At 60.5% G+C, this 55,705-nt stretch carries 51 protein-coding genes, 1 tRNA gene and 2 pseudogenes (1 of these 54 cut by a window edge); 33 read left to right on the top strand and 21 right to left on the bottom strand.

The features are described from left to right. The 3 genes in view from ACK6AU_RS11030 to ACK6AU_RS11020 are tightly spaced (at most 28 nt apart) and all read left to right on the top strand, a layout consistent with a single transcriptional unit that may run on beyond the window. Positions 1–830, top strand: partial view of a diguanylate cyclase domain-containing protein gene (locus ACK6AU_RS11030; RefSeq protein WP_409299292.1) — the 3' portion only. The gene continues 277 nt to the left of window position 1, outside the view; 830 of the gene's 1,107 nt are visible here — the last part of the coding sequence; the start codon falls outside the window, past its left edge; its stop codon occupies positions 828–830. Continuing rightward, complete coding sequence (locus ACK6AU_RS11025) at positions 823–1,761, top strand: iron-sulfur-binding ferredoxin reductase (RefSeq protein WP_185698437.1); 939 nt, start codon at positions 823–825, stop codon at positions 1,759–1,761. The genes ACK6AU_RS11030 and ACK6AU_RS11025 overlap by 8 nt, the downstream gene beginning before the upstream one ends. 28 nt (positions 1,762–1,789) lie before the next feature. Continuing rightward, on the top strand, positions 1,790–2,539 hold the full coding sequence (locus ACK6AU_RS11020) for an enoyl-CoA hydratase-related protein (RefSeq protein WP_185698436.1): 750 nt from the start codon (positions 1,790–1,792) through the stop codon (positions 2,537–2,539). A 96-nt stretch (positions 2,540–2,635) separates the two neighbouring features. Here ACK6AU_RS11020 and pyk read toward each other — a convergent pair whose 3' ends face one another. Further along, positions 2,636–4,087, bottom strand: coding sequence for a pyruvate kinase (gene pyk / locus ACK6AU_RS11015; RefSeq protein WP_185698435.1), 1,452 nt, complete (start codon positions 4,085–4,087; stop codon positions 2,636–2,638). Positions 4,088–4,245: 158 nt separating this feature from the next. Between pyk and ACK6AU_RS11010 the strand changes: the two genes are divergently transcribed. Together ACK6AU_RS11010 and ACK6AU_RS11005 are read left to right on the top strand one after the other, a co-directional pair. Then, positions 4,246–4,620: a tetratricopeptide repeat protein gene (locus ACK6AU_RS11010; protein WP_185698434.1), complete on the top strand. Its 375-nt coding sequence runs from the start codon at positions 4,246–4,248 to the stop codon at positions 4,618–4,620. A gap of 242 nt (positions 4,621–4,862) precedes the next feature. After that, positions 4,863–5,222: a PilZ domain-containing protein gene (locus ACK6AU_RS11005; RefSeq protein ID WP_185698433.1), complete on the top strand. Its 360-nt coding sequence runs from the start codon at positions 4,863–4,865 to the stop codon at positions 5,220–5,222. A 15-nt stretch (positions 5,223–5,237) separates the two neighbouring features. Here ACK6AU_RS11005 and ACK6AU_RS11000 read toward each other — a convergent pair whose 3' ends face one another. The 7 genes from ACK6AU_RS11000 to ACK6AU_RS10970 form a co-directional block, all read right to left on the bottom strand. Further along, positions 5,238–6,569: a DUF58 domain-containing protein gene (locus ACK6AU_RS11000; protein ID WP_409299288.1), complete on the bottom strand. Its 1,332-nt coding sequence runs from the start codon at positions 6,567–6,569 to the stop codon at positions 5,238–5,240. Positions 6,570–6,582: 13 nt separating this feature from the next. Further along, positions 6,583–7,602 (bottom strand): MoxR family ATPase, encoded by a 1,020-nt coding sequence (locus tag ACK6AU_RS10995; protein WP_185698431.1) that lies wholly within the window; start codon positions 7,600–7,602, stop codon positions 6,583–6,585. A 340-nt stretch (positions 7,603–7,942) separates the two neighbouring features. Continuing rightward, the gene (locus tag ACK6AU_RS10990) at positions 7,943–9,055 is read right to left on the bottom strand and encodes a terpene synthase family protein (protein ID WP_409299286.1); all 1,113 of its coding nucleotides are present in this window, start codon (positions 9,053–9,055) and stop codon (positions 7,943–7,945) included. Positions 9,056–9,785: 730 nt separating this feature from the next. Further along, positions 9,786–10,949, bottom strand: coding sequence for a DUF4350 domain-containing protein (locus ACK6AU_RS10985; protein WP_409299284.1), 1,164 nt, complete (start codon positions 10,947–10,949; stop codon positions 9,786–9,788). Further along, on the bottom strand, positions 10,946–12,505 hold the full coding sequence (locus tag ACK6AU_RS10980; protein WP_409299282.1) for a DUF4129 domain-containing protein: 1,560 nt from the start codon (positions 12,503–12,505) through the stop codon (positions 10,946–10,948). Before ACK6AU_RS10980 ends, ACK6AU_RS10985 begins: the two co-directional genes overlap by 4 nt. Further along, on the bottom strand, positions 12,492–13,472 hold the full coding sequence (locus ACK6AU_RS10975) for a stage II sporulation protein M (protein ID WP_409299280.1): 981 nt from the start codon (positions 13,470–13,472) through the stop codon (positions 12,492–12,494). Before ACK6AU_RS10975 ends, ACK6AU_RS10980 begins: the two co-directional genes overlap by 14 nt. Then, positions 13,469–14,194, bottom strand: coding sequence for an RDD family protein (locus ACK6AU_RS10970; RefSeq protein WP_409299278.1), 726 nt, complete (start codon positions 14,192–14,194; stop codon positions 13,469–13,471). Before ACK6AU_RS10970 ends, ACK6AU_RS10975 begins: the two co-directional genes overlap by 4 nt. A 184-nt stretch (positions 14,195–14,378) precedes the next feature. Between ACK6AU_RS10970 and sbcB the strand changes: the two genes are divergently transcribed. After that, complete coding sequence (gene sbcB / locus ACK6AU_RS10965; protein ID WP_409299276.1) at positions 14,379–15,806, top strand: exodeoxyribonuclease I; 1,428 nt, start codon at positions 14,379–14,381, stop codon at positions 15,804–15,806. A 102-nt stretch (positions 15,807–15,908) separates the two neighbouring features. On the opposite strand, the gene mvaT is transcribed toward sbcB, so the two are convergent. Next, entirely contained in the window at positions 15,909–16,283 is a 375-nt protein-coding gene (gene mvaT, locus ACK6AU_RS10960; RefSeq protein WP_185698424.1) for a histone-like nucleoid-structuring protein MvaT, read from the bottom strand. 347 nt (positions 16,284–16,630) lie between these two features. Here mvaT and purU point away from each other — a divergent pair, with 347 nt between their 5' ends. Together purU and ACK6AU_RS10950 are read left to right on the top strand one after the other, a co-directional pair. Beyond that, positions 16,631–17,479: a formyltetrahydrofolate deformylase gene (gene purU / locus ACK6AU_RS10955; RefSeq protein WP_022640532.1), complete on the top strand. Its 849-nt coding sequence runs from the start codon at positions 16,631–16,633 to the stop codon at positions 17,477–17,479. Between the two features lie 67 nt (positions 17,480–17,546). Next, positions 17,547–17,717 carry a hypothetical protein gene (locus tag ACK6AU_RS10950; RefSeq protein WP_164485039.1) on the top strand — a complete coding sequence of 57 codons (171 nt, stop codon included), beginning with the start codon at positions 17,547–17,549 and terminating at the stop codon, positions 17,715–17,717. Between the two features lie 59 nt (positions 17,718–17,776). On the opposite strand, the gene ACK6AU_RS10945 is transcribed toward ACK6AU_RS10950, so the two are convergent. Next, positions 17,777–18,541 (bottom strand): methyl-accepting chemotaxis protein, encoded by a 765-nt coding sequence (locus ACK6AU_RS10945; RefSeq protein ID WP_371263433.1) that lies wholly within the window; start codon positions 18,539–18,541, stop codon positions 17,777–17,779. A 93-nt stretch (positions 18,542–18,634) separates the two neighbouring features. After that, positions 18,635–19,666: pseudogene (locus ACK6AU_RS10940) on the bottom strand (cache domain-containing protein); the annotation flags it as partial. 194 nt (positions 19,667–19,860) lie between these two features. Here ACK6AU_RS10940 and ACK6AU_RS10935 point away from each other — a divergent pair. Further along, positions 19,861–21,345, top strand: coding sequence for a helicase HerA-like domain-containing protein (locus ACK6AU_RS10935; protein WP_409299273.1), 1,485 nt, complete (start codon positions 19,861–19,863; stop codon positions 21,343–21,345). A 1-nt stretch (position 21,346) separates the two neighbouring features. Here the strand turns inward: ACK6AU_RS10935 and ACK6AU_RS10930 are convergent, their stop codons facing one another. Continuing rightward, a complete protein-coding gene (locus ACK6AU_RS10930) occupies positions 21,347–21,802 on the bottom strand; it encodes a DUF721 domain-containing protein (RefSeq protein WP_185698421.1) in 456 nt (151 codons plus the stop codon). A 323-nt stretch (positions 21,803–22,125) separates the two neighbouring features. Between ACK6AU_RS10930 and secA the strand changes: the two genes are divergently transcribed. From secA to ACK6AU_RS10915, 3 genes are all read left to right on the top strand, one after another. Continuing rightward, entirely contained in the window at positions 22,126–24,867 is a 2,742-nt protein-coding gene (secA, locus tag ACK6AU_RS10925) for a preprotein translocase subunit SecA (RefSeq protein ID WP_185698420.1), read from the top strand. Between the two features lie 120 nt (positions 24,868–24,987). Further along, entirely contained in the window at positions 24,988–26,205 is a 1,218-nt protein-coding gene (argJ, locus tag ACK6AU_RS10920; RefSeq protein WP_185698419.1) for a bifunctional glutamate N-acetyltransferase/amino-acid acetyltransferase ArgJ, read from the top strand. 114 nt (positions 26,206–26,319) lie between these two features. Continuing rightward, positions 26,320–27,264, top strand: coding sequence for a Nudix family hydrolase (locus tag ACK6AU_RS10915; protein WP_185698418.1), 945 nt, complete (start codon positions 26,320–26,322; stop codon positions 27,262–27,264). Positions 27,265–27,309: 45 nt separating this feature from the next. Here ACK6AU_RS10915 and ACK6AU_RS10910 read toward each other — a convergent pair whose 3' ends face one another. From ACK6AU_RS10910 to ACK6AU_RS10900, 3 genes are read right to left on the bottom strand one after another with little or no spacing between them, the layout of a single operon-like run. Continuing rightward, positions 27,310–27,885, bottom strand: a complete 576-nt coding sequence (locus ACK6AU_RS10910; protein WP_409299269.1) for a cob(I)yrinic acid a,c-diamide adenosyltransferase — start codon at positions 27,883–27,885, stop codon at positions 27,310–27,312. Between the two features lie 2 nt (positions 27,886–27,887). Further along, complete coding sequence (locus ACK6AU_RS10905; protein WP_409299267.1) at positions 27,888–29,924, bottom strand: ATP-binding protein; 2,037 nt, start codon at positions 29,922–29,924, stop codon at positions 27,888–27,890. Between the two features lie 45 nt (positions 29,925–29,969). Further along, complete coding sequence (locus ACK6AU_RS10900; protein ID WP_409299265.1) at positions 29,970–30,887, bottom strand: putative 2-dehydropantoate 2-reductase; 918 nt, start codon at positions 30,885–30,887, stop codon at positions 29,970–29,972. Between the two features lie 143 nt (positions 30,888–31,030). Here ACK6AU_RS10900 and ACK6AU_RS10895 point away from each other — a divergent pair, with 143 nt between their 5' ends. Continuing rightward, a complete protein-coding gene (locus ACK6AU_RS10895; RefSeq protein WP_185698414.1) occupies positions 31,031–31,516 on the top strand; it encodes a YajQ family cyclic di-GMP-binding protein in 486 nt (161 codons plus the stop codon). Positions 31,517–31,654: 138 nt separating this feature from the next. Beyond that, on the top strand, positions 31,655–32,494 hold the full coding sequence (locus tag ACK6AU_RS10890) for a mechanosensitive ion channel family protein (protein WP_185698413.1): 840 nt from the start codon (positions 31,655–31,657) through the stop codon (positions 32,492–32,494). A 271-nt stretch (positions 32,495–32,765) separates the two neighbouring features. On the opposite strand, the gene ACK6AU_RS10885 is transcribed toward ACK6AU_RS10890, so the two are convergent. Beyond that, entirely contained in the window at positions 32,766–34,103 is a 1,338-nt protein-coding gene (locus ACK6AU_RS10885; protein ID WP_185698412.1) for an OprD family porin, read from the bottom strand. Positions 34,104–35,031: 928 nt separating this feature from the next. On the opposite strand from ACK6AU_RS10885, the gene ACK6AU_RS10880 reads away from it, so the two are divergent. Both ACK6AU_RS10880 and ACK6AU_RS10875 read left to right on the top strand, forming a co-directional pair. After that, complete coding sequence (locus tag ACK6AU_RS10880) at positions 35,032–35,457, top strand: HIT domain-containing protein (RefSeq protein ID WP_185698411.1); 426 nt, start codon at positions 35,032–35,034, stop codon at positions 35,455–35,457. Between the two features lie 3 nt (positions 35,458–35,460). Further along, positions 35,461–35,667 (top strand): SlyX family protein, encoded by a 207-nt coding sequence (locus ACK6AU_RS10875; protein ID WP_185698410.1) that lies wholly within the window; start codon positions 35,461–35,463, stop codon positions 35,665–35,667. Positions 35,668–35,724: 57 nt separating this feature from the next. Here the strand turns inward: ACK6AU_RS10875 and ACK6AU_RS10870 are convergent, their stop codons facing one another. Then, a complete protein-coding gene (locus ACK6AU_RS10870; RefSeq protein WP_185698409.1) occupies positions 35,725–36,330 on the bottom strand; it encodes a cold-shock protein in 606 nt (201 codons plus the stop codon). A gap of 461 nt (positions 36,331–36,791) precedes the next feature. Here ACK6AU_RS10870 and ACK6AU_RS10865 point away from each other — a divergent pair, with 461 nt between their 5' ends. The 17 genes from ACK6AU_RS10865 to ACK6AU_RS10785 all read left to right on the top strand — a co-directional run bounded on the left by ACK6AU_RS10865 (position 36,792) and on the right by ACK6AU_RS10785 (position 49,990). Beyond that, on the top strand, positions 36,792–37,265 hold the full coding sequence (locus ACK6AU_RS10865) for a Dps family protein (RefSeq protein ID WP_185698408.1): 474 nt from the start codon (positions 36,792–36,794) through the stop codon (positions 37,263–37,265). A 181-nt stretch (positions 37,266–37,446) separates the two neighbouring features. After that, entirely contained in the window at positions 37,447–37,668 is a 222-nt protein-coding gene (locus tag ACK6AU_RS10860; protein ID WP_010457489.1) for an FmdB family zinc ribbon protein, read from the top strand. 96 nt (positions 37,669–37,764) lie between these two features. Then, positions 37,765–39,540, top strand: a complete 1,776-nt coding sequence (aspS, locus tag ACK6AU_RS10855; RefSeq protein WP_185698407.1) for an aspartate--tRNA ligase — start codon at positions 37,765–37,767, stop codon at positions 39,538–39,540. 113 nt (positions 39,541–39,653) lie between these two features. Continuing rightward, complete coding sequence (locus ACK6AU_RS10850) at positions 39,654–40,400, top strand: YebC/PmpR family DNA-binding transcriptional regulator (protein ID WP_185698406.1); 747 nt, start codon at positions 39,654–39,656, stop codon at positions 40,398–40,400. A 129-nt stretch (positions 40,401–40,529) separates the two neighbouring features. Continuing rightward, a complete protein-coding gene (gene ruvC / locus ACK6AU_RS10845) occupies positions 40,530–41,054 on the top strand; it encodes a crossover junction endodeoxyribonuclease RuvC (RefSeq protein WP_022640512.1) in 525 nt (174 codons plus the stop codon). 114 nt (positions 41,055–41,168) lie between these two features. Then, entirely contained in the window at positions 41,169–41,777 is a 609-nt protein-coding gene (gene ruvA / locus ACK6AU_RS10840) for a Holliday junction branch migration protein RuvA (protein WP_185698405.1), read from the top strand. Beyond that, positions 41,778–42,836: a Holliday junction branch migration DNA helicase RuvB gene (gene ruvB, locus ACK6AU_RS10835; protein ID WP_185698404.1), complete on the top strand. Its 1,059-nt coding sequence runs from the start codon at positions 41,778–41,780 to the stop codon at positions 42,834–42,836. A gap of 140 nt (positions 42,837–42,976) precedes the next feature. Continuing rightward, positions 42,977–43,444 carry a tol-pal system-associated acyl-CoA thioesterase gene (gene ybgC, locus ACK6AU_RS10830; protein WP_185698403.1) on the top strand — a complete coding sequence of 156 codons (468 nt, stop codon included), beginning with the start codon at positions 42,977–42,979 and terminating at the stop codon, positions 43,442–43,444. After that, a complete protein-coding gene (gene tolQ, locus ACK6AU_RS10825; RefSeq protein WP_022640508.1) occupies positions 43,434–44,129 on the top strand; it encodes a protein TolQ in 696 nt (231 codons plus the stop codon). The genes ybgC and tolQ overlap by 11 nt, the downstream gene beginning before the upstream one ends. A gap of 13 nt (positions 44,130–44,142) precedes the next feature. Beyond that, positions 44,143–44,595: a protein TolR gene (tolR, locus tag ACK6AU_RS10820; RefSeq protein ID WP_022640507.1), complete on the top strand. Its 453-nt coding sequence runs from the start codon at positions 44,143–44,145 to the stop codon at positions 44,593–44,595. Then, a complete protein-coding gene (tolA, locus tag ACK6AU_RS10815; RefSeq protein WP_185698402.1) occupies positions 44,595–45,656 on the top strand; it encodes a cell envelope integrity protein TolA in 1,062 nt (353 codons plus the stop codon). Before tolR ends, tolA begins: the two co-directional genes overlap by 1 nt. Positions 45,657–45,673: 17 nt before the next feature. Beyond that, complete coding sequence (gene tolB, locus ACK6AU_RS10810) at positions 45,674–46,954, top strand: Tol-Pal system beta propeller repeat protein TolB (protein ID WP_185698634.1); 1,281 nt, start codon at positions 45,674–45,676, stop codon at positions 46,952–46,954. Positions 46,955–47,007: 53 nt separating this feature from the next. Then, positions 47,008–47,505 (top strand): peptidoglycan-associated lipoprotein Pal, encoded by a 498-nt coding sequence (gene pal / locus ACK6AU_RS10805; RefSeq protein ID WP_185698401.1) that lies wholly within the window; start codon positions 47,008–47,010, stop codon positions 47,503–47,505. 6 nt (positions 47,506–47,511) lie between these two features. Next, complete coding sequence (ybgF, locus tag ACK6AU_RS10800; RefSeq protein WP_185698400.1) at positions 47,512–48,336, top strand: tol-pal system protein YbgF; 825 nt, start codon at positions 47,512–47,514, stop codon at positions 48,334–48,336. A gap of 165 nt (positions 48,337–48,501) precedes the next feature. Further along, complete coding sequence (queE, locus tag ACK6AU_RS10795; protein WP_185698399.1) at positions 48,502–49,149, top strand: 7-carboxy-7-deazaguanine synthase QueE; 648 nt, start codon at positions 48,502–48,504, stop codon at positions 49,147–49,149. Between the two features lies 1 nt (position 49,150). Then, complete coding sequence (queC, locus tag ACK6AU_RS10790) at positions 49,151–49,852, top strand: 7-cyano-7-deazaguanine synthase QueC (protein WP_185698398.1); 702 nt, start codon at positions 49,151–49,153, stop codon at positions 49,850–49,852. Between the two features lie 62 nt (positions 49,853–49,914). After that, positions 49,915–49,990: transfer RNA gene (locus tag ACK6AU_RS10785), tRNA-Lys, on the top strand. 339 nt (positions 49,991–50,329) lie between these two features. On the opposite strand, the gene xerC is transcribed toward ACK6AU_RS10785, so the two are convergent. The 4 genes and pseudogenes from xerC to ACK6AU_RS10765 form a co-directional block, all read right to left on the bottom strand. Next, complete coding sequence (gene xerC, locus ACK6AU_RS10780) at positions 50,330–51,667, bottom strand: tyrosine recombinase XerC (RefSeq protein WP_409299256.1); 1,338 nt, start codon at positions 51,665–51,667, stop codon at positions 50,330–50,332. Beyond that, complete coding sequence (gene mobH, locus ACK6AU_RS10775; RefSeq protein ID WP_409299254.1) at positions 51,664–53,550, bottom strand: MobH family relaxase; 1,887 nt, start codon at positions 53,548–53,550, stop codon at positions 51,664–51,666. The genes xerC and mobH overlap by 4 nt, the downstream gene beginning before the upstream one ends. Before the next feature lie 326 nt (positions 53,551–53,876). Next, on the bottom strand, positions 53,877–54,296 hold the full coding sequence (locus ACK6AU_RS10770) for a hypothetical protein (RefSeq protein WP_409299252.1): 420 nt from the start codon (positions 54,294–54,296) through the stop codon (positions 53,877–53,879). A gap of 88 nt (positions 54,297–54,384) precedes the next feature. Beyond that, a pseudogene (locus ACK6AU_RS10765) lies at positions 54,385–55,170 on the bottom strand (IS3 family transposase); the annotation flags it as partial. Positions 55,171–55,705 lie beyond the last annotated feature (535 nt).

Below are 55,705 nucleotides of genomic sequence, written 5' to 3'. Positions count from 1 at the left end.
TGCTCGACCAGGCCCGGGGCGCCTTCCTGGTGTTCTATGTGCTGCCGCTGCTGTTCGGCCTGTTCCATTTGTCGAGCCGGGCCTACCTGCGTTGCGCGGCGCTGATCTTCTTCTGCTTTGCCGGGGTCAATCTCTGGGACGGCTATCACTTTGCCCTCGACGACCCGCAACTGGCGGCGCTGCAGGTCTGCGTACTGCTGGTGATGCTGGTGTGGTTGTGCCTGTACGCCGCCTATGTCCAGGCCTCGCGCTCACGGATGCGCCAGCGCCGGTTCGCCTTGCAGGCCCACCAGGACACCCTGCGCGGCATGATGCGCCAGCTCGAGGACCTGGTGGCCACCGACGAACTGACCGGCTTGTTCAACCGCCGGCACTTCCTGCGTCTCGCCGGCCGTGAGCTACAGGCCATGGACCGGCAGCAGGTCCACGGGCTGGCGCTGATCGACCTGGATCATTTCAAGCGCATCAACGACATCCATGGCCATGCGGCGGGCGACCAGGTGCTGCAGGCGTTTTCCGCGGTGGCCACCGCCTGCCTGCGGGACGGCGATGTGCTGGCGCGTTATGGCGGCGAAGAGTTCGTGGTGCTGCTGCCCGAATGCGATGCCGAGCGCCTGACTTCCTGTTGCGAGCGCCTGCGCCTGGCCTTCATGCAAGTGCAACTGGTGGGCCTGGACATCCCCGATCTCAGCCTGTCGGCAGGCATGACCCTGTTGCGGGCCGGCGACGAGCTGGATAACGGCTTGCAGCGCGCCGACCAGGCGCTGTATCGGGCCAAGCGCGATGGGCGCAATCGCTGCTGTGCAGCCTGGGAAACACTCGATGCCTGAATTGACCGTGGGCGACCTGCGCTGGCAGGTGGCGCCTGGCAGTAATCTGCTGGATGCGTTGAACCAGGCCGGGGTGGCCGTACCCTACAGCTGTCGGGCCGGGAGCTGCCATGCCTGCCTGGTGCACTGCGTCCAGGGCTTGCCCGCCGACAGCCGGCCCGATGCCTTGAGCAACCAGCAGCGGCAGCTGGGCTGGCGCCTGGCCTGCCAATGCCAGGTGATAGAGGACCTTCAGGTGGAGACCTTCGATCCTTTGCGGGACGGCTTGCCTGCCACCGTCATAGGTATCGATTGGCTGTCCACCACGGTCCTGCGCCTGCGCTTGCAACCCGGGCGGCCGCTGCGCTACCAGGCCGGCCAGCACCTGGTGCTGTGGACCGCCAGCCGGATCGCCCGGCCATACTCCCTGGCCAGCCTGCCCGAGGATGACCGCTTCCTGGAGTTCCATCTCGATTGCCGTCATCCGGGGCAGTTCAGCGACGCGGCCCGCCAGTTGCAAGTGGGCGATCCGCTGCGCCTGGGGGAGTTGCGCGGCGGCGCCCTGCATTACGATCCGGACTGGCAGCAGCGGCCGCTCTGGCTGCTGGCCGCGGGAACCGGCCTGGCACCGTTGTTCGGGGTGCTGCGCGAGGCCTTGCGCCAGGATCACCAGGGCCCCATCCGGGTCATTCACGTGGCCCATGATGCGAGCGAGCACTACCTGGCCAAACCCCTGGCGGCACTGGCGGCCAACCGCCCCCAACTGACCGTGGAGCTACTGGAGGGGGCGCAGCTGGCGTCGTTCCTGGCGCAATTGCGGCTTGTTTCCCGGCAAACCCAGGCCTTACTCTGCGGTCACCCTGACAGTGTCGAAGCCTTCGCCAGGCGCCTCTACCTGGCTGGGTTGCCGCGCAACCAACTGCTGGCCGATGTGTTCCTGCCCCGTGGTTGAGTGCTGATTTCCCCAGAGCGAGATCCCCATGACCGATGCCATCGAGCTGCAACGCGAGGGCGGGCTGCTGACCCTGCGCCTGAACCGCCCCGACAAGAAGAATGCCCTGACCCGCGCCATGTACAGCCGCCTGGCCGAGGTCCTGGTCGAGGCCGATGCCGACCCTGAAATCAACGCGCTGCTGATCTGCGGAAGCAACGAGTGCTTCACTGCCGGCAATGACATCGCCGACTTTCTCCAGCAACCGCCTACCGACCTGGATAGCCCGGTGTTCCACTTCATGCGCAGCCTGCTGGAGTGCCGCAAGCCGGTGGTGGCAGCGGTGGCCGGCCCGGCGGTGGGCATCGGCACCACATTGCTGCTGCATTGCGATCTGGTCTACGTCAGTCGTGACGCGCGCCTGCGCATGCCGTTCGTCAACCTCGGGTTGTGTCCGGAGTTCGGCTCGAGCCTGATCCTGCCGCGGCTGTTGGGCCAGGCCAGGGCCGCCGAGCTGCTGTTGCTGGGCGAGGGTTTTTCCGGTGAGCAGGCAGCCGCCTGGGGCGTCGCCACCGCTGCCTTGGAAAGCGGCGCGGCGACCCTGGCCAAGGCCCGGGAAGCGGCTTTGCGTTTCAGCCAGCTGGCGCCGGGAGCTGTGCAGGTCAGCAAGCAACTGATGAAGGCCGCGGATCGTGAGCTGCTGCGCCGGGTCATCGAGGAGGAGGGCAAGCTGTTCACCCAGCGCCTGCGTTCACCGGAAGCGATCGCCGCCTTGTCCGGGTTCCTCGCCAAGAGCTGAGGAACGGAACTGGCGCTACGCGAAAAAAAACGTGCGCACATGAAAAAGCCCCGGCGTGTTCACGCCGGGGCTTTTTTGTCTCGCGCGGAGCCTGAGTCAGACTACCGGATCGCCAACGTGCAGGATCTTCATGCCGTTGGTGCCACCGGTGGTGTGGTAGCTATCGCCCTTGGTGAGGATCACCCAGTCGCCTTTTTCCACGACGCCACGCTTGAGCAACTCGTCGATGGCGGCCTGGCTGACCTGCTCCGGCGGCAGCGATGCCGGGTCGAACGGAATGGTGTAGACGCCACGGAACATGGCGGCCCGGGCCTGGGTCTCGCGATGCGGGGAGTAGGCGTAGATCGGTACCGAGGAGCGGATCCGCGACATGATCAACGGGGTGTAGCCGCTCTCGGTCAGGGCGATGATCGCCTTCACGCCGGGGAAGTGGTTGGCGGTGTACATGGCAGCCAGGGCGATGCTCTGGTCGCAGCTTTCGAACACGTTGCCCATGCGGTGGCTGGAGGTCTTGCTGGTCGGGTGCTTTTCCGCACCGACGCAGACCCGCGCCATGGCCTGGACCGCTTCGAGCGGGTAGGAACCGGCGGCGCTTTCCGCCGAAAGCATGACCGCGTCGGTGTAGTCGAGCACGGCGTTGGCCACGTCGGATACTTCGGCACGGGTCGGCATCGGGTTCTGGATCATCGACTCCATCATCTGGGTCGCCACGATCACCGCCTTGTTGTGACGGCGGGCGTGCAGGATGATTTTCTTCTGGATGCCCACCAGCTCGGCATCGCCGATTTCCACGCCCAGGTCGCCACGGGCGACCATCACTGCATCGCTGGCCTTGATCAGGCCATCGAGGGTCTCGTCGTCGGCCACGGCTTCGGCGCGCTCGATCTTGGCCACCAGCCAGGCTGTAGCGCCGGCTTCGTCGCGCAGCTGGCGTGCATATTCCATGTCGGAGGCATCACGGGGGAAGGACACGGCCAGGTAGTCGACCTGCATCTCGGCCGCCAGCTTGATGTCGGCCTTGTCCTTGTCGGTCAGGGCCGGGGCGGTCAGGCCTCCGCCGCGCCGGTTGATGCCCTTGTGGTCCGACAGCGGACCGCCGACGGTCACCACGCAATGCAGTTCGGTGGCGGTGGCGGTTTCCACGCGCATCACCACGCGGCCGTCGTCCAGCAGCAGTTCGTCGCCGACGCCACAGTCCTTGACCAGGTCCGGATAGTCGATGCCGACGATTTCCTGGGTGCCTTCGGTCAGCGGGTGACTGGTGGAGAAGATGAACTTGTCACCGATCTTCAATTCGATGCGCTTGTTGGTGAACTTGGCGATGCGGATCTTCGGGCCCTGCAGGTCGCCCAGGATCGCCACGAAGCGTCCATGCTTGGCGGCCAGGTCGCGGACCAGTTGGGCGCGGGCCTTGTGCTCGGCGGGAGTACCGTGGGAGAAGTTCAGACGTGCGACATCCACGCCTGCGAGAATCAGTTGTTCGAGAACTTCCGGCGAGTTACTGGCCGGGCCAAGGGTGGCGACGATTTTGGTACGACGAACGGACATGCACGGACTCCTGAATTCAAGCGCAACGAGAGGCTACTATGCTCCGAAGTTGTAGTCATTGTTCGTTTGCACTACTTAAAGGCTTTGTTTGTTTGCAGCGACAACCTTGAAGATTTTCGCCAATGAGTCGATACACTGCACAAGACAGGAGATACCCCATGCGATTCGTACTCATTGCTGCCCTGGCCGTCAGTGTTGTCGGCTGTACCCGCTGGTCCATGGACCACCATCTGAACAACGCCTACCGCGCCTATGACGCCGGCAGTTGCGAGCGAGTGATGCTCGAGCTGAGCCAGGTCGATCGCGCCAGCCGTGCGCGGCGCTATATCCAGCCGGAAGTGTCGATGCTGCGTGGCCAATGCCTGGAGCGCCAGAAGCTGTTCGTCGACGCTGCCCAGACCTACCAGTTCATCATCACCCAGTACCCCACCAGCGAATATGCCTACCGTGCCCGGGCGCGCCTGGACACCTTGCAGCAACTGGGGCACTACCCAGCCAACGGTGCTGCCCAGGTTCGTCGCACCGCCTTGTGAGATCCTCTTGGGGCATTGCCATCGCCCCGGGTGCTTGAGCTAACATTCGCACATGCGGCCCTGCAGATGTAGCTTCTGCAGGTGCGGTTCGAAGACTGCCCCCCGATCTTCTCCGGGGGCGGGGGCATGGAGCCCTATGGCGACGTTGCTCGCCTAGCTGGCCGGGAGGGCGAGCCAGTATCGGGCCGTTCCGAAGCACTAGCGCGGTCATGCTTAATGGCCTTTGCATAGCGATACCCAGCATGTTCACGGAACGTCGGATCGAACGGCAGCAGCTGCCGTCTTTTTTAAAGGTCTTCAACCGGTTCACCGACCAGCCCGTCGGGTTCCTCGGCAATCTCTCGGCCGATGGGCTGATGCTGATCAGCCAATTGCCGATGTTGGTCGGTGGCGAGTTCGAATTGCGGGTCAAGGTGCCCGCGGGCGAAGGCCAGTTGCAATTGGTGGATTTCAGCGCCCGTTGCCTCTGGTGCCACGAGGACCTCACGCCGCATCACTACGACAGTGGCTTCAGCCTGCAGCGTGCTTCACCGGAGCTGGCCGAGCTGGAGCAGGCCCTGCGGCATTACTTCAGCTTCTACCCATTGCAGGCCTCGGCCTGATTCCCCGGGCAGCCGCTACAGGCTGCCTGCTTTCTTCCAGTTCAGATAACGGCTTACCAGCTCGGCGCCCAATTCTCCCGGGCGGACGTCGAGCAGGCTGATGCCGTGGGCGCCCAGGCGCTCGTGGAGCTCGGCGCGGCTGTTGAGGTAGTGGACCGTGGCGCTGTAGGTCAGCGCCTCGGAGAGGGTCTGCACCGGCGTCTGACGCACCTGGTCGAGCACTTCTTCGCGCAGGCTGGCCACCAGCACCCGATGCTGGCGCCCGATGCGCTTGACCGCCGTGAGCAGTTCCTGGTCGTCCTCGTCCCGCAGGTTGGTGACCAGCACCACCAGCGCGCGGCGCTTCTGCCGGGCCAGCAGCTCGCTGGCGGCGGCCTGGTAGTCGGCGGGGCGCTGGCTGCTCTGCAGGTCGTAGACGCCGTTGAGCAACACGCTGAGCTGGGCCGGTCCCTTGACCGGTGCCAGGTAGCGTGACGGATTGGCGGCGAAGCTGCACAAGCCCACTGCATCTCCCTGGCGCAGGGCCACGTAGCTCAGCAGCAGGCAGGCGTTGAGGGCGTGGTCGAAGTGCGCCAGCTCATCGTCCTGGCTGCGCATGCGGCGTCCGCCATCGAGCATGAAGATGATCTGCTGGTCGCGTTCATCCTGGTATTCCCGGGCGATTGGCGTGCGTTGGCGAGCGGTGGCCTTCCAGTCGATCTGGCGCAGGCTGTCGCCCTCGCGAAATTCCCGTAGCTGGTTGAACTCCAGGCCCAGGCCCCGGCGTTGCCGCTGGCGTACCCCGAGCTGGCTGAGCCAGTTGTCCACCGCCAGCAACTGGCCGCCGTAGAGGCGGGCGAAGTCCGGGTAGACCCGAGTGCTGTCCTGGGTCGCCACCAGGTGCCGGATTTGCCACAGGCCGAGGGGGCTGGGCAAGCTGACGGCGCACCGCTCGAAATCGAAGCGGCCCCGCAGCAATGGGCGCACGTTGTAGCTCACGCGGCTGGCGTGGCCGGGCTCGAGGCTGGCCAACTGCGGCAGGTGCTCGAAAGCCAGGCCCTGGGGCGGATGATCGAACAACTGCACATCCAGCGCCTGCCCGTAAGCGTGGCGGATCTCCAGTTGCACTTCGCTCCAGCGTCCCAGGGGCAGGCTGCCGGGCAGATGCCGGCGTACCTGCGGCGCAGGCAGGCGCCAGGCGCGCAGGGCGTCGAGCAAGGCCAGCAACGACAGCGCCAGCACCAGGCCCCAGGCGATCGAGTCCAGGCGCGGGGCGATCTCCACGCCCAGGGCCCGGACTGTTCCGAGAACGGTACCCAGGCCTGCCAGGACGCCGAGCCAGATCAGCAGCAGACGGGTCGGTTTCATCGCCGTTGGTCGCTCACAGGCGCGGTGCCGGAATTTGCTCGAGCATCTGCCGGAGCACCTGTTCCACCGACAGGCCCTCGATGTCCAGTTCCGGGGCGACACGCACCCGATGGCGCAATACGGCCATGGCGCAGCCCTTGATGTCGTCGGGAATCACGAAGTCGCCACCGCGCAGCAACGCCCTGGCCCGACCGCCACGTACCAGGGCGATGGACGCCCGCGGGCCGGCGCCGAGGGTCAGGCCCGGCCAACTGCGGGTAGCCCGGGCCAGGCGCACGGCGTAGTCGAGGACCTGGTCGTCCAGCGGCAGTTCGCTGGCGATGCGTTGCAGCTCCTGTACATCCTCGGCCTGCAGCACGGTGCGCAGGGGCTGTACATCGAGCATGTCGGCGCGGGTCGAGCGCGCCACCTGGCGGACCATTTCCAGCTCCTGGGCGGTGTCCGGGTAGTCCATGCGCAGCTTGAGCATGAAGCGATCCAGCTCGGCCTCGGGCAGCGGATAAGTCCCCTCCTGCTCGATGGGGTTCTGGGTGGCCAGGACCATGAACGGCTGGGCGATGGGCAGCGCCCGGCCTTCGAGGGTCACCTGGCGTTCCTGCATGGCTTCCAGGAGGGCGGCCTGGGTCTTGGCGGGCGCGCGGTTGATCTCGTCGGCCAGCAGCAGGTTGGTGAACAGCGGCCCCTTGCGCAGTTTGAATTGTTCGCTGGCAAGGTCATACACCGCATGGCCGGTGACGTCGCTGGGCATCAGGTCAGGGGTGAACTGGATGCGCGCGAAATCACCGTCGAAACAGCGGGCCAGGGCACGTACCAGCAGGGTCTTGCCCAGGCCTGGGACGCCCTCGAGCAGCACGTGGCCCCCGGCGATCAGCGCCGTCAGCACATCGTCGATCACCGCGTGCTGGCCGATCACGGCCTTCTGCAGTTCCTGGCGCACGGCCTGGGCCAACTGGCTGGCCCGTTGCCGCTGCTGGGCCGCTGCGGCCAGGGATGGCTCGGCGCAGGCAAGTGGTTCCGCGGATTGTTCACTCATCGATTAGGCAACCTTACTGACGGTTAGTTATTAGCGCCCGTGACACAGGCGCATAACCAAAATTTCTCGCGCTTGTGTCCTACAGGCCGGCTTGGAGGCTGACAAGCCATGCGCATTCTATCCATGCAGTCAGCGTGATTGCATCAAAGCCTGCCATCCTGGTCTTGATTACAGGGAACTGCTCGCATCAGCGCTTTTGATCGAGACGAGTTTTCGATCTTGGCATGCGACGCGACGACTTCCTGGTTGTCGGCAGGAGAACCGGATAAGTTTCGGAAGCCTGAAGCAGCCTATTACGCCGCGGCTGCGATAATGGATGTCACCATCCATGTCGGCAGAGTCAATCCAGCTGGTTAGCAGACCTTGTCGTAGCGTCATGCCACAAACTTGATATTAAAGGGGTTAATTCGAGAATGTCTTTTATCTCCTTGTTTTCAAAGGTGTTGGTTGTATTGAAGCGGTAGGAGGCAGAAAAGAAGAGGTTGTCGTCTTCTGTTGCGCTATAGGTGTTTTTTCTATATCGCTCGCTGGTTCTTCCGAAGTGTATGTTTCTGGCGAGCAGTTCTTCAAGGTGGACTGCTCGGTCCCTTGTTCCTGTCTCGTTTGCCAACGAGTTGTTCAAGATGATGTATCGATTGATTAGCATGTTTCTTAGGTTGATGGTTTTTCTGATCGAGGTGTGCAGGTCGATATCTAGTTCTTGCTGAATGACGTCGATGATGTTGAAAGCCCTGCTGTCGCTGGTGTGTTCTTTTTCGTAGGAGTAAAGATCGTTGTCGATGCCCGCAGCAAGGAATATGCAGTTCTTCATTTTTATAAATTCATTTTTCGTTTCAATCGTTTCGTTAATCGAGACGCTATTGAGTGCAAGAAAGAGTGAATAAAAGACTTGCGCGCCAAAACTTGAGGCCCTAATTGCGCAGTATGTATTAAGAGGGATGCCCGCTTTTGCCTGATCACTGCATATCTCCCAGATGAATCCGGACATTTGATTGCTCACGGCGTGCATCAGGTGTATGTGGTTCTTGGCGGGTAGTTGCTGCATGAATCTTTGCCTTATGTCGATAAAAGATTTTATCGCGGGATGCTGGTCATCCAGTCTTGGGTTTTGCTCGTGATCGAACTCGCATATAAATTTAATGGTGCTGAGAATTCCGATCGTGCGGTCGGTCGTGTTAGTGGATGCGCTGTTTTCAATTATATCGTCTATGACCAATATCCATGATGCCAAGTCAAAGACGACATTGATGAACTTGTTGTCGATATTGGGGTGTATGAGGCGTATGTACTGCGAAGCGGTGTGTGCGACGGTCTCGGCAAACCTGGCGTCTTCGATGAGCTGCATTTTCTTTAACCATAAGGTATTTCCAAGCAGGTCGCTTTTTTGAGAGTGCTGGGGCTTGAAGTCGAAAGGGAGAAAGAGCTGAGTGTTGTCATCAGTCATGCTATTCATTTAGAGCAGCCACCTTTCAATCATGGTTATCGGTGATTGAATTAATGATGAAGTGTTGGGGTTTCTGTCGTCGGATTTTGGATCGGCGCTGGAGACGCTAACGGGACTGGGTGGATGGTTGAAGTAAGTTGAACTCCTGTTTGTCATTTCAAGAATTCGACTTGCCGTGTGGGAATGTTTTCCAGCAATACTTCCCATTGGTGATGCTCTTCGCCTGAGTATTTCTATAAGCGTTGGTAAATGACTTTTTATAATTCTCTGCTTTTCAACCTGGTGTTGCGTGATGGCGAAGGGGAGTTGGAAAGAGGAAGGGAACGCTGGTATTCGTCAGATTTGGGAGCCACTAAATAACAGAGCCTCGATCGATTATTCAGAGGCTCAATAGTTTCTAGCACATCCAGCGACAGTGATTGGTTCTTTTGGCTATATCAGGAGGTTGCGATGTTCCAGCCTGGCCTAGGCTCATTTAGTACCTATGCCTCATCAATTGTTATGGTCTCTCGCAGACTAAGGCTGCCCTAGGATATTGCCATGACAGTGGCCAGCTTGTTGGCTTGAGCGAATCAAGGGGAGGGGATGGCTCTATGCGCGATGGCAGGAGTTTGTGCCTTGGATGTTGAATGACCCACACATGAGCCATGCAGGTGAACTGTTTATCAAGAGTCCTGCGCGATAGACCAGGCTTGCAGTTGCAGGAAGAACTCATACTGCCGCCCACACGCCTATCGGATCACAAGGCATTCCTGAGTGTCTGCAGGCGGGCGACCTGGTGACTGAAATCGGTACTGGACAGGCGTGGCCCGGATAGAGGTTGCAGTACCTGCCTGACCGCCTCCACGGGTTGTTGGCTGAGCAGGGCGAGCACTTCCCACTGGGCTTCGGGCTCGAGTTGTTCGAAGCCAGGGTGCCGGCGCCGGGCCCGGCGCCGTATATCCAGTTGCAGGGCGTGCAACAAGGGGCCCTGGCCACCATGACGGAGAATGAAACCGGCACTGGCGCGCAGGTGCTCGAGCAACTGGCGCCGGGCCTTGGGCGGCGGTGCCAGCAACGGTCCCTGGCGGAAGCCGGCGTGCCACAGCCACAGGACGACGAGCAGGCCGAGGGCTACCAGCGCCTGGGGGAAGTTCTTCCACAACAGCTGCCAGAGATTCGGATGGTCGGTATCGAACAGCAACGTCACTGCGGTATCGGCGTTCAGGTACCACAACAGCCACGCGTTGTCGTAGCGACTGATGGCCGGGCTCTTCCAGATATCGGCGTCGGTCAGCACGGTGATGCTGCCCTTGCCGTACTCGAACTGGAGCATGTGGGTGGCTACGCCGCTGCTGGCCCAGGACTGCGCCAGGCCTTGTGGGTCCTCGAGGTGGTAGGCGTTATCGAAACTGATGTAGGCCGGGGCCCGTTCGCCTTCGACATGGACCTTGGTCAGCTTCGGATAGGCGTCGTCCACTTCCGGCTCGGGTGGTTCCTCGAGGTCCTCGCTCATCATCTGCTGCACCTGGACCCGGTCCAGCAGCAGGTCGCCGCTTTGCTCGGTCTCCTCGTCCCACAGTGCTTCGGCGACGAACACCAGGTGCCCGCCGGCGCGGGCCCAGTCCAGGACCTGGTCGGCCTGGTGCGGGCTCATGTTCGAACGGTCGCCGAGCATCAGCAGGCTATTGCCGGCAGGCTTGAGGGTCGTCAGCACCTCCAGGCCATTGGCGTGTTCCACCTTGAGGCCGCGTTCGCGCAGGAACATCTGCGCCGCCAGGTAGGGGTTGGCCAGGGCTTCCGGCGACGGACCGTGATCCACCAGCTCCTGGTAGGGCGTGGCATGGCGATAGAGGTAGTAGCCGGCGGTGCCGAGCACCAGGAGCACCAGCAGGGCGAGGATGCCCCATACGGTACGGCTCATGATGTGGCTCCTGGGCCAAAGAGCTGGCGCCAGCCATCGCACAGGCGTGGTTGCGCCTCGGTGCCTGGGACCTGGTGCCCGTAGGCCATGTTCTGCCAATGCCGGGTCAGTTCGATGCTGAAGCTCTCCAATTGGGGGTGCCGCAGGGCCTTGATCCGTTCCAGTACCTGGCCTTCGGTGTCGCCGACGTCCAGAGACAGGTGGAAGTCTTCCAGCAGGCGGCTGAGCAGGGCCCGGTAGAGCAGGCCCAGGGCTTCGCGCGGTTGGCTTGGCCAGAGCGCGGCGGCATGGGCCGCGACATCATCCGGCAAGGTCTGGCTGCCGACCTCCAGGCCGAACAGTTGCTGGGGCATGGCCGGCGGACGCTTCTTGCGTGGCCGCGGGCGCCAGCCGACGAAAGTGCGCAACCCGTCGCGATACCGCCACAGCAACCAGGCCAGCGCTCCCAGCAGCAGCCCCCAGAGCAATATCTCCAGGCCCTTGCCCAGGGCGTTGAAGTTGCTCTTGCCCAGGCCTTCCAGCAGATCCTTGAGCCAACCCGGTGGCTTGCCCTTGGTGTCCTTTTTCTGTGGCTGCTCTTCGCCGAAGCGATAGCGGGTCACCGATTCCTGATTCTTGAACGGTGGCTTTTCCAGGATGCCCTTGATGCTGTCTTGCGCCGCCTTGCTGGTCAGCGGCTGTTGCAGCAGGCGCGGACTCTCGGGGTCGGCCACGGCCTGCCTGGCATTGCTGGTGGGGGCGGCCCAGAGCGACTGGCTGGGTGCCAGCCACAGCGCGCCCAGTACCAGCAGCAAGGCGCTGGCACCGGCCAGGCGCTGGCGCAGGCGGCGGAACACCAGTTCGATGTCCCAGGCTTCCAGCTCGGTGCGGCGGTTGAGGTACAGGCTGAAGCCGCAGGCTACGTAGAGCGGCTCCCAGACCACCAGCACCAGGGCATAGAAGGCGTTGGTCAGGTGTTCCAACCATAACCAGTCCTGCTGGGTGGCGACGATCAGGGTCTGCCAGTTCCAGTCCAGTTCCACTTGCTGCGGCAACAGCAAGTAGAACAACGCCATCAGGCCGATCCACAGCGCGCTTTCCAGGTGCACCCCGATTACTGTCAGCCAGCGTGCGGCCCCGGCATTGCGCTGCAGCAAGACCCCCAGGCGTTGCTGGCGGGCATCGCCGCTCAGCCCCTCGAGTTGCATTACCGGCATCAGGAAGCTGCGGCTCATGCTCAAGCGGCGCCAGGTCAGGCTGGCCAGCAGTTGCGGCTTGAGCAGGCGTGGCCATTGCCGCAAAGCCTGGCCCAGGCTCGGGGTATCGCCGAACAGCGCCTTGGACAGGATGAACAGCGGCAGGCGCTCGAAGGCCGGCTTCAGCCACCAGAACAATAGCAATGCCAGGGATGGCCACTCCCAGAGCAACAGGCTCAGCAGGGCGAATACCGGCAAGCTGACGATGGCCCAGCTGGTCATCAACAAGCCCCGGTGGCGCTGGCCCAGGAGCAGGCCCAGATCCATGGCTTCCCAGGCGTTGCGCGGGCGGATCACCACGCTGGCATCACTCAGGCGCATGGGGGACTCTTCCGGCAAGGGTCAGGTAGGACAGGACCAGGGCCCACAGCGCCGCGCCGACGCTGTACTTGACCCAGGGCGTGGGCCAGGTCATCGAGGACCAGTAGGCCTCGATGAAGGCTGCGATCAACAGGAAGACGATCACCCCATAGACCAATTGCACGCTGATTCGCGCCGCTTGCAACAGGGCTTCGCCTCGAGACAGGCGACCAGGGGCGATCAGCGCCCAGCCCAGCTTCAGGCCTGCCGCACCGGACAGGGCGATGGCCGTGAGCTCGAAGGCGCCATGGCCGATGACGAAAGGCCAGAAGGTCTGGCCGAAGCCGATTTGGGTCAGGTGGCCGGCGATGGCCCCGATGATCAGGCCATTGAAGACCAGGAAGAACACGCTGCCCAGGCCGAACAGCAGGCCGCTGGCGAACGTCTGAAAGGCGATGCCGATGTTGTGCATGATGTAGTAGCCGAACATCACCCAGTCTTCGCTGGAGGCGCGTTCGACGGCGCGGCCCAGGTGGCCGGCCGCCGGGTCGTACATGCCGCGCATTTCGCTCACCTGCTGCTGGCTGATCAGGCTGTAGACCAGCTCGGGATACAGGTACACCAGCAGGCCGATGCCCAGCAGGCTGAGGAAAAACAGCAGGCTGGCGATCGTTACCAGGCGCCACTCCTGGCGCACCAGGCGCGGGAAGCCGGCCAGCAGGAAGCCCAGTACGTTGGCACTGATGGCGGTGCGCCGACGGTATAGCTGCTGGTGGCCGCGCAGCGCCAGCTGTTGCAGCGGATCGATCAGGTAGCTGCTGTAGCCGCGCTCCTGGGCCAGGGCCAGGTGCTGGCACAGGCGCCGGTAGTCCTGGACGAAGGTCTGGCATTGCTCGGCCTTGGCCCGGCCTTGTTCAAGTTGCTCGAGCAGTTGTGCGAAGTGTTGCCATTGAGCCTGGTGGCGGCTCTCGAAAAGACTTTGCTTCATGTCGCTCCCAGGAAACCGCGGGCAATGCCGTTGAGTTCGGCAGTGGCCTGGGCGGTGGGTACGCGCAGCGGCTGGGCCAGGATGGCCGCCAGTTCCTGGGTCCGTTCAGCGGACAGCTGGGCCTGGCGCTCGGCGAAACCGAGGATCGCCCGCTGTTCATCCAGGCTCAGGGTGAAGGGCGCGCTGCGGGGCGTGGCCGGGGGAAGTGGCGGCCGTTCGACTGCCTGCTCGCGATAGATCACCAGGGTACCGGCGGCCAGGTCGCCCAGGCGCTTGAAGGCCGGGTGCTGCAGGCAACTGATGGCGCCGAGGAAATAAGCGAACGGCAGCATGTCGGCAAAGCGCAGCAGGTTGCGGGTCAGGGAGGCGCTCCAGCCGATCGGCGTGCCATCGTCCTGTACCACCCGCAATCCCATCATCTGCTTGCCGGGGGAGCGACCCTGGTTCAGCACCTCGAACAGCACCATGTACCACCAACTGATCAGGAACAGCAGGATCGAACCCAAGCCGATGCCGATCTCGCCGAAAAAGCCCAGGGCGACGAACAGCACGCCCATGACCAGGGCACGGATGCCCAGGTCCAGGCCATAGGCCAGGGCACGGACCAGCAGTCCCGCCGGTCGCAGTGGCAGGTCGATACCCTCCGGGGTTTCGACCTGGTACCGCGTATCCAATGGCGGGGGCAGCGATGCGTTCCTTGGCGGTGCTGGTGTTTCGGGCATGGGCAACTGGCTGGTTGGACTGGTGGAGAAAAATCCAGCGCCGATGCTAGCAGTGTCTGAGGGGCAAACGACATCATTAACTGCGAATTAAAGCATTACGCGGCAGGGCTGCGGGGCAATGCGGCTGGCCCTGGCGCTATGCAAGCGCCTAGACTGCGTCGGTTTTCAAGTTCAGGAACAGGCCGTGACTTCCCTCTTTTGGTACGACTACGAAACCACTGGCATCAACCCGCGCAACGACCGTCCGTTGCAAGTGGCCGGCATTCGCACCGACCTGGCGCTCAATGAAATTGACGAGCCGGTCAACCTCTATTGCCAGCCCGCCGACGATATCCTGCCGCACCCGGCAGCCTGCATGATTACCGGCATCACTCCGCAGCGTCTGGCCGAGCGCGGGTTGAGCGAGGCCGACTTCATGACCCGGGTGCATCAGCAGCTGGCACGCCCGGGAACCTGCGGCGCGGGCTACAACACCTTGCGTTTCGACGACGAGATGACTCGCTACGGCCTGTATCGGAATTTTTTCGACCCCTATGCCCGGGAGTGGCAGGGCGGCAACAGTCGCTGGGACCTGATCGATGTGGTGCGGGCGGCCTATGCGCTACGGCCCCAGGGGATCGTCTGGCCCGAAGAGCAAGGCCAGGTGACGCTGAAGCTGGAGCGCTTGACGGCAGAGAATGGCATCGACCATGGCCAGGCCCACGAGGCCTTGTCCGATGTGCGGGCAACCATCGCCCTGGCGCGCCTGATCCGCGACAAGCAGCCCAGGCTCTATGAATGGTTGTTCCAGTTGCGCAGCAAACAGCGGGTGATGGACCAGATCCGCCTGTTGCAGCCGATGGTGCACATCTCCGGGCGTTTCTCTGCCGCGCGGCATTATGTCGGCGTGGTGTTGCCCCTGGCCTGGCATCCGCGCAATCGCAATGCGTTGATCGTCTGCGACCTGCACCTGGATCCCCAAGGGCTTCTGGACCTGGATGCCGAGACGTTGCGCCAGCGCCTGTATACCCGGCGTGAAGACCTGGCCGAAGGCGAGTTGCCAGTGCCGTTGAAACTCATCCATATCAATCGCTGCCCGGTGGTGGCGCCGTTGAATGTGTTGCGTGTCGAAGATCAACAGCGCTTGCACTTGGATATGGAAGAATACCAGCGCCGCGCTTTGTGTCTGAGTGAGGCCCGGGAAGTTTGGCAGGATAAACTTTCGCTGATTTACGGGCCTGATGAATTCGCTGCCAGCGAGGATCCGGAGCAGCAGTTGTACGATGGCTTTATTGGAGATCGCGACCGCCGCTTGTGTGAACAAGTGCGCCAGGCCGATCCGCAGCATTTGGCTCTGCAAGAATGGCAATTCGATGATGAGCGGCTGCCGGAACTTCTGTTCCGCTACCGTGCTCGTAACTTTGCGGAAACATTGAGCAAGGAGGAGCAAGAGCGCTGGCGCGGATTCTGCCAGCAACGTTTGCTTGATCCGCAACTGGGGGCGCCCAATACCCTGGAAAGTTTTCGGCAAGCTCTGGAGCAATCCCTGTTAAGTGCTGATCCGAGACAACGCCAGGTGCTGGAGCAATGGCAGCAATATGTTCGCGATCTAGCCCTGCGAGTGGGCCTTTAAAAAGTTGCCGGCGGCGTTCGACGCGAGCGCCAGGCATAAAAAAACGCCAGTGATCTGGCGTTTTTAGTTGCAGCAAAAAGACCGCTGGCTGGTCTGCGAGCCTTAGCCCAGCAGGGTTGACCAGCCTTCAACCACGTCGCCACCCCACTTGGCTTTCCACTCTTTGAGGGTCTTGTGGTTGCCGCCTTTGGTTTCGATGACTTCGCCGTTGTGCGGGTTCTTGTACTGTTTAACTTTACGTGCACGCTTGGTACCGGTGGTTTTTACAGCGGCACGCGGCGCTTTAACTTTGGATTCCGGATCCAGCAGCGCGATGATGTCGCGCAGGGACTTGGAGTACTCGCCCATCAGGTTGCGCAGTTTGCCTTCGAACTCCAGCTCGGCTTTCAGCTTGTCGTCCTGGGACAGGTTCTTCAAACGTGCTTGCAGTTCTTTGATAGCTTCTTCTGTTGCACGGTATTCGTTGATCAGGGACATGGGGGCTACCTTATCGGGCGCTGGGTGGCTGGATGACAATGTTGCAATAATAGTCACGGACTTTGTACAAGTAAACATAATACCGATGCTTTATTTGGTCTTCTTAGTGTCTTTAGGCGTAACAGTCATTTCGCTATTTAATAGAAGGGCGGGTTTCTTGCGGCATTCACAAATTAGTTGTGCGCTATTTGCAAGTGTTGCTGTCCGCACTGGGAACACCGCTGGTTAAGCCTGATCTAAGGCCCTGTTGCCGGCGCCGATCGGCACTCCTGGTGCAATGAATACTGCAGTTTTGCCGCGCAATGGCTAGAATGGCGACCTTTGCGAAGTTCTGGAGTTTCCCCCCCATGCGCACCTTTCGGTTGGTGATTTCTTGCCCTGACCGCGTTGGCATCGTTGCCAAAGTCAGTAACTTTCTGGCCTCCCACAACGGTTGGATCACCGAAGCGAGCCACCACTCGGACAACCAGAGCGGTTGGTTCTTCATGCGCCACGAGATTCGTGCCGACTCCCTGCCTTTTGGCCTCGAGGCATTTCGCCAGGCTTTCGCGCCGATCGCCGAAGAGTTCTCGATGGACTGGCGGATCACCGACACCGCCGAGAAAAAGCGCGTGGTGCTGATGGCCAGCCGCGAGTCCCATTGCCTGGCCGACCTGCTGCACCGCTGGCACAGCAATGAGCTGGACTGTGATATCCCTTGCGTGATTTCCAACCACGACGACCTGCGCAGCATGGTCGAATGGCACGGCATCCCGTTCTTCCACGTTCCGGTGGATCCGAAGGACAAGCAGCCGGCCTTCGCCGAGGTCTCGCGCCTGGTCAAGGAGCATGGTGCCGACGTGGTGGTGCTGGCGCGCTACATGCAGATCCTGCCGCCGCAGCTGTGCCAGGAGTACGCCCAGCAAGTCATCAACATCCACCACAGCTTCCTGCCGTCCTTCGTCGGTGCCAAGCCTTACCACCAGGCGTCGCTGCGTGGCGTGAAGCTGATCGGCGCCACTTGCCACTACGTCACCGAAGAGCTGGATGCCGGTCCGATCATCGAGCAGGACGTGGTGCGGGTCAGCCATAGCGACAGCATCGAGGATATGGTGCGGTTCGGGCGTGACGTGGAGAAGATGGTGCTGGCCCGTGGCCTGCGCTACCACCTGGAAGACCGCGTGCTGGTGCACGGCAACAAGACCGTGGTGTTCTGATTGAAAAAAAACCAGGAGCGGGTGCTGAATATCCCGGTCCTGGTTGGCAATCGACGAGGTCAGCCCCATGACCGATCCTCTGGATAAAGCCACTTCCCAGGCTCCCGCCGTACTGGGCGAGGGTTGCCTGAGCCGCTACGACCCCGATGAACTCGACGCCGAGGATGGCACCGATTTCCCCGGGGCGGCCGAGCTCTGGGAGCAGTTGCAGCAAGAGCCTTCAGCGCCATCGCGTTGAGGCTGGTGGCCGGCGCCCGATGCGCCGCCGGCCTGTCCAAGGGGCGTTGGCCCCGATCCTCAGATCCTGAAACTGCCCACCAGGTGCTTCAGGCGTGCTGCCTGCTGCTCCAGGTCGGAGCAGGCGCGCAGGGTCGCCTGCAGGTTTTCCACGCCTTCCTGGTTCAGCGTATTGATCTCGGTGATGTCCATGTTGATGGACTCCACCACCGAGGTCTGCTCTTCAGTGGCGGTGGCCACCGACTGGTTCATGCCATCGATCTCGCCGATCCGCTGGGTCACGCTGTTCAGGCGTTCTCCGGCCTGGTTGGCGATCTCCACGCTGTCCTGGCTGTGGCGCTGGCTGTTGCTCATGGTGCTGACGGACTCACGGGCGCCGACTTGCAACTCCTCGATCATGGTCTGCACCTGTTGCGCCGACTCCTGGGTGCGGTGGGCCAGGTTGCGTACTTCGTCGGCGACCACGGCGAAGCCACGCCCGGCCTCGCCGGCCCGGGCGGCCTCGATGGCGGCGTTGAGCGCCAGCAGGTTGGTCTGCTGGGAAATGCTGGTGATCACCTCGAGGATCTGGCCGATGTTCACGGTCTTGCTGTTGAGGGTCTCGATGTTGTTGCTGGAGGCGCTGATCATGTCCGACAACTGGTTCATCGCCTGGATGCTGCGATCCACCACTTGCTGGCCATCCTCGGCCAGGTTGCGGGCGTCGCTGGCCTGTTGCGAGGCCTGGGCGGCGTTGCGGGCGATTTCCTGGGCCGCGGCGCCCAGTTGATTGATGGCGGCGGCGACGCTGTTGGTGCGGCTGGCCTGTTCGTCGGAGTTGAGCATCGACGAGTTGGAGGCGCTGACCACGCGCAGGGCGACCTCGTTGACGTGCTCGGTAGCCGAGGACACCTCGCGGATCGAGCCGTGGATACGCTCGACGAAACGGTTGAAAGCGATGCCCAGGATGCCGAACTCGTCGTGGTTATGGATGTTCAAGCGGCGGGTCAGGTCGCCTTCGCCGTCAGCGATGTCCTGCATGGCACGGGTCATCACGTGCAAAGGCTGCATCAGCAGGCGGATCAGCAGGCCCAGCAGGGCGATGGTCAGCGCCACCGCCGTCAGGGTGGCGATCACTGCCGAGGTACGGAACTCGCTGAGCATCGCGAAGGCCTTGTCCTTGTCCACCGACAGGCCGATGTACCAGTTCACCGAGGACAGTCCCTTGATCTGGGTGAAGGTGACGATGCGCGTCTTGCCGTCGACGTTGACTTCGCTCAGTTCATTGCTGATCTTCGGCGTGTCCTGGGGGTAGATGTCCTTGAGGTTCTTCATCACCAGGTTCTTGTCCGGATGGACCAGCACCTTGCCGTCGGCACTGATCAGGAAGGCGTAGCCCATGCCGTCGAAGTCCAGGGCGTTGACCGTGTCGGCGATCACTTGCAGGCTCAGGTCGCCGCCGACCGCGCCGGTGCGCTGGCCGTTCTTGAGCACGCTATCGACGATGGAAATCACCAGTTGCCCGGTGGCCAGGTCGACATAGGGCTCGGTCAGGGCCGAGCCATTGGTGCTTTCGGCGCTCTTGTACCAGGGGCGCGCGCGCGGATCGTAGCCGTCGGGCATCTTGCTGTCCGGGCGAATGATGAAGCTGCCGTCCTGGTTGCCCAGGTAGGCGCCCATGAAGGTGGAGCTCACGGCCTTCTGTTGCAGCAGGTTGCTGACATTGGCCGGGTCGGGGTTCAGGGCCACCGACTGGGAGAGATTCTCGATCAACAGCGCACGACCGGCGAGCCAGGTCTGAATATTTTTTGCAGTGACCTCGCCCATTTCCTGAAGATAGTTGTCCAGATCGTCACGAATGGCGTTACGTTGCAGGTAATCGTTATAGAGCGTGAATAGTGCAAAGGCAGCTATGACGATGAGCGAGGCGGCAAGCAGGATCTTGTGGCTGAAGCGCAGATTTTTGTTCATGGCTTGGGGTGTCCGCTAAGGTCTTTGAGTCCAGGGCATCGGGTTGGAACGGTGCGCCGAAGAGGCGGTGTTATAAATAAGCTGATATCTCCATCTATCCCAAGGGAATTACCTGACCTTTATTTCAGATACTTCTGATCCATCATTTCTTCATATCGACCGTGTAAGGCCAAAGATTAACCAGGGGTGACAAAATGCCTGACTCATCGCAACTCATCATCGGCGCCGGCCTCGACGGCCAGCCGATCGCCCAGGCCATGCGCCTGGCCAACCGCCATGGCCTGGTGGCGGGCGCTACCGGTACCGGCAAGACCGTCACCCTGCAGCGCCTGGCGGAGGCTTTCAGCGATGCCGGGGTGGCGGTCTTCGCCGCGGACATCAAGGGCGATCTCTGCGGGCTGGGCGCCGCGGGCAATCCCCAGGGCAAGGTCGCCGAGCGGATTGCCGGCATGCCCTGGCTCAACCACCGGCCCCAGGCCTATCCCGTGACCCTGTGGGATATCCATGGCCAGTCCGGTCATCCGCTGCGCACCACCCTGAGCGAAATGGGGCCGCTGTTGCTGGGCAGCCTGCTGGAGCTCACCGACAGCCAGCAGTCGGCGTTGTATGCGGCGTTCAAGGTGGCGGATCGCGAAGGCTTGCTGCTGCTGGATCTCAAGGATCTCAAGGCACTGCTCAACCACCTCAAGGACAATCCGCAACTGCTGGGCGAAGACGCGGCATTGATGACCACCGGTTCCAGCCAGGCCCTGTTGCGGCGCCTGGCTACCTTGGAGCAGCAGGGGGCCGAATCGCTGTTCGGTGAGCCGGCCTTGCAACTGGAGGACATCCTGCAGCCGGCCGCCGACGGTCGGGGGCGGATCCACTTGCTCGATGCCAGTCGCCTGGTACATGAGGCGCCGAAGGTCTATGCCACCTTCCTTCTATGGCTGCTGGCCGAGTTGTTCGAGCAGTTGCCGGAGCGGGGCGATGCCGACAAGCCGCTGCTGGCGCTGTTCTTCGACGAGGCGCACCTGCTGTTCGCTGGTACTCCCAAGGCCTTGCAGGATCGCCTGGAGCAGGTGGTGCGGCTGATTCGCTCCAAGGGCGTGGGGGTGTACTTCGTGACCCAGTCGCCGGGAGACCTGCCGGATGACGTGCTGGCCCAGCTGGGCTTGCGCATCCAGCACGGTCTGCGGGCGTTCACCGCCAAGGAACAGAAATCGCTGCGGGCGGTGGCCGATGGTTTTCGGCCCAATCCGGCATTCGATGCGCTCTCGGTGCTGACCGAACTGGGTATTGGCGAAGCGTTGGTCGGCACCCTGCAGGACAAGGGCACGCCGGAGATGGTCCAGCGGGTGCTGGTGGCGCCGCCGCAATCACGGATCGGACCGTTGACCGAGGCCGAGCGCCAGGCCCTGATCGCCAGTTCGTCGCTACTGGGACGCTATGACAAGCCGATCGATCGTGAATCCGCCTATGAGGTGCTGATGGGGCGCAAGGCGCTGGCGCCGCAGGGGCAGGCTGAAAGCAGCAAGCCGGTGCCCGAGGAGCCGAGCCTGGCCGACCGGGCTGGTGAGTTTTTGGGGACCGCGGCCGGACAAGCCTTGAAGTCGGCGATGCGCCAGGCCGCCAATCAGTTGGGGCGGCAACTGGTGCGTGGGCTGATGGGCTCGTTGCTGGGCGGCAAGCGCCGCTGAGTCAGCTGCGCGGCTTGGCGTGGCTGGCCAGGCGCTCCAGGGCCGCGCGCAACTTGGGGTCGGATATGCCGTCGGCGGTGGCCTGGATGGTCTCGGCGGCGTTGTTCGACAGGTCTATGCCATGTCCGGTTGCTCCCCGCTGGACGGTAGGAGGCTGGACCTTGAACAGGATGCGCGTCAGTCGGGCGAATTCGTCGAATGCCTGGAGCTGGCGCTGCAGGCGCTTCTGCTGGTAGCGCAGGCGGGTGGCCCAGTGCCCGTCGGTGACGATCAGCAGCAGGCTGCCTTCGCGCCAGGACGCGACGTGGCAATGTTCGCGGGCCGCCGGCTGCAATTGGCTGTCTAGCAAGCGCTGCAGGTGCGCCAGGCGCTGGGCGTGGCCGAGTATGGCTTTGAGAGGCTTGGCTTCGCGAAGAAGAACGGCGGGAGGGCGCGCCGTAAGAGGGCGAAATGCCATGATCAGAAACCTGAAGTTACAGAGCAGCCATGGTAACAGAAAGCGTCCGGCGCACTCGGTTCGTCATTTTCCCATCTGGCTCTGAGCTGATGATCCTTTGCTGATGGTGATCAGTAACTTCTGTGGGCAATGTACTTGAAGTTCAACGAAAAGCCCTTATTTTAGGTGGGCCCCGTCAAAGCGCTGTGCCAGCATCGTGGAATAACGCCACTTTCCTCACCATCGTTTCCGGGTAGAATGCTCGTTCGCATGCGGCCATGAGGGCTGCTCGGGCGACTCACCGGGGCCGCCCTCCAACCCTATGTGTGGAAGATCCTGCCGATATGTTTGCGCCTTTGTTAAAGAAACTTTTTGGAAGCAAGAACGAGCGTGAAGTCAAGCGCATGCTCAAGACGGTACAGATCGTCAATGCCTTCGAAGAGCAAATGGTGGCCCTTTCGGACGATCAATTGCGTGCCAAGACCGCAGAGTTCAAGGCCCGTATCGCCAAGGGTGAAACCCTCGACAAACTGTTGCCCGAAGCCTTTGCGGTCGCCCGTGAAGCCGGTAAGCGGATCATGGGGATGCGTCACTTCGACGTGCAACTGATCGGTGGCATGACCTTGCATGAAGGCAAGATCGCCGAAATGCGCACCGGCGAGGGCAAGACCCTGGTAGCGACCCTGGGTGTCTATCTCAACGCACTCTCCGGCAAGGGCGTGCACGTGGTGACGGTGAACGACTACCTGGCACGCCGCGACGCCAACTGGATGCGCCCGCTGTATGAATTCCTCGGCCTGAGCGTCGGCGTGGTCACGCCGTTCCAGCCACCGGAGGAGAAGCGCGCCGCCTACGCCGCCGACATCACCTACGGCACCAACAACGAATTCGGCTTCGACTACCTGCGCGACAACATGGCTTTCAGCATGGAAGACAAGTTCCAGCGCGAGCTCAATTTCGCCGTGATCGATGAGGTCGACTCGATCCTCATCGACGAAGCCCGTACTCCGCTGATCATCTCCGGCCAGGCCGAAGACAGCTCCCGGCTGTACACCGAGATCAACAAGCTGATCCCGCGCCTGGTGCAGCACGTCGAGGAAGTGGAAGGCCAGGTCACCAAGGCCGGCCACTTCACCGTCGACGAAAAGACCCGTCAGGTCGAGCTCAACGAAGCCGGGCACCAATTCATCGAAGAGATGCTGACCCAGGTCGGGCTCCTGGCTGAGGGCGAGAGCCTCTACTCGGCGCATAACCTGGGTCTCTTGACCCACGTTTATGCCGGTCTGCGGGCGCACAAGCTGTTCAATCGCAACGTCGAGTACATCGTGCAGGACGGCCAGGTGGTCCTGGTGGACGAGCACACCGGTCGTACCATGCCCGGCCGCCGTCTTTCCGAGGGCCTGCACCAGGCCATCGAAGCCAAGGAAAACCTCAATATCCAGGCCGAGAGCCAGACCCTGGCCTCGACCACTTTCCAGAACTACTTCCGCCTGTATACCAAGCTGTCCGGCATGACCGGTACCGCCGATACCGAGGCGTTCGAGTTCCACCAGATCTACGGCCTGCAGGTGATGGTCATCCCGCCGAACAAGCCGTTGGCGCGCAAGGACTACAACGATCTGGTGTTCCTGACCGCGGACGAGAAGTACGCCGCGATCATCAGCGACATCAAGGACTGCATGGCCAAGGGCCGTCCGGTGCTGGTGGGTACCGCCACCATCGAGACCTCCGAGCACATGTCCAACCTGCTCAACAAGGAAGGCATCGAGCACAAGGTCCTGAACGCCAAGTTCCACGAAAAGGAAGCCGAGATCATTGCCCAGGCCGGTCGTCCGGGGGCTTTGACCATCGCCACCAACATGGCTGGCCGTGGTACCGACATCCTGCTGGGCGGCAACTGGGAAGTGGAAGTCGCTTCCCTGGAGAACCCGACGCCCGAGCAGATTGCCCAGATCAAGGCCGACTGGCAGAAGCGCCACCAGCAGGTACTGGAGTCCGGTGGCCTGCAGGTCATCGCTTCCGAGCGCCACGAATCGCGGCGTATCGACAACCAGCTGCGTGGCCGTGCCGGTCGTCAGGGCGACGCCGGTTCCAGCCGCTTCTACCTGTCGCTGGAAGATAGCCTGATGCGCATCTTCGCCTCCGACCGGGTGAAGAACTTCATGAAGGCCCTGGGCATGCAGTCCGGCGAGGCGATCGAGCACCGCATGGTGACCAACGCCATCGAGAAGGCCCAGCGCAAGGTCGAAGGCCGCAACTTCGACATCCGCAAGCAACTGCTGGAGTTCGACGACGTCAACAACGAACAGCGCAAGGTGATCTACCACATGCGCAATACGCTGCTGGCCGCGGACAACATCGGCGAGACCATCGCCGACTTCCGCCAGGACGTGCTGAACGCCACCGTCAGTGCCCACATTCCTCCACAGTCGCTGCCTGAGCAGTGGGACGTGGCTGGCCTGGAGGCTGCGCTCCAGAGCGATTTCGGGGTGAACCTGCCGATCCAGCAATGGCTCGACGAAGACGATCACCTGTACGAAGAAACCCTGCGCGAGAAGCTGCTCAACGAGCTGATCGCCGCGTACAACGAGAAAGAAGACCAGGCCGGCGCCGAAGCGCTGCGCACGTTCGAGAAGCAGATCGTGCTGCGAGTCCTGGACGACCTGTGGAAAGACCACCTGTCGACCATGGACCACCTGCGCCACGGGATCCACCTGCGTGGTTATGCGCAGAAGAACCCCAAGCAGGAGTACAAGCGCGAGTCCTTCACCCTGTTCTCCGAATTGCTGGATTCCATCAAGCGCGACTCGATCCGAGTGCTGTCCCACGTCCAGGTGCGTCGCGAAGATCCGGCCGAGGAAGAGGCGCGCCTGCGCCAGGAAGCCGAGGCTCTGGCCCGTCGCATGCAGTTCGAGCACGCCGAGGCTCCAGGCCTGGACCAGCCCGAAGCCATGGAAGAGGGTGTCGAGGTCGACGTGGCCCTGGCTTCCGCGCCGGTACGCAATGAGCAGAAGCTGGGGCGCAACGAACTGTGCTATTGCGGTTCGGGCAAGAAGTACAAGCACTGTCACGGCCAGATCAACTAAGATCCTCGCCAGACACTGAAACACCCACGCCGTGACGGCATCAGCCGTCGCGGCGTTTTTCCATTTGCAGCACCGTCTTTTATGCCGACGGTGCATCCATTTGATGAGAGGAGCGCATTCATGGCTGTTGGTCTTGGTCCTTTGCCAACGTTGCACCCGGTTGCCGGTTTCGAACTCGGTATCGCCTCGGCCGGTATCAAGCGCCCCGGGCGCAAGGATGTGGTGGTCATGCGCTGTGCCGAAGGCTCGACGGTGGCCGGGGTGTTCACCCTCAATGCGTTCTGCGCCGCGCCGGTGATCCTCGCCAAGCAGCGTGTGCAGGGCCCGGTGCGGTACCTGCTGACCAATACCGGTAATGCCAACGCCGGTACCGGTGAGCCAGGCCTGGCGGCAGCCAGCCGTACCTGTGCCAAGCTGGCAGAACTGACTGGGGTCGATGCCAGTGCCGTGCTGCCGTACTCCACCGGGGTCATCGGCGAGCCGCTGCCTGTGGAGAAGATCGAAGGTGCCTTGCAGGCCGCCCTGGACGACCTGTCCGTGGACAACTGGGCCGCTGCCGCCACCGGGATCATGACCACCGATACCCTGCCCAAGGGCGCCAGCCGCCAGTTCCAGCATGACGGCGTGACCATCACCGTCACCGGCATCAGCAAGGGAGCGGGAATGATCCGGCCGAACATGGCGACCATGCTTGGCTACATCGCCACCGACGCCAAGGTCTCCCGCGAAGTGCTGCAAAACCTGCTGCTGGACGGTGCCAACAAGTCTTTCAACCGCATCACCATCGACGGCGACACCTCCACCAACGACTGTTGCATGCTGATCGCTACCGGCCAGGCCGACCTGCCGGAAATCACCGAGGCCAGTGGCCCGTTGTTCGGCGCGTTGAAGCAAGCGGTGTTCGAGGTTTGCATGGATGTGGCCCAGGCCATCGTCCGCGACGGTGAAGGCGCCACCAAGTTCGTCACTGTCCAAGTCAACGGCGGCGGCAACCCCCAGGAGTGCCTGGACGTGGGCTACACCGTGGCCCACTCGCCGCTGATCAAGACGGCGCTGTTCGCTTCCGACCCAAACTGGGGACGGATCCTGGCAGCCGTGGGACGTGCCGGCGTGCCGGACCTGGATGTGAGCAAGATCGACGTGTTCCTCGGCGAAGTCTGCATCGCCAGCCGTGGCGCTCGGGCTGCCAGCTATACCGAGGCCCAGGGGGCGGCGGTCATGCAGCAGGAAGAGATCACCATCCGCATCGAACTGGGGCGTGGTACCTGCAGCGAAACCATCTGGACCACCGACCTGTCCCACGAATACGTGAAGATCAACGCCGAGTACCGTACCTGATACTCGCTGTGGCCGCCCCGGGATCTTCCGGGGCCGGTCTTCGCGCTTGGCAACCATCATTTTTCATCGGCTGGGCACCCAGGCCGGCCGAATGACGGACCAGAGGAAAACGCGGTGAAACGAGTGCATGTGGCAGCGGCCGTCATCCGGGATGCCAATGGCAAGATCCTGATCGCCCGACGTGCCGATACTCAGCATCAAGGGGGCCTTTGGGAGTTTCCCGGGGGCAAGGTCGAGACCGGGGAAACCGTGCAGGCGGCATTGGCCAGGGAGCTGCAGGAAGAACTGGGCATTGCCGTGCAGGCTGCACGTCCCCTGATCAAGGTGCAGCACGATTATCCGGACAAGCAGGTATTGCTGGATGTATGGGAGGTCTCGGCCTTCAGCGGCGAGCCCCATGGTGCCGAAGGCCAGCCCCTGGCCTGGGTCAGCCCGCGGCAACTGGGCGATTATGAGTTCCCGGCGGCCAACCAGCCGATCGTCGCGGCAGCGCGTTTGCCCGAGCACTACCTGATTACGCCCGAAGGCCTGGAGACCCCGGCCCTATTGCGTGGCATGCAGAAAGCCATTGCCAATGGCTGCCGGCTGATCCAGCTGCGGGCGCCCGGTGGCTACGATCCGCAGTATCGTGACCTGGCGGTGGATGCGGTGGGCCTGTGCGCCGGCAAGGCGCAGTTGATGCTCAAGGGACCTTTCGAGTGGCTGGGGGACTTTCCGTCGGCCGGCTGGCATATGACGTCGGCCCAACTGCGCAAGTATGCCAGTGCCGGGCGTCCATTCGGCAAGGATCGCTGGTTGGCGGCCTCTTGCCATGACGCCGAGGAATTGGCCCTGGCGCGGCAGATGGACGTGGACTTCGTGACCCTGTCGCCGGTGCAGCCGACCCAGACCCATCCCGATGCCCAGCCCCTGGGCTGGGAGCAGGCCGGGCAACTGATCGTCGGCTTCAACAAGCCGGTGTACCTGCTAGGCGGCGTGGGCCCGGCCCAGTGCGAACAGGCCTGGGCCAGCGGCGCCCAGGGTGTGGCCGGCATCCGCGCCTTCTGGCCGCAGGGTTGAGCCAGGCAACGGCTTGCTGGTGCTTCACCGCCAAGCCGTTGCCCATCACGGCTTGGCGGCGGCCTGCCAGAGGATCTCGGCGATGCCCTGGCGCTTGGCAATCAAGCGAGCAGCGACGAACAGCAGGTCCGACAGGCGATTGATGTAGGCCAACCCGACCTCCGGCAGCGGTTCGATCGCATTGAGTTGCTGGCAGCGGCGCTCGGCGCTGCGGGCCAGGCTGCGGCAGACATGGGCCTGGGCGATCAGCATCGAGCCTCCGGGAAGGATGAAGTTCTCCAGCGGGCCCAACTCCTCGTTCCAGCTATCGATGGCCGCCTCCAGGCGCTGCACTTCCAGCTCATCGAGCGCCTGGTACACCGGCATCGCCAGCTCGCCGCCAAGATCGAACAAGCGATGCTGGCAGGGTGCCAAGACCTCGATCACCTGGGCCAGCCCCGGATAGGCCATGCGCTGTTCTTCCAGGCCAGCCAGGAGCAGGCCCAGCTGGCTATTGAGGGTGTCGACTTCGCCGATGGCCTCGATCCGTGGATGATCCTTGGGCACTCGGCGCCCATCCCCCAGGCCGGTTTCGCCCTTGTCGCCGGTGCGGGTGTAAATCTTCGACAAGCGAAAACCCATGTCTAGTTCTCCAGTGGTAGCGGTGCTTGGACCGGGGGCTGGTTGCTGGCCAGGGGCAGGCGCAGGGTGAAGCAGGTGCCTTGGCCCCGGGTCGATTGCACCTCCATCTGCCCTTTGTGGTTGTTGGTGATGATGAAGTACGACACCGACAGGCCAAGGCCGGTGCCCTGGCCGATCTCCTTGGTGGTGAAGAATGGCTCGAAGGTACGCTTGCGCACGTTCTCGTTCATGCCGATGCCGTTGTCCTCGACTTGGATTTCCGCCCAGGGCGGATTGAGCCGGGTGCGCAGGATGATTCGTCCCGGCTCGCTGTCATCCTCGCGCTGGTGAATGGCCTGGGCGGCATTTTTCAGCAGGTTGAGCAGCACCTGCTCCAGTTCGTTGGCGGTGCCGGGAACCGGGCCCAGGTTCGGATCGAACTGGCGGATGATCGCCTGGCCCTTGAAGTCGAAGCCGATCGCCAGGTCGAAGTCGTTGCCGGCGATCTCCACCGCCTGGTCGATCAGCGCTGGCAAGTCGCAGGGCGCCATCTGCCGGTTGCTACGGCGACTGAAGCTGAGCATGTGGGTGACGATCTTCGCCGCTCGGGCTCCTGCTTGTTGAATGCCGTCGAGCAGTTGCGGGACTTCGCGGCTTTCCAGGTAATGGTTGACGGTTTGCAGCTCGACCCCGCTCTGCTGGGCATATTCGAGGTTCTTCGGCAGGTCCGGGGACAATCGGCGGCGGATGTTCTGCACGTTATGCAGGATCGCCCCGAGAGGGTTGTTGATCTCGTGGGCCATGCCGGCCGCGAGGCCGCCTACCGAGAGCATCTTTTCCGACTGCACCATCATTTCTTCCAGGGACAGGCGCTGGGTGATGTCGTCGATACGGATCACCACGCCGCGTCCGGCGCCGCCCATCAGGGGGTAGAAGGTCAGGGCATAGTGCCTGGCCTCTTCATCCTTGAACCAGGTGACCCGCTCGATCTTGGCCACCGTGTGCTGTTCCACGGTTTCCTTGAGCTGGGGCAGGAATGGCTTGAGCGGTTCGAAGGCCAGGAAGATCGGCTGGTTCAGGGCCTCGTCCAGGCGTGTCCCGGACAGGGCGCTGGCCTCCTGGTTCCACTGAGTGACGTACAGTTGTTCGTCCAGGGCGATCAATGCCGAGGGCATGGAATCGATGATGCTGTTGAGGTAGTTCTGGAAACCGGTGAGCTTCTTCTCGATCTTGCTGCGTACCTGGACTTCCAGTTCCAGCTTGCGGTTGGTATGGCGGGTCTCTTCGGCCAGTCCCTGGGCCTGGTCGTAGGCGGCTTGGGAGTCGTCCCGGGCGCGCTTGAGCTGCTGCTCCCGGGCCTCGATCCGCGACAGCATGGTGTTGAAGGCTTCTGCCAGGCTGCCGATTTCATCGTGGTTGCCGCGGGCCGCGCGAAGGGCGTAGTTCTCTTCGCGGGTGACCTGGCGCGACAGCTCCTCGAGCTGGTGAATCGGCTGGGTGATCAGGCGCTTGATCTGCCGGGCGATGATCAGCCACAGCAGCACGCTGAAGATCAAGATGCCCAGGCTGGCGGTGAGGGTGCCGGTATAGAAGGCCATGGGCAGTTCGCTGGTGGCCACCAGCAGCAGGTGGCCCGGCTCCTGGCCCGGGCGGGGCAGGGGGATCACCTGGTTGCTGCGAAACTCGGTCAGTTGCCAGGCCTCGATATGCCGGTAGCGCTCGGGGAGCTTGAGGCGATCGCCGTGCTGCATCTGGGCGATGCGCTGGCCGCTGCCGTCATAGATGGCCGCTGCGCGCAGGGGCGAGTAGCTGTCGAGTTCGTTGAGTAGCCGTTCCGCATCCTGGGGCGAATTCAGCGCCTGGAGCGACAGGGTCGGGTTGGACACCAGCCGGCCGATGGTCTGCAAGGCCTGGGGCGCCATGCTCTCCTGGGAGATCCAGTAGGCGGCGCTGATGAAGGTCAGGTTGGCGACCAGCAGTACTGTGGTCAGCAAGACAAGCAGGGCCGCCAGGAGCTTTTGGCCCACTGGCAGGTTTTCGAGGCGCTGGCGCAATGGCATCGGCTATATCGCTGGAAATGAGCAAGTGGGCAGCGTAGCCGCTGCTCAGTCGCTGGGCAATCCGTGCTGCAGCAGGTGTTCCTTGAGGCGCAGTTGCAATTGCTGCAGGTGCGGCAGTGCCAGGCGATGGCGGCTGGCGACTGCGCAAGCGTGGCCCAGCAAATAGCGGATTTCGGTACGCCGCCGGTTGGCCACGTCCTGGTGCATGGAAGAGTAATTGGCGGCGGTGGCCTGGATCACCCGTTCGACTTCCTGTTGCAGGCCCTGCGCGGCATCGGGTTGCCCGCAGCATTGCAGCAGTTCGCCCAGTTCGGCACACAGCGTGGCGACTTCACACCGGTGTTGCTGTAGACCACCATTGCGGCAGTCGTGCAGCACCGTCAGGGGATTGATCGCGCAGTTGAGCGCCAGCTTGCGCCAGAGTCGGGTGAGGATCTGGGTGGTCCATTCATGGGGAATGCCGCTGGCACTGAGTTCATCCAGCCAGATCGGCGCGGTGGGGTGGCAGGCATCGCCGAGCCAGGTATAGCCATGCCCGGCGAACACCACGTGCCAGTCGCCATCGCGGAACGCCCCCTCGGTGCTGGAGGCGGCAATACAGCGTGCCCCGGGAACCCGGGCGGCCACGGCATCCTGGCTGCCCAGGCCATTTTGCAAGAGGATCAGCTCGGCTCCTGGAGCCAGGCGCGTGGCGATGCGCGCCACGGCCGCCTCGGCATCGTAGGCCTTGCAAGCCAGCAGCAGGCGCTGGATCGGTTGCGGGCTGTCGCAGGTTTCGCCGGGGATCGGATACAGACGGCTCTGGCCCTGTTCGACCAGGGTCAGGCCGCCAGCGACTTGGTAGTCCTGCAAGCGGGCCTGGTCCCGCAGGACCAGGCGCACCGGCAGGCCGGCGCGGGCCAAGCGTGTGGCCCAGAGAGTACCGAGACTGCCGGCGCCGAGGACGTGCCAGGTGGTGGACATCAAGTTTTCGCTCTGTTTGGCCGGCCCGGGGAGGGCGCGCGGTGAAGGAGGGGAAAGACCCGTTATAATGAGCGCGGATTTTAACCGCAAGCCGGGCGTGTTCGATGTTCTGAACAGCGCCCCTTTTTTATTGGAGAGAGTACATGCCGTCGTTTGACGTGGTATCCGAACTGGACAAGCACGAAGTCACCAACGCGGTGGAAAACGCCGTCAAGGAGCTCGATCGCCGCTACGACCTGAAGGGTAAGGGCAGCTTCGAGTTCAAGGACAAGGAACTGACCGTCAACCTGACCGCTGAAGCCGAGTTCCAGCTGGAAGCGATGATCGAGATACTCAAGCTGGCCCTGGTCAAGCGCAAGATCGACGTGCAATGCCTGGAAATCAAGGACGCCTATGCCTCCGGCAAGGTGATGAAGCAGGAAGCGGTGCTCAAGGAAGGGATCGACAAGGAACTGGCGAAGAAGATCGTTGCCCATATCAAGGAAGCCAAGCTCAAGGTGCAGGCCGCCATCCAGGGCGAGCAGGTCCGGGTGACCGGCAAGAAGCGCGACGATCTGCAAGAAGCCATCGCTGCACTGCGTGGCAAGGAATTCGGCATGCCGCTGCAGTTCAACAACTTCCGCGATTGATCGGCGCCTCCGGGAACCTCTAGCTCTTGTTGGCGTCCGAGGCCGGAGCGATGGCAGAAACGATTGAGCTCCCCGGGATCCGGTCGTTCTGCCTGTCAGTCATGCATCCTGCGCAATCGCGGAAACCTGGAGAGATAGATGGATTTGAATGCTGAAGTAGACAACTTGGTCCGGGCTTCCCAGGCCTGGATTCCAATGATCATGGAGTACGGCAGTCGCGTGCTGCTGGCCGTGGTCACCCTGGCCATCGGTTGGTGGCTGATCAACAAGCTGACCCATAAAGTAGGCAGGCTACTGGCACTGCGTAATGCCGACCTGGCGTTGCAGGGCTTCATCAGCAGTCTGGCCAACATCGTGCTCAAGGTCCTGCTGATCATCAGCGTGGCCTCGATGATCGGTGTCGAGACCACTTCCTTCGTCGCCGCCATCGGTGCCGCCGGCCTGGCCATCGGCCTGGCATTGCAAGGCAGCCTGGCGAATTTTGCCGGCGGAGTGCTGATCTTGCTGTTCCGGCCGTTCCGTATTGGCGACTTCATCGAAGCCCAGAGCATCAGCGGCACCGTCGACAGTATCCAGATCTTCCACACGGTGCTGCGTACCGGCGACAACAAGACGGTGATCGTGCCCAACGGCAACCTGTCCAACGGCATCATCACCAACTACAACCGCCAGCCCACGCGCAAGGTGGTATTCGATGTAGGCGTGGATTACGACGCAGACTTGCAGAAAGCCCGGGAAGTGCTGCTGGAACTGGCCAAGGATGAGCGCGTGCTGGCTGATCCGGCGCCGGTGGCCGTGGTTTCGACCCTGGGCGACAGCGCCATCACCCTGTCGTTGCGCGTCTGGGTCAAGACTGCCGACTACTGGGATGTCATGTTCCAGTTCAACGAGTTGTCCCGTGATCGTTTGAAAGCCGCGGGTATCGATATCCCGTTTCCGCAGCGAGTGATCCGCGTGGTTCAGGAAGCTGCCGTGTAATAAGGCCGTTTCACAAGTTGGCTGTTCGGTCAGCTAATGTTGTTCTGGACAAGGGGCCATGGGCCCCTTGTTTATTTTAAGGCTTGGAAACTAAGTGGGTGTGTTGCAGGTTGATGAATATCAACTAGCGATGTACGGCTTATTAGTTAGCTTGCTATTTATAGGGCTCGCTCTGGTTGGTATTTTTACCGGCATAAAAAACCGCCGCACTATTTCAGTGCGGCGGTTCTTAATGATATCGCGTGTTGGCTTAATTAGCCGGATATCGGGATTACAAGATGCTCAGCGGGTACTCGACGATGATACGTACGTCGTTGTTGTCGGACTGGTAACCGCTGTAGGCGGTATTGGCGCGATATACCGCGCTACGCAGGCGGAAGGACAGGTCCTTGGCCGGACCTTCCTGCATGACGTACTTGGTCTCGAAGTTGAACTCCTTTTCCTTGCCTTCGCCCAAGCCATTGGTGGAAATGTTGTCGCCGGTCACGTAGCGAGCCATGAAGCTCAGGCCTGGCACGCCATAGGTGGCCATGTTCAGGTCGTAGCGTGCTTGCCAGGAGCGCTCGTCGCGGCCCACGAAGTCGGAGATCTGGATGGAGTTGGCCACGAAGACCGTGCCGTTGCCGTCAACGCCGTAGTAGTAACCGTTGTCGCCGCTGGAACGCTGGTGGGCCAGGGTGAACTTGTGCGCGCCGAGGCTGTAAGCCGCTGCCAGGCTCCACAGTTTGTTGTCCACGCCCTTGCGACCGTCGCCGATCATGTCGACCAGGTCGCCACGCTTGTCGCCTTCGGTCTTGTAGCCGTTGAAGTCGAAGTTCAGGGACTGCGACTCGGCGATCGGCAGGGTGTAGTTCAGGTTGATGTACTGCTTCTTGAAGTACTGGTCGACCTTGGAGCCTGCCAGGGTGCCGGTGAAGTTGTCAGTGAAGGCGTAGGTGGCGCCGAAGATGTTCGCCGAAGGCAGGCCTTTGGCGCCATTGCCATTCTCGTCTGCCACGCCGCCGATGCTGTCCTTGCCCATGCCGGTCTGCTTGCTCAGTGCGGTGAAGCGACCAGCACTCAGTTCCAGGCCCTTGATTTCCTTGCTGGTGATCAGGGTGCCTTCGGCCACTTCCGGCAACAGGCGGCTGTCGTCGGTGGCGAATACCGGGCTGGCGACGAATTGACGACCGTACTTGAGGGTGGTGTCGGAGAGGCGGAACTTGATAGCGGCACCCGTCTTGGACTGGGTCTTTTCCGGTTGGCCGTCGCCATTGACTGCGAACAGTCCGTTGCCGGCACGGCCTGCGCCGCCGTCCAGGCGAGCTGCGCCCATGGCCATGGCGTCCACGCCGACACCCACGGTGCCTTGGGTGAAGCCCGATTCGTAGGTCAGCAGTTCACTGATACCGGTGTCCTGGCGATAGCCGCTCTTGTAGCCGCCACCTGGCTTGGAAATGTTACCGGCGCCATTCTTGTAGTCGCGATTCATGTATTCCAGTCGGGTCTTGGACTTCAAGCTCTGATCTTCGAAGAAACCCTTGGACTCGTCCTGGGAGGACGCGATTGCGAACTGCGAGGTCCCTGCGGATACAGCCAGGGCGATCATGCTCCACTTCATCACGCGCATCGTGATTTGCTCCTTTGGTTTTTAGAAGACTATTGCCGTCCCACCTGTATTTTTATCTGGGCGGCTCTTTCTTTTTGTGTCGGCGCAAACTTATATCACGCTGACAATATTGGCGATACTTGCCTATCTATCCTTTCAGCTTCTTTACGACCCTGTCGCAAACTGCTCGATCGGTGTCGTAACTGTTCGGCCAAAATGCACTCGGTCCGACAAGTTGAATAGTACTTCTCGAGGGGATGTAAAGAGGCAATGAAGGCTCCCCCATGCAAACACTTTCAAAGTACTTTTGGGGCAGCCCTGCCACTATTGTTATGAGTCTGTAGGGGCTCACTTTCGATGAGCCATCGCAGACGATTCCGGGCTGAATGCAACAAGCGTGCACAAATCCATTTTGTTCGGCGTTTTTTGTTCAAGGTGCCCTATGAACCTGTAAAAACCGCATAAAACCGCCGTCTTGGGTTGCTTTTCGTTTGGCTTGACGTGGCTGCCTCCCATGGTGCAGGGCTGTGCAATAAGTTGCACAGCTTTGCAAAATGTTACCGCCGCACACCGCGAAGTGAGTAAACGGCGGATGCTTGGGGTACTCAGCGTAGACCCTTTGTGCGGTTTTGGTGCAAGACCGCCGAAACGCGGTACGAGTCCAATGCGTTGTGGAACGCCAAGAACGAGAAACATCAAGGGCTTGCCTGGTCATGTTTCGAACATTCATCACGCATTGTGGGCAATTGGTGCGGGGCTTCGAAAAGGGTCCTGTTTCGGGGCGCATCGGGTTGCACGCAGTGGCTCCTTGCCAAATCGGGGGTGAGGGGCGCAGGCTCATTGCTCATGAAGCGCGAGGCGTTCGCAGGTATGCTGCGCCTCTGTCGCCTGGCAGGTGTCAGTAATACTGGACGGCCAGGCTGTAATGGGCTGAGCGGGAGCAAGCGCGGTGTTCACTTTAGATTCACGATTGCAGCAAGACACGTTAGTCATCGGGGATTTCCCCCTTTGCCGGCTGTTGCTGTCCAATGATGCAAACTACCCTTGGTTCATCCTGGTGCCGCGTCGCGAAGATATCAGCGAGTTGTTTCAACTGGATGTCACCGATCAGCAACAGCTGTGGCGAGAAACCACAGCGCTGGCCGAAGTGCTGAAGGACTCCTTCGATGCCGACAAGTTGAACGTGGCGACGCTGGGCAATGTGGTCAGCCAGTTGCACATGCATGTGATAGTGCGCAAGCGCGATGATGCGGCCTGGCCTGCACCGATATGGGGCAAACAGCCGGCCAAACCTTACAGCTCGGAGCAGGTTGCACAGATACGCGAGCGCTTGCGGCTGGTGCTGACCGATGATTTTCGCTTTCTGGAGGGCTGAATCATGAGTCTGGAAGCGCGGGTAACCGATCTGGAAAGTCGCCTGGCATTTCAGGATGACACTATCCAGGCCCTCAATGATGAGTTGGTGGCGCAGCATAAGGTGCTGGAGCGCCTGCAACTGCAGATGACGGCCATGCTCAAGCGCCAGGAGGAGATGGCCGGTCAGTTCAGCTCCTTCGAAGAAGAAGTCCCGCCTCCCCACTATTGAGGGGATCGCAGGGTAAAAAAAACCGCGCCTTTGGCGCGGTTTTTTTGCAATGGGCGCTCAGCGACGTGGTAGCGCTGCGATTACGTCCTCGGCTTGCAAGCCCTTATCACGATTCATCACCGAGAACTCTACGCGCTGGCCTTCGACCAGGACGCGATGGCCTTCGCCACGGATGGCGCGAAAGTGCACGAAAATATCGTCGCCGGAGTCCCGGGAGATAAAACCGAAGCCCTTGGAGGTGTTGAACCACTTCACGGTCCCGGTATCACGATTGCTCATGTCGTAGGCAGGTGAAGCCGCGGCGGCTGGTGACGATTTGTAGAAGCTCACGGCCAGGTGCAGGGCAACGGCGATCAATGCGGTCAGCAGGCTGACCAGGACTGCGGGTTGACCACCGATCACCGGCATGGGAGCCAGCAGGGTGAGGGTTTGCAGTACCACTACCAGGACCAGCAGGGCGCTGGCCAGGTTCTGCAGGTGCTGGCGCGGACCTTTGTTCCAGTGGGGAACAACTGGAGCCAGGGCCAGGTTGAGCAGGCCGAAAATGGCCAGGTAAAGAGCATCGGGTTGTTGCAGGTAGGGAACCGCGTCAGATCTTAGACTCGGAATCAAGGACAGCAGCAAGGCTGCAAGGCCTGTCAGCAGGTGGACGATTTTCAACATTTTGATTAACTCACGTTAAGAAGTAGCACTAAGGAAGAGCTGATCGCGCACGGTTCGCTTTGGAAAAAAAAGGTTAAGGCGGGTACATGCGTGGTGTCAGCCTATGCGCGTTGGCCGAAGAAATAGGCAACAACGACACGGGCTCTATTTAACCGCAAAGCCCAGGCCTTCTCAAATCACCGGTGCTGGCTGGCGAGAGGAGGGCAACCCCATCGTGGACGATGGTGATCCGGAGCATCAGGCAAAGGCCTGTGCTAGACAGGTGTTGGCGGATTTTCCAAGGAACGCAGGATTTCCCCCATGGTCAGATTAGGCTCGAGCCCAGCGTTTGACGGTCCGACTGGTCACGGGACAATCCACCGCAGGCCGCTCGGGGGACAGAGGCCGGCGCAAGGGCGAGGCTCTTGCTAGAGTGGTCCGGCAGCTGATTGGGTGGATTCATCTGGTTAACGGAGAGAAACATGGCAATTGATATCGGTATCAGCGAAGCGGATCGTAAATCCATTGTCGACGGCCTTTCCCGTCTGCTATCGGATACCTACGTGTTGTACCTCAAGACCCATAACTTCCACTGGAACGTCACCGGCCCTCAGTTCCGCACCCTGCACCTGATGTTCGAGGAGCAGTACAACGAACTGGCCCTGGCGGTCGACCTGATCGCCGAACGCATCCGTGCCCTGGGCTTCCCGGCTCCAGGCGCCTACTCCATCTACGCCAGGCTGTCCTCGATCAAAGAGGAAGAAGGTGTGCCGGCAGCCGAGGAAATGATCAAGCAACTGGTCAGTGGCCAGGAGGCGGTGACCCGCACCGCCCGCGGTATTTTCCCGTTACTGGACAAAGTCAGCGACGAACCCACGGCCGACCTGCTGACCCAGCGCATGCAGGTGCATGAGAAAACCGCCTGGATGCTGCGTTCGCTGCTGGAAAACGGTTAAGCCCTCCGCTACGGATGGCGCCTTGCGCGCCGTCCGTATCTGCGACGCGCATTGGTTGTGGGGCATACGGCTGCACAGGGCCGATTTAATGGATATAATCCCGCTCTTTGCTAGGTAGCCCGAGCTTTGGCGTGGGCTCTGGCTGTAGTTCAAGCAGTAACCTGATTGCCGAGACGCCCCCATGCCGATGTACGACTACCAATGCGCTTCCTGTGGTCATCAGTTGGAAGCCATTCAAAAGATCAGCGCCGCGCCGCTGGTCGACTGTCCTGCCTGCCAGGCACCTGAACTGAAAAAGATGCTGTCCATGCCCGGTTTTCGCCTGAGTGGCACCGGCTGGTATGAAACCGATTTCAAGACCGGCTCGAAGAAGAACCTGGCCGGTGGCGACAAAGCTGACTAAGTTGAACGACACGCGCGAGTTCTTGCACTATCCGGCACCCGAGGGGTGCGCAAGGCCTCCATCGAATTTCGAATTACGAGAAGTGAAACCACTACCATGATGCGCAGCCATTATTGCGGCCAACTGAACGAAAGCCTGGAAGGTCAGGAAGTAACCCTTTGCGGATGGGTCCACCGTCGTCGTGACCACGGCGGGGTGATCTTCCTCGATATCCGTGATCGTGAAGGCCTGGCCCAGGTGGTGTTCGATCCGGACCGCGCTGAAACCTTCGCGACCGCCGACCGCGTGCGCAGCGAATACGTGGTCAAGGTCACCGGCAAGGTACGCCTGCGTCCGGCTGGTGCCGGCAACGCCAACATGGCCTCGGGCATGATCGAGGTCCTGGGTTACGAGCTGGAAGTGCTGAACGACGCGGAAACCCCGCCGTTCCCGCTCAATGAATACACCGACGTGGGCGAAGAGACGCGCCTGCGCTATCGCTATATCGACCTGCGCCGTCCAGAGATGGCCGAGAAGCTGCGCCTGCGCTCGCGGATCACCAGCAGCGTGCGCCGCTACCTCGACGAGAACGGCTTCCTTGATGTCGAGACGCCGATCCTGACCCGCGCCACCCCTGAAGGTGCCCGCGACTACCTGGTGCCGAGCCGTACCCACGCTGGCAACTTCTTCGCCCTGCCGCAATCGCCGCAGCAGTTCAAGCAGCTGTTGATGGTGGCCGGCTTCGACCGCTACTACCAGATCGCCAAGTGCTTCCGCGACGAAGACCTGCGTGCCGATCGTCAGCCTGAGTTCACCCAGATCGACATCGAGACCAGCTTCCTCAACGAACAGGACATCATGGGTCTCACCGAGGGCATGATCCGCAACCTGTTCAAGGAAGTGCTGGATGTGGAATTCGGCGAGTTCCCGCACATGACCTGGCACGAAGCCATGCGTCGCTATGGTTCCGACAAGCCGGACCTGCGTATCCCGCTGGAACTGGTGGATGTGGCCGACCAGCTCAAGGACGTGGAATTCAAGGTGTTCAGCGGTCCGGCCAACGATCCGAAGTGCCGTGTGGCGGCCTTGCGCGTTCCTGGCGGGGCGAGCATGCCGCGCAGCAAGATCGACGACTACACCAAGTTCGTCGGCATCTACGGCGCCAAGGGCCTGGCTTACATCAAGGTCAACGAGCGTGCCAAGGGCGTCGAGGGCCTGCAGTCGCCGATCGTCAAGAACATTCCTGAAGCCAGCCTGAACGTGATCCTCGATCGCGTCGGCGCGGTCGATGGCGACATCGTGTTCTTCGGCGCCGACAAGGCCAAGATCGTCAGCGAAGCCCTGGGCGCGCTGCGGATCAAGGTCGGTAACGACCTCAACCTGCTGACCTGCGACTGGGCACCGCTGTGGGTCATCGACTTCCCGATGTTCGAAGAGAACGACGACGGTAGCGTCAGCGCCGTGCACCACCCGTTCACCGCGCCCAAGTGCTCGCCTGCCGAGCTCGAGGCCAATCCGGCCGAAGCCCTGTCCCGTGCCTACGACATGGTGCTCAACGGCACTGAACTGGGTGGCGGCTCGATCCGTATCCACCGCAAGGAAATGCAGCAAGCGGTATTCCGCCTGCTGGGCATCGAGGAAGCGGAGCAGGAAGAGAAGTTCGGCTTCCTGCTGGATGCCCTCAAGTATGGCGCGCCACCCCATGGCGGCCTGGCCTTCGGCCTGGATCGCCTGGTGATGCTGATGACCGGCGCGCAATCGATTCGTGAAGTGATCGCCTTCCCGAAAACCCAGAGCGCTGCCTGCGTCATGACCGAAGCGCCGGGTGCGGTGGATGCCAAGGCTCTGCGCGAGCTGCACATCCGTCTGCGCGAACAGCCAAAGGCTGAGTAAGCTGGCCCGACAAGGCGCACCTTCGGGTGCGCTTTTTCTATGGGGCGAGTTTTTGCTACCCGCCTGCCTGATGGCAGCGCTGGTAAGGTTTCAAGGAGAATTTGGAGCAAATTATGGCCGGTCATTCCAAGTGGGCGAACATCAAGCACCGCAAAGAGCGTCAGGATGCCAAGAGAGGCAAGATCTTCACCAAATGGATTCGTGAGCTGACCGTCGCAGCCCGCCAGGGTGGTGGCGAGCCCGGTTCCAACCCACGCCTGCGCCTGGCCCTGGACAAGGCCCTGGGCGCCAACATGAGCCGTGACATCATCGACCGGGCTATCGCCCGCGGTACCGGCGCTGCCGGCAGCGACGACGTGGTCGAGCTGACCTACGAGGGCTACGGTCCCAACGGCGTGGCAGTGATGGTCGAATGCATGACCGATAACCGCAACCGCACCGCGGCGGCGGTTCGTCATGCCTTCAGCAAGTGTGGCGGCAACCTGGGCACCGACGGTTCGGTAGCCTATCTGTTCGAGCGCAAGGGCCAGCTGACCTTTGCCGAAGGTGTCGACGAAGATGCGCTGATGGAAGCGGCGATGGAGGCCGATGCCGACGACGTAGTGAGCAACGAAGACGGCTCGGTCGACGTATTCACCTCCTTCGCCGGTTTCTATGGCGTGCGCAATGCCCTGGAAACTGCGGGCTTCAAGGCGGCGGATGCGGAGATCGTCATGCTGCCCACCACCAGTGCCGAGCTGGACCTGGACGGCGCAGAGAAGGTCTTGAAGCTGATCGACATGCTGGAAGACCTGGATGATGTGCAGAACGTCTATTCCAACGCGGATATTCCGGAGTCGGTCGCTGCCCAGTTGGGTTGATTTGACTGCACCGACCTTGAAGCCGGATGCGCAACGCCGCGATGATTGTGCGGCAGGGCGCTTCCGGCTTCGCTCTTTTCGCTATCCCGGTCATCCCCGGCAGGCCTTTTCACTTCAGCAGCAGGCGTTATGACTCTTATTCTTGGCATCGACCCCGGTTCGCGCATCACCGGTTATGGCGTGGTTCGCGACACCGGGCGCGGTTGCGTGTATGTGGCCTCCGGGTGCATTCGCACTGGCGCCGGCGAACTGCACGAGCGTTTGCAGATCGTCTATCGCGGGGTGCGCGAAGTGATCCAGACCTACGGACCGGTGACCATGGGCATCGAGAAGGTGTTCATGGCGCGTAATGCCGATTCGGCGCTGAAACTCGGGCAGGCACGGGGCGCGGCCATAGTGGCCGCGGCTGAGGAAGGCCTGGAGATCGCCGAGTACACCGCTACCCAGGTCAAGCAGGCCGTGGCCGGCACCGGTGGCGCCAACAAGGAGCAGGTGCAGATGATGGTGATGCATCTGCTCAAGCTGACCGCCAAGCCGCAGATCGATGCCTCGGACGCCCTGGCCATCGCCATCTGTCATTCCCACACCCGTTCCAGCCTGTTGCCCCACGGCTTGGGGACGGCACGCAGTCGTGGCGGCCGCTTGCGTCTCTGATAGCATCGGCGCAGTCATTTCAAGAGTAGAACGTCGTGGTGCCAGAATGTCCGGCCCGGATGCCTGCTCAGTGAGTCGCCAGCGAACGCTGGCCATCGCCTTAAGGATTCGAACGTGATTGGACGCTTGCGCGGCACCTTGGCTGAAAAACAGCCGCCGCACCTGATTCTTGATGTCAATGGGTTGGGGTATGAAGTCGAAGTGCCCATGACCACCCTGTATCGCCTGCCATCGGTCGGCGAACCCCTGACCTTGCACACTCATTTGGTCGTGCGCGAAGACGCGCAGTTACTCTATGGCTTCGCCAGCAAGCGCGAGCGAGACTTTTTCCGTGAGTTGATCCGTCTTAATGGCGTGGGGCCGAAACTGGCCCTGGCCTTGATGTCCAGCCTCGAGGTGGACGAGTTGGTGCGCAGCGTTCAGGCCCAGGACACTTCGGCCCTGACCAAGGTGCCCGGGGTCGGCAAGAAGACCGCCGAGCGTTTGTTAGTCGAGCTCAAGGACCGGTTCAAGGCCTGGGAGGCGGTCCCGAGCATGTTCACCCTGGTGCCGAACCAGCCGGATGCGCCGATGCCGGTGGCCAGCGCCGAATCGGACGCCGTCAGTGCGCTGATTTCCCTGGGCTACAAGCCGCAGGAGGCTAGCAAGGCGGTCTCCGCGATCAAAGAGAAAGGCTTGAGCAGCGAAGAAATGATCCGTCGGGCCCTGAAGGGAATGATTTAAGTGATAGAAGCTGATCGTCTGATCGCCGCCACGGGCCCCCGTGAGCGCGAAGAAATCCAGGATCGGGCGATTCGTCCGGTCAGCCTGGCCGACTACATCGGCCAGCCTGGCGTGCGCGAGCAGATGGAACTGTTCATCCAGGCTGCCCGCGGGCGCAACGAATCCCTGGACCATACCCTGATCTTCGGTCCGCCAGGGCTGGGCAAGACCACCCTGGCCAACATCATCGCCCAGGAGATGGGCGTCTCGATCAAGAGTACCTCCGGGCCGGTGCTGGAGCGTCCCGGTGACCTGGCGGCGCTGTTGACCAATCTCGAGCCCCATGACGTGCTGTTCATCGACGAGATCCATCGCCTGTCGCCGATCGTCGAGGAGGTGCTGTATCCGGCGATGGAGGACTTCCAGCTCGACATCATGATCGGCGAGGGGCCGGCGGCGCGTTCGATCAAGCTCGACCTGCCGCCCTTCACCCTGGTCGGCGCTACTACGCGGGCCGGCATGCTGACCAACCCGCTGCGGGATCGCTTCGGTATCGTCCAGCGCCTGGAGTTCTATAGCATCACGGACCTGGCGACCATCGTCAGTCGTTCCGCCGGCATCCTCGGCTTGCCCCTGGATCCGGAGGGCGCCATCGAGGTGGCGCGCCGGGCACGGGGCACGCCGCGGATCGCCAACCGCCTGCTGCGCCGGGTGCGCGACTTCGCCGAGGTGCGGGCCAAGGGGCATATCACCAAGGCGGTGGCCGACCTGGCGCTGAACCTGCTGGATGTCGACGAGCGTGGCTTCGACCATCAGGACCGGCGTCTATTGTTGACCATGATCGAGAAGTTCGACGGCGGGCCGGTGGGGGTCGACAGTCTGGCCGCCGCGATCAGCGAAGAGCGCCATACCATCGAGGACGTGCTGGAGCCTTACCTGATCCAGCAGGGCTACATCATGCGTACCCCGCGTGGTCGGGTGGTGACCCGGCATGCTTACCTGCATTTCGGGCTGAACATTCCGTCACGATTGGCAGAAGCGCCCGTGGTAGACGAGTTTCTCGATGCCGTGGACGATTGATCGGACACACTTTTCGTCGACTTATTCGGAGTTTGTGCTGTCCTAGGGGCTGGCTACGTCGAAACTTCAGCAAAAGTCGTCCAAGAATGAAAAAACAGTTGCCTGGCCGGATTGGCAACCCGAGGAGTAAGCACTAGAGTATGCGCGCGCAAAACGGGCTTGAGCCGTTCGCACATCGTTGTCGCGTTTATTACGAGGACACCGATGCCGGCGGCATCGTGTATTACGTCAATTACCTTAAGTTTATGGAGCGGGCTCGAACCGAGCGGCTACGACACCTGGGCTTCGCCCAATCGCAGCTGGTGGGGGAGAACCTGTTGTTTGTCGTGCATTCCAGCGAAGCGCGTTACCACGCGCCGGCGCGGCTGGACGACGAGCTTCTGATCAGTGCCCAAGTCACCGAGCTGAACCGGGCCAGCCTGCGATTCACCCAGCAGGTCAGGCGGTCCTCGGATCACGTACTGCTCTGCGAGGGGCAGTTCCTGGTGGCCTGTGTACGTGCCGACAATTTCAAACCCCGCGCCATTCCAGACGCCCTGCGTACGGCCTTCGCCGACGAGGGCGGCGCGGGTACACACTCAGAGCAGGAGATAAAGCGTGGAAGCTAACGTCGTCGACCATTCCTCCATGTGGAGCCTGGTCAGCAATGCCAGCGTTGTAGTGCAGTTGGTAATGCTGACCCTGGTGGCCGCATCGGTGACTTCGTGGATCATGATCTTTCAGCGCAGCAACCTGCTGCGCGCCGGTCGACGTGCCCTGGAGAGCTTCGAGGAGCGCTTCTGGTCCGGTATCGACCTGTCCAAGTTGTATCGCCAGGCGGGTAGCAATCCTGATCCGGACTCTGGCGTCGAGCAGATCTTCCGTGCCGGCTTCAAGGAGTTCTCTCGCCTGCGCCAGCAGCCGGGCGTCGAGCCCGAGGCCGTGATGGAAGGCGTGGCTCGTGCGATGCGCGTAGCGATCTCCCGTGAAGAAGAGAAGCTCGAGCAGAGCCTGCCGTTCCTGGCCACCGTGGGCTCGGTCAGCCCGTACATCGGTCTGTTCGGGACCGTGTGGGGGATCATGAACTCCTTCCGCGGCCTGGCTTCCGCACAGCAGGCGACCCTGGCCACCGTGGCCCCGGGTATCGCCGAAGCCCTGGTAGCGACTGCCATCGGCCTGTTCGCGGCCATCCCTGCGGTGATCGCCTACAACCGTTTCTCCGCCCGCGGCGAGACGCTGATCAGCCGCTACTACACCTTCGCCGACGAGTTCCAGGCGATCCTGCACCGCAAAGTGCACACCAGCGAAGAGTGAGCAGGTAAACCCAATGGCCCGAGTTCGCCACAAACGCAAGCCGGTTGCCGAGATGAACGTAGTGCCCTACATCGACGTGATGTTGGTACTGCTGGTCATCTTCATGGTGACCGCGCCGATGCTCAACCAGGGTGTGAAAGTCGACCTGCCCAAGGTTTCCAGCGAAGCCTTGCCCCAGGACAACAACACCCAGGTGCTGACCATCTCGATCAAGGCTGACAAGACCTACTACTGGAACCTTGGCAGTGAAGTCGATACCGACAAGCAACAGGACAAGGCAATGACCTTGCCGCAGATGACCGACGCGGTAACCAAGATCATCCGTGCCGGTAACGAAGGCGGCAAGCACACCCAGGTGTTCATTCGCGGCGATAAATCCGTCGACTACGGCGCCGTGATGGGTGCCATGGGCGGCCTGCAAAAAGCCGGCGTCGGCAACGTTGGCCTGATTACCGAGGCGCCCTGATGCACCAACAGCGAGAGCCGTCCGCTTCGGAAAGCTACTTCTGGCCTAGTGTCTGGGCAATTGCCCTGCACGTTCTGGTGTTCGGCATGCTGTTCGTCAGCTTTGCCATGACGCCAGAGTTGCCACCGGCCAAGCCGATCGTCCAGGCGACCCTGTATCAGCTGAAATCGAAGAGTCCGGCGACCACCCAGACCAATCACAAGATTGCGGGTGAGGCGAAGAAATCCGCCGCGCGCCAGACCGAGACCGAGCAGTTGGAGCAGAAGAAGGTCGAGCAGGAAGAGATCAAGGCCGCGGAACAAAAGAAAGAAGAGGCTGCCCAAAAAGCCGCGGAAGCGAAAAAGGCTGACGAGGCCAAGAAAGCCGACGAGGCGAAGAAGGCTGATGAAGCCAAGAAAGCCGCTGAAGCGAAAAAAGCCGAAGAGAAGCAATTGGCTGATATAGCCAAGAAGAAAGCCGAGGAAGAAGCCAAGAAAGTCGCTGAAGAAGAGGCCAAGAAAAAGGCCGCTGAAGAAGCGAAGAAGAAAATCGTCGAGGACGCGAAGAAGAAGGCCGCGGAAGACGCCAAGAAAAAAGCAGAAGCTGACGAGGCGAAGAAAAAGATCGCCGAGGATGCGAAGAAGAAAGCTGCCGCCGACGCCGCGAAGAAAAAGGCTCAGGAAGCGGCGCGCAAATCTGCCGAAGAGAAAAAGGCTCAGGCCCTGGCGGACTTGCTTTCCGATAAGCCGGAGCGTGAAGCCACGAAATCGGATGAGGTAGGTGACAGTGTCGCAGGTAGTTTCGATGATCTGATTCGTATTCGTGCGGCGGAAGGCTGGGCTCGTCCTCCTTCGGCGCGCAAGGGCATGACAGTGGAACTGCGGATCGGCATGTTGCCAGATGGTACGGTGACCACGGTCAGCGTGATCAAGTCCAGTGGCGATGGCCCGTTCGACGCCTCGGCGGTAGCGGCAGTCAAGAACATTGGACGTTTGACAGAAATGCAGGGTCTGAGTCCGAAGGACTTCGCTCCCTATCGTTCATTCAAGATGACATTCACACCTGAGGACCTAGCCTTGTGAGAAACCTTCTTCGAGCAATGCTTGTCGTTATTTGCTGCATGGCAGGGATAGCGGCGGCGGATGAAAAAAACATTCTGGTCACCAGTGGCAGTGACCGGGCGACGCCGATCGCGGTAGTACCGTTCGGTTGGCAGGGCGGTAGCGTCCTGCCGGACGATATGGCGCAGATCATCGGCGATGACCTGCGCAACTCGGGTTACTACGCGCCGATTCCCAAGCAGAACATGATCAGCCTGCCGACCCAGGCCAGCGAAGTCATCTTCCGTGACTGGAAGGCCCTGGGTGCCCAGTACGTGATGGTCGGCAGCATCGTGCCAGCCGGCGGCCGCCTGCAGGTGCAGTACGCGCTGTTCAACGTCGCGACCGAGCAGCAGGTCCTGGCCGGCAGTGTCTCTGGTGGGGTCGATCAGCTGCGGGACATGTCGCACTACATTTCCGACCAGTCCTTCGAGAAGCTCACCGGCATCAAGGGCGCGTTCTCCACGCGTCTGTTGTACGTGACCGCGGAGCGATTCTCCACCAACAACACCCGTTATACCCTGCAGCGTTCGGACTACGACGGTGCCCGGGCGGTGACCCTGCTGCAATCCCGCGAGCCGATCCTGTCGCCACGCTTCGCTCCCGATGGCAAGCGTATCGCCTATGTGTCGTTCGAGCAGAAGCGTCCGCGTATCTTCGTCCAGCACATCGACACGGGCCGTCGCGAGCAGATCACCAACTTCGAAGGCCTCAACGGTGCGCCAGCCTGGTCGCCGGACGGTAGCCGCCTGGCGTTCGTGCTGTCCAAGGATGGCAACCCCGACATCTATGTGATGAACATGGCTTCGCGCCAGATCAGTCGTGTCACCAGCGGCCCAGGCATCAATACCGAGCCGTTCTGGGGTAAGGATGGTTCGACCATCTACTTCACTTCCGACCGGGGCGGAAAGCCGCAAGTATATAAAAGCAATATCAACGGTGGTGGCGCTGAACGTGTGACCTTTATTGGTAACTACAACGCCAACCCGAAACTTTCTGCTGACGAAAAGACCCTGGTAATGATTCACCGCCAGGATGGTTTCACCAACTTCCGGGTGGCTGCTCAAGATTTGCAGCGCGGTAGTGTAAAAATCCTTACAGATACCAACCTTGATGAGTCAGCTACTGTTGCGCCCAACGGCACCATGGTAATCTACGCCACCCGCCAGCAGGGCCGGGGAGTCTTGATGCTCGTGTCCATTAATGGACGTGTGAGGCTCCCGCTTCCTACCGCTCAAGGCGAAGTCAGAGAACCGTCCTGGTCCCCTTACCTGAACTGACGCGGCGCTACAATGTTTCACTTAACACACTGGGGTTCATTAGGAGTTTCACGATGGAAATGTTGAAGTTTGGTAAGTTTGCTGCGCTGGCTTTGGCCATGGCTGTGGCTGTAGGTTGCTCCTCCAAGGGCGGCGACAACGCTGGTGAAGGCGCTGTTGATCCAAACGCTGGTTACGGCGCTAACACTGGTAATGTTGATAGCTCCCTGAGCGAAGAAGCAGCTCTGCGCGCAATCACCACCTTCTACTTCGAATACGACAGCTCGGATCTGAAGCCAGAAGCCATGCGCGCTCTGGACGTTCACGCCAAGGACCTGAAAGGTAACGGCGCTCGCGTTGTGCTGGAAGGCAACACCGACGAACGTGGTACCCGTGAGTACAACATGGCTCTGGGCGAGCGTCGTGCGAAAGCCGTTCAGCGCTACCTGGTACTGCAGGGCGTGTCCCCAGCCCAGCTGGAGCTGGTTTCCTACGGTAAAGAGCGTCCAGTTGCCACTGGCCACGACGAGCAGTCCTGGGCTCAAAACCGTCGCGTCGAACTGCGTAAGTAATTCGTCATGCGAACGTGCCGTCGTGCTGTAACTATCTTGGCTCTCAGTCTCACGCCTTTCGCGGCGTGGTCTGCGGTTCCTGTGGTCGATAGCAACTCTGGCTATGGAAATAGCGGGAGCAGTTATCCACCAGCGGGTTATGGCACGAACGGCGCCTATGCCGGGGGAGGGGTTTCGACCCCTGTCTCGGCACAGGGCGAGCTGTTCCAGCAACTGCAGCAAATGCAGGAGCAGATCGCACGGCAACAGGGTGTGATCGAAGTTCTGCAAAATGATGTAGCGCGCATGAAGCAAGAAAGCCTGGAGCGTTACCAGGATCTTGATCGGCGCATAGGAAGCGGTGTGGCACCTGCCGCGACTCCTGAGAATTCTTCCGCCGCTGGCAATGCCAGTGCCGCCGGTACGGCAGCCGGAGCTACTGCTCCAGCGCCTGCCGCCAGTAGCGAACCGGGTGATCCGGCCAAGGAAAAGCTCTATTACGATGCTGCCTTCGACCTGATCAAAGCCAAGGATTTCGACAAGGCCAGCCAGGCCTTCTCGGCATTCCTGCGCAAGTACCCCAACAGCCAGTACGCTGGTAATGCCCAGTACTGGTTGGGTGAAGTGAACCTGGCCAAGGGCGATCTGCAAGGCGCTGGCCAGGCATTCGCCAAGGTTTCCCAGCTCTATCCCAAGCACGCCAAGGTGCCGGATTCGTTGTACAAGCTGGCTGACGTAGAACGCCGACTGGGTCACACCGACCGGGTCAAGGGCATTCTGCAACAAGTCGTGGCCCAGTATCCGGGGACTTCCGCCGCCCAGTTGGCTCAACGGGATTTGCAGCGCATGTAAGTGTGCTGGCGACCGTTACAAGAAACCCGCGCTTGCCGCGGGTTTTTTCGTTAGAATCTGCGCCCTTTTATGACACACGCTTCCTGGGATCTACGCGTTGACGGGGTTCCTTGAAGTGCCTGATGGAGGCGGACAGCCTGTTTAGCTGTTACGTCCGTGGCGAATATGCAAGACACATTGAGAATCACCGAAGTTTTCTACTCGTTGCAGGGGGAAACTCGGACTGCCGGGCTGCCTACGGTTTTCGTGCGCCTGACCGGTTGTCCGCTGCGTTGCCAATACTGCGACAGTGCCTATGCCTTTAACGGCGGCACCCAACGTACCCTCGACAGCTTGCTCGAGCAGGTTGCCGGATTCCGTCCGCGTTATGTCTGTGTCACCGGTGGCGAGCCGCTGGCGCAACCCAACGCCATTCCTTTGCTCAAGCAGTTGTGCGATGCCGGCTATGAGGTTTCGCTGGAGACCAGTGGCGCCCTCGATATCTCGGCGGTGGATCCACGGGTCAGCCGGGTCCTGGATCTCAAGACCCCGGGCTCCAAGGAAGCCCAGCGCAATCGTTACGAGAACATCGAGCTGCTGACGGCCAACGATCAGGTCAAGTTCGTCATCTGTTCCCGTGAGGACTATGACTGGGCGGTCTCCAAGCTGATCCAGTACCGCCTCGAGCAACGAGCTGGTGAAGTGCTGTTTTCGCCAAGTCATCACGACCTGGATGCACGGGAACTCGCTGACTGGATCGTTGCCGACAACTTACCGGTGCGCCTGCAGTTGCAGTTGCACAAGTATCTTTGGAACGACGAGCCGGGGCGTTGAAATGACCAAGCCAGCAGAACACCAAGCAGTACCTGAAAAACGTGCAGTGATCCTCCTTTCCGGCGGCCTTGATTCGGCCACCGTGGTCGCCATGGCCCGCGCCGAAGGCTACCGCTGCTACACCATGAGTTTCGACTATGGCCAGCGCCACCGCGCGGAGTTGCAGGCTGCCGAACGAGTGGCCCGCGACCTGGGAGTGGTGGAGCACAAGGTCATTGGCCTCAACCTTGATGGCATTGGCGGCTCGGCCCTCACCGATAGCTCCATCGATGTGCCACAAGCACCTGGCGAAGGAATTCCTGTCACCTACGTGCCGGCGCGCAATACGGTGTTCCTTTCCCTGGCCTTGGGCTGGGCGGAAGTCCTCGAGGCTCGGGATATCTTCATTGGGGTCAATGCGGTGGATTACTCCGGCTACCCGGATTGCCGTCCCGAGTTCGTCGAGGCCTTCGAGCGCATGGCTAACCTGGCGACCAAGGCCGGTGTCGAGGGGCAGGGTTTTCGGATCAAGGCACCCCTGCAGAATCTCAGCAAGGCCGACATCATCAAGGCCGGGGTACGCCTTGGAGTCGATTACGGGCTGACTGTCTCGTGCTACCAGGCGGATGACCAGGGCCGTGCCTGCGGTAAATGCGACAGTTGCCGCCTGCGTGCCGATGGCTTCCGTGCAGCCGGTGTCAGCGATCCAACACCTTATTTTTGATTTTTTCATCTAGGGTGTTGAATTATCGTTAGAAATCAGTATTATACGCGCCACCACACAGCGGGTCGTTAGCTCAGTTGGTAGAGCAGTTGGCTTTTAACCAATTGGTCGTAGGTTCGAATCCTACACGACCCACCATTTTCATGGTCGGAGGCGGTACTAGGAAGGGGGGCTTGCCAGAGCCGAGCTACTAGTCTTGCTGCCGTCTGGAGCGAACCATAGGCGCGCTCCGTGATGATGTCAATATGAAATAGCCCACTGCCGGTCCCGGTCAGTGGGTTTTTTCGTTCAAGCGGTCAACAAATCAGCTTCGCCTTAGAGCGAACTGGTCCAGCTCGATGCTTTTATCAGGAATCCTTGTGCAAACATCGACTTGCTGATGTCCGGCGCCGACCAGGCGTGCACAGTTCATCCTGCCGATGCCGACATTCCTGAAGCTGAACCTAAGCTGAACGAAGCTGGGCGTTTAGCTAGCTGTCAATTCCACCGGAAACTGCCGATGGCGCTTCTATCCGGTAAGAGATCCATCAGAGCTGCTGGCTCAAACGAATCCTCCATCGACTGGCAGAGAGGTATTCCTAAATCCGCCCAGAGCGTCCCAGGTCCGTCCCAACTCAGCTCATGAGAAAGCCCTGTGCTGGGCTTGGATATCTGTTCCAGCGGATATTTATCAGGCCGTCTCTGCCTGGGCAGTGCTGCAAGCAGCTCAGAGGCCGTAGCGGGTTGCTGAGTGGGTGAGTCCTCCACTGTTGCGGCAATACCTTGCCCAAGCCCCTCTGGCATCTCCTCTGGGGCCGGTAAGTGTTTGGGTAGAGGTACAGGCTTAGGCTCAAGCGCCTGAGGAGTTATGACGTCCTCACGTCGCTCAAGCCTTATCGCACCCTGATGCCAGCTACGCTCATCGAGCACTGCTCGCATATGTTCGTAGTCAGCCTCGATGTAACTCATCGTCGTGGCGATGTTCGAATGGTTCAGCAGTGTCTTGGTCAGGTGAATATTGCGTTCTGGTTGCCGCATCAAATCGGTAGCTAAGGTGTGCCTGAACCGGTGCGGCGTCATGCGTATGCCGAAGGCGCTAGTCAGTTTTTTGTACATGCCCTCAACTTGATCGATGTTCATGGTTTTAGATCTGTAGTGGATCGAAAATCGATTAACATTGAAGAGCTGATCTTGGCCCGAAAAGCCCTGGGTTGAAGCAGCGTTTAAAAGTTTTTGTATGTGTGGTTCCAAACCTTTCATTATTGGTACGCAAAACTCTCTGTGAGTCTTTTCTGTATCAGCATTCACGTAAACGAGTCTGTTGTCCCAGTCCACGTCTTGAACCCTAATGCATAGCAGTGCATTCAGGCGTATCCCGGTGTAATAGAACATCTCGAATGTGGCCAGCCAGAACCACGCAGGCGTAATCGGGCTGCGCTGACCAGAGCTCTTCTCCTGGTCGACTAGGGTTTGCAGCCAATGGCGTGCCTGGCGTATCCCGTCTCCCGAGATGATTTTGCTTGGCCGCTTCGGTGCAATGAGCGTGCTTTTCTTGAAAGGGTTAGTTAGTGAATTGGGTATGATTTCGTACTCAAGCGCATAAGCCCAAATAGTACGAAGATGGTTGGAGTATGTGTTCCAGCTGCGTCTAGACAGTCCATCTTCGATAGCGATACTTCTCCAGGAAAGTATATTTCTTCGGTCAAGTTTTGTTATGTCTATTTCTTCACCGAAGTTTTTAGTAAGAGCTTTAATGGAGGCTCGATATATTTTAATAGTTGCTTCGCGCAATACATGATCCATTAGGTATTCTTGTAGTAGCGCAACCGGAGTCATTGGCTAACCTCTTCTTCAACTCTAGAGATGCTAGGGTTGTCCAGGGTAACTTCTGTGAAGATAGTGCTAGAGTCTCTTAGTAAATAGCCTTTAAGTTGTTTGGTTTTCCTTGGGCCTGAAACGTTGAAGGTCCAGATATTCAAACTCTTCTTCGTTTTCTCATGCAGCTTTTCCTTCTCGAACGCACGCTGAACTTGCTGCCAGGCAACCGTCCCGTTCTTGGTTGCGATCTGCTCAAGGGGCGGATGCTCTTGTATATAGCGTTTGAAGATACCTGGAGTAACGAGCATCGCTGTGCCGTCAACGGTATGAACCAGGGCTTTGGCATCATTGATGATGATTTTTCGGGAGGTGATTCCGGCCTTTAGCCACGCGACGAATCCCTGTCCCAGACTGATACTGGAAGGCATTGTGGTTACATCTTCTAGTGCTTGAGGCTCAGAACTGGCCTCAGAAGTGTATTCAGGCTGCGTCATCCCTGATTGAAGGGGCGATGCAGCCTCCGGGCCAGCGCTAGAACTTAGTACCTCTGCTGGCACCGTGATATTACTATAGAGTTTCAATAGCTCATCGATATCGAAATTTTCCGAATCGATACTCTGCAAGGTCTGAGATTGTTTTTGATTTGTTGGTGGAGCAACGATTGAATTAGCTGCCACGACAGTAACAGTCGGTTCTGCTGCAATCGGTTCGTCTGGAACGGCGTATGTTGTCTCCTGAGCTTCTGAACCGTCACGTTGGTCGATCTCGACCGTGACTGTGCCTGCATAAGCCTCAGGACGATCAGCTGGATCAGCCCAGATTAGCGAAGGTGTGACTTTCAGTACCGTAAAGCTGTGCTTCCAACCACGCCCTGTATCGACGGTCACTTTCCAAACAGCCTTATCCTTGGCATTCGTCTGAATAATGGCCTGGTCCTGCAGCATGTTGAAGAAAGGTGCATTGGAGGATGGAATGTGGTCGCTGCCCTGCGAGAGCATAGCTGCTCTCAGGTGGTCCGCAGTCGGCTTGCTTACCAACCAAAGAGCATCCTGTGCCAGCCAACCATCAGCAGGACCGTCGGGGTGGTTAAGCTTGAACTTCTCACGCACCAGGTACCTGAGACATTCCACCAGTTGCCTTTGTAGCGATTGTTTGGGCGCTGCCATCGCACGGTCTGGATTGCCTCCGAGCTCCTGGGCCACCGATGTACTATCAGCCTTGATCACAATTTCACCGAGAATGCCGGCATTTTCGAACTGCCCTGCGACCAGGTAGATCAGTTGCGTCCACAGTTCAGGAAACCCGCAGAGCCAATCTAGAATCTCGGGGGCCAGGATCTGCGAATAGATCAAAGCAGTAGCTGCTCCGTGGAGCTGGTACTCACGACCTTTGACGTACTTGAATCGATAGGGCTTTGCGATTGGCCCATGCCATGGGTGCCAGATCTGTCCACCTTGAAGCTCGACACGAATATCGACTGCTACTTTGCCGAGGTCATGTAGCAACGCCCCATAGGCTGCCGCTGTTGTCCAAGCTTCAGCTTGGGCTGATTGCGACTCAGGCGGGGCGCCGATCGGTAGAAGGTAGGTTTGACGGATCTTCAAGGCGTAAGCCACGATCTCCAGTCCGTGGTCGAGCAGGCCACCTAGATGGGCGTGGTGATGATTTTCTGAAGCCGGCATCAGCTGTACCAGCTCTGCGTACCGCTCAAGCGGCTGGCGGTAGAGTGTGTTGAACTGTTGGTGTGAGAGCGAAGCGCGGCGCCAGATGTTCTCCAGGAGCTCTTGGCGTCGGGGAGTGTTCAGCAGCGCAGCTGCGTTTGCCGGTAGGTGGAAGCCTTGCGGAGTTGCTTCTGAGGGTGGCCTAGCCGGTTTTCGGCTGAGCCAGGATAGAATTTGCATTGGGCGCTCCATGAGGATTCATGGCGCGGGTTTTCCTCTACAGGCGGAATGCCAGCAACAAAAAACCATTTTTAGCGGTGAGAGGGTTTTAGGGCATTGTGCCACTACCTAGGGAACAGACTGGTGGTAATGTTTCTGATTCAGAAGTGGGGGAACGATAATATGTCCGGCCTGCAGCACTGTTGAATAGATCGAGGATGTTCGCGACCGTCCTTGGGCGAGCAGCTAGTTGCTTCCGCATAACTGGAAGTCGACTCAGTCTTTAGGGGCATAAGCGTCCGCGCTAGTCTGTGCATCAACGGCTAAAATTTCGCTGAAACCCTCGCTCAAGCGTGGAGGCTGAAGTGCTTTAAAGACGTTCCTAATGGCCTTTTCAGGAACCATCTCATCATCAGGGCGCAATTGATTACGTGCCAAACAGTCTTCCAGCGAAGTAGTAAAAAAATTGCAACCACATCAAGCTCATGCTTCTTGGCAATCTGTATGAGCGATTCACGCTCACAGCGTTGAACCAGGATGGCATCAAAGATTACAGCGCTAGGCTCAATTAAAAGCATCGATTTGGCCCAAGTGCTTTTTCCTGCACCCTGAGCGCCTATCAATAGATACAGACGAGAAGGCTTAGGAGTCGCTAGCAGAGCCTCTGATAGGGCAAGATGAGCCCTCTGCCAAGCCAGTCTATTGAGCTCAGCGTTGATAATGCGCCCATTCTCCGTCTGTAGAAAGTGATCAGGGTTGATGTGCATGATGGTGGCCTGCAAGTAAAAGCGCGAATGTAGTATTTGAAAGCAGGGCTGGCCGTAGTGGCCTGGCCCGGAGCTGGTGGACAGGTAGTTAAGAGTTACTGCTCGCATAGCGCCGCTCAAACTCCATCGGGCTGAGATAGCCCAGCGTCGAGTGGCGGCGACGGTGATTGTAAAAGCGGATGTAGTCGAACAGGTCGGTTTTCGCCTCGTGGTAGCTGGCATAGCGCGTCAGGTACACCCGCTCAGCCTTCAGCGAACGGAAGAAGCTCTCCATCGCGGCGTTGTCCCAGCAGTTCCCGGGACGTGAATGGCTGGGCACGATTCGATGTCGCCGAAGTAAGGCCTGGTAGTCGTACGCGCAGTATTGGCTGCCTCGATCCGAGTGCAGCAGCACTTCTTCTTTCGGCTGCCGGCGTGCAATGGCCATCTCCAGCGCGGCGTGTACCAAGGCCTGCTGCATGCGGTGGTGCATCGCCCAACCGACGACGGCTCGTGAATAGAGATCGAGTACGACTGTCAGATACAGCCAACCTTGGGCCGTCCGCACGTAGGTCATGTCCGAGCCCCAGTGCCGATTGGCACGATCCGAGGCGAACTGGCGATCCAGGTGGTTCGGGGCAATCGGCAGAGCATGACGACTGCTGGAAACCAGCCGCCAGCGCTTGCGCGAGCGAACGCGCAGACCGGCTTCGCGCATCAGTCGAGCAACCCGGTGTCGACCACACGCATGCCCCATGGCCACTAACTCGGCCTTGATTCGGCGATGGCCATAGATCCCATTCACCTCGTGGTGAATGGTGCGGATCTCCTTGCTTAGACGCCGATTCGCCATCTCTCTCGCCGAAGGTGGCCGCTGCTGCCAGGCATAGAAGCCGCTACGGGATAGCGACCAGCCAACGCCTCGATGGCGCGGAACTTCACTTCGTGGGCTGCGAGAAGATGGCGAGCGCCTTTTTTAAAACATCGCGCTCGATGGTGACCTGAGCCAGTTGCTGGCGTAGACGACGCAACTCCGCGCTCTCACCACGCTGCTTGCCGTTGCCCGGAAAGGCATCGTCCTTGCTGCTCGTACTGGCGCTTCCATTTGCCCTGCAGGCTTTTCAGCGATGCCGAGCGTGGCGAAGCGGGGTACCGGCAAGCAGCTGGTCTACCGCCTCGTGTTTAAAGGATTCAGGAAAACGTCGTCTGGTCTGGATCATGAACACTCCTTGTAGTGGACATTATCTGCCTTAAGTCAGTGTCCACTCAGCTTGGGACAGACTACTAAGGGATATGGTGTTGTCTAATGGTTCCTGGGGGTGTTGATTTGGGTTCTTTGATTTTATTTGAAACACTATTAGTTGTTGGCGGATGATGCTTGGATCGTATGTGAATTAGTTGATATTTAATTCTTAGGGGTCTTGTTCTTG

It is taken from the genome of Pseudomonas sp. KCJK8993 (genome assembly GCF_046230915.1).
Lineage (GTDB): Bacteria > Pseudomonadota > Gammaproteobacteria > Pseudomonadales > Pseudomonadaceae > Aquipseudomonas > Aquipseudomonas piscis.
This window is presented reverse-complemented; position numbering and strand designations above follow the sequence as displayed.

What these genes read in the sequence shown, in the direction of transcription:
- ACK6AU_RS11025 (WP_185698437.1), top strand. Translation starts at nt 823, where the DNA reads ATGCCTGAATTGACCGTGGGCGACCTGCGCTGGCAGGTGGCGCCTGGC.
- ACK6AU_RS11020 (WP_185698436.1), top strand. Translation starts at nt 1,790, where the DNA reads ATGACCGATGCCATCGAGCTGCAACGCGAGGGCGGGCTGCTGACCCTG.
- pyk (WP_185698435.1), bottom strand. Translation starts at nt 4,087, where the DNA reads ATGTCCGTTCGTCGTACCAAAATCGTCGCCACCCTTGGCCCGGCCAGT.
- ACK6AU_RS11010 (WP_185698434.1), top strand. Translation starts at nt 4,246, where the DNA reads ATGCGATTCGTACTCATTGCTGCCCTGGCCGTCAGTGTTGTCGGCTGT.
- ACK6AU_RS11005 (WP_185698433.1), top strand. Translation starts at nt 4,863, where the DNA reads ATGTTCACGGAACGTCGGATCGAACGGCAGCAGCTGCCGTCTTTTTTA.
- ACK6AU_RS11000 (WP_409299288.1), bottom strand. Translation starts at nt 6,569, where the DNA reads ATGAAACCGACCCGTCTGCTGCTGATCTGGCTCGGCGTCCTGGCAGGC.
- ACK6AU_RS10995 (WP_185698431.1), bottom strand. Translation starts at nt 7,602, where the DNA reads ATGAGTGAACAATCCGCGGAACCACTTGCCTGCGCCGAGCCATCCCTG.
- ACK6AU_RS10990 (WP_409299286.1), bottom strand. Translation starts at nt 9,055, where the DNA reads ATGAATAGCATGACTGATGACAACACTCAGCTCTTTCTCCCTTTCGAC.
- ACK6AU_RS10985 (WP_409299284.1), bottom strand. Translation starts at nt 10,949, where the DNA reads ATGAGCCGTACCGTATGGGGCATCCTCGCCCTGCTGGTGCTCCTGGTG.
- ACK6AU_RS10980 (WP_409299282.1), bottom strand. Translation starts at nt 12,505, where the DNA reads ATGCGCCTGAGTGATGCCAGCGTGGTGATCCGCCCGCGCAACGCCTGG.
- ACK6AU_RS10975 (WP_409299280.1), bottom strand. Translation starts at nt 13,472, where the DNA reads ATGAAGCAAAGTCTTTTCGAGAGCCGCCACCAGGCTCAATGGCAACAC.
- ACK6AU_RS10970 (WP_409299278.1), bottom strand. Translation starts at nt 14,194, where the DNA reads ATGCCCGAAACACCAGCACCGCCAAGGAACGCATCGCTGCCCCCGCCA.
- mvaT (WP_185698424.1), bottom strand. Translation starts at nt 16,283, where the DNA reads ATGTCCCTGATCAACGAATACCGTGCAACAGAAGAAGCTATCAAAGAA.
- purU (WP_022640532.1), top strand. Translation starts at nt 16,631, where the DNA reads ATGCGCACCTTTCGGTTGGTGATTTCTTGCCCTGACCGCGTTGGCATC.
- ACK6AU_RS10950 (WP_164485039.1), top strand. Translation starts at nt 17,547, where the DNA reads ATGACCGATCCTCTGGATAAAGCCACTTCCCAGGCTCCCGCCGTACTG.
- ACK6AU_RS10945 (WP_371263433.1), bottom strand. Translation starts at nt 18,541, where the DNA reads ATGCTCAACTCCGACGAACAGGCCAGCCGCACCAACAGCGTCGCCGCC.
- ACK6AU_RS10935 (WP_409299273.1), top strand. Translation starts at nt 19,861, where the DNA reads ATGCCTGACTCATCGCAACTCATCATCGGCGCCGGCCTCGACGGCCAG.
- ACK6AU_RS10930 (WP_185698421.1), bottom strand. Translation starts at nt 21,802, where the DNA reads ATGGCATTTCGCCCTCTTACGGCGCGCCCTCCCGCCGTTCTTCTTCGC.
- secA (WP_185698420.1), top strand. Translation starts at nt 22,126, where the DNA reads ATGTTTGCGCCTTTGTTAAAGAAACTTTTTGGAAGCAAGAACGAGCGT.
- argJ (WP_185698419.1), top strand. Translation starts at nt 24,988, where the DNA reads ATGGCTGTTGGTCTTGGTCCTTTGCCAACGTTGCACCCGGTTGCCGGT.
- ACK6AU_RS10910 (WP_409299269.1), bottom strand. Translation starts at nt 27,885, where the DNA reads ATGGGTTTTCGCTTGTCGAAGATTTACACCCGCACCGGCGACAAGGGC.
- ACK6AU_RS10905 (WP_409299267.1), bottom strand. Translation starts at nt 29,924, where the DNA reads ATGCCATTGCGCCAGCGCCTCGAAAACCTGCCAGTGGGCCAAAAGCTC.
- ACK6AU_RS10900 (WP_409299265.1), bottom strand. Translation starts at nt 30,887, where the DNA reads ATGTCCACCACCTGGCACGTCCTCGGCGCCGGCAGTCTCGGTACTCTC.
- ACK6AU_RS10895 (WP_185698414.1), top strand. Translation starts at nt 31,031, where the DNA reads ATGCCGTCGTTTGACGTGGTATCCGAACTGGACAAGCACGAAGTCACC.
- ACK6AU_RS10890 (WP_185698413.1), top strand. Translation starts at nt 31,655, where the DNA reads ATGGATTTGAATGCTGAAGTAGACAACTTGGTCCGGGCTTCCCAGGCC.
- ACK6AU_RS10885 (WP_185698412.1), bottom strand. Translation starts at nt 34,103, where the DNA reads ATGCGCGTGATGAAGTGGAGCATGATCGCCCTGGCTGTATCCGCAGGG.
- ACK6AU_RS10875 (WP_185698410.1), top strand. Translation starts at nt 35,461, where the DNA reads ATGAGTCTGGAAGCGCGGGTAACCGATCTGGAAAGTCGCCTGGCATTT.
- ACK6AU_RS10870 (WP_185698409.1), bottom strand. Translation starts at nt 36,330, where the DNA reads ATGTTGAAAATCGTCCACCTGCTGACAGGCCTTGCAGCCTTGCTGCTG.
- ACK6AU_RS10865 (WP_185698408.1), top strand. Translation starts at nt 36,792, where the DNA reads ATGGCAATTGATATCGGTATCAGCGAAGCGGATCGTAAATCCATTGTC.
- ACK6AU_RS10860 (WP_010457489.1), top strand. Translation starts at nt 37,447, where the DNA reads ATGCCGATGTACGACTACCAATGCGCTTCCTGTGGTCATCAGTTGGAA.
- aspS (WP_185698407.1), top strand. Translation starts at nt 37,765, where the DNA reads ATGATGCGCAGCCATTATTGCGGCCAACTGAACGAAAGCCTGGAAGGT.
- ACK6AU_RS10850 (WP_185698406.1), top strand. Translation starts at nt 39,654, where the DNA reads ATGGCCGGTCATTCCAAGTGGGCGAACATCAAGCACCGCAAAGAGCGT.
- ruvC (WP_022640512.1), top strand. Translation starts at nt 40,530, where the DNA reads ATGACTCTTATTCTTGGCATCGACCCCGGTTCGCGCATCACCGGTTAT.
- ybgC (WP_185698403.1), top strand. Translation starts at nt 42,977, where the DNA reads ATGCGCGCGCAAAACGGGCTTGAGCCGTTCGCACATCGTTGTCGCGTT.
- tolR (WP_022640507.1), top strand. Translation starts at nt 44,143, where the DNA reads ATGGCCCGAGTTCGCCACAAACGCAAGCCGGTTGCCGAGATGAACGTA.
- tolA (WP_185698402.1), top strand. Translation starts at nt 44,595, where the DNA reads ATGCACCAACAGCGAGAGCCGTCCGCTTCGGAAAGCTACTTCTGGCCT.
- tolB (WP_185698634.1), top strand. Translation starts at nt 45,674, where the DNA reads ATGCTTGTCGTTATTTGCTGCATGGCAGGGATAGCGGCGGCGGATGAA.
- pal (WP_185698401.1), top strand. Translation starts at nt 47,008, where the DNA reads ATGGAAATGTTGAAGTTTGGTAAGTTTGCTGCGCTGGCTTTGGCCATG.
- ybgF (WP_185698400.1), top strand. Translation starts at nt 47,512, where the DNA reads ATGCGAACGTGCCGTCGTGCTGTAACTATCTTGGCTCTCAGTCTCACG.
- queE (WP_185698399.1), top strand. Translation starts at nt 48,502, where the DNA reads ATGCAAGACACATTGAGAATCACCGAAGTTTTCTACTCGTTGCAGGGG.
- queC (WP_185698398.1), top strand. Translation starts at nt 49,151, where the DNA reads ATGACCAAGCCAGCAGAACACCAAGCAGTACCTGAAAAACGTGCAGTG.
- xerC (WP_409299256.1), bottom strand. Translation starts at nt 51,667, where the DNA reads ATGACTCCGGTTGCGCTACTACAAGAATACCTAATGGATCATGTATTG.
- mobH (WP_409299254.1), bottom strand. Translation starts at nt 53,550, where the DNA reads ATGCAAATTCTATCCTGGCTCAGCCGAAAACCGGCTAGGCCACCCTCA.
- ACK6AU_RS10770 (WP_409299252.1), bottom strand. Translation starts at nt 54,296, where the DNA reads ATGCACATCAACCCTGATCACTTTCTACAGACGGAGAATGGGCGCATT.